Source organism: Marivita lacus, from assembly GCF_014637725.1.
In the GTDB taxonomy this organism is placed as follows: domain Bacteria; phylum Pseudomonadota; class Alphaproteobacteria; order Rhodobacterales; family Rhodobacteraceae; genus Marivita; species Marivita lacus.
The window spans coordinates 56,546-112,766 of sequence record NZ_BMFC01000004.1; the positions used below are offsets into that span (position 1 = coordinate 56,546).

Consider the following 56,221-nt stretch of genomic DNA (forward strand, 5'->3'; position numbering starts at 1 on the left):
GGCCCGGCAGCTTGCCGCGCTTGATCTCGTGCAGGGTGGTGGCGCGCAGGGCGAGATGCACCGCGAGGTCCGCAAAATCGGTCAGCGCCTGCGTCACGGTTTCAAGCGGCCAGACCGCGGCCAGATCGGCCAGCCCGGTGAGCAGCGCCACCCGGCGCTTGGCCTGCCGCAGCCGCGAGGGCAGCGTGTCGGGCGGAGTGTCGCGAAGCTGTCTGTGTTCGTCGATCAACGCCGCTTCGGGATCGTCGAGCGCGGTTTGCAGCCAGTCCGACTCTTTCTCGACCAGCGATTTGAGATAGGGGCTGCACCCGCCCGCCCCCTCGATCAGCCGCGCGACATCGGCGCTGGCCCAAGGGGCGGCACGCAAGGCGTCGGCCCCCTGTTCGGGGTCATGGGCATGGGGAAGGCGGGTGATGCGGCTGGCAAACGTCATGGCCGCAGATGGCCATGTGTCAGGGGAAAGTGCAATGGGTCTGCGCGTTTGGCGGGTTGCGGGTAACGCCGGGCTGAAGCCCGGCACAGGTACTCGCCCTCCTGGGGCGTGCCCCGAGGATCTGTTCGGCATGAGGTCCTCGGGTCTTCGCCCGAGGATGTTGTAAATTGAAGAAGAAGCGGCGCCGCCCTTGTGGCCTGACCCGTCTCTCATTCTGCCGGGGTTGCCCCCGTGACCTGTGCCCTGTCGGGCCTTCTGAAACCGGGTTCTCATGGTCGGCCCTTGCGGGCTGTCGAGAGAAGGTCAGTTCTGGTGTCGCGGCATGGGAGTGACCCTTCCCGCTCGATGCGCATCGTGGGCGGGGGTATGGCGCAGGAGGCGTTAACGATCCGGAAACCGGGCGTGCGCTGAGTCGCCTATTGCCATCCCGCCAAGGCAGATAACTGTCACCAAGTAAGTCTTGATCCGTTTCCGATCTCCACACAAACTGCTGACAAGTTATTTTCAACAGGGGAATTGGAAAATGAAAGGTCACGTAGCGGCACAGATTGCGCGCGATTCCGCGACGGAGAAATCGGATTTCTACATGAGTCTGTCGGCGCTCATGTGTTGGGATGCCGTCATCGAAACCCAGGCAAAGGCCGGCATCAAGAAACCCAAGAAGCCCGTGTCAGGCAATGATTGCAAACATGTCATCAGTCTTGACGACAGTCCGGTGACCGGAAAAACCGACATGCAGAAAGTGCCCCAAGGCGCGTTTCTCGGCTTCTTCAGGGACGGTACATTGGTGCACGCGATGATCGCCACTGGTGCAGGCATCGCGGCAGGAAACAAGAACGCCTGCATAGGGATCGGTGGACCGGTCGGCTGGGAATTGTTGAACCTTGCAGAAGACCTGAAATGGGAAGCAGGCGGATTTCGCGATCAGGGACAGCGGCTTTTCTTGCTCAGATACCGCGCCGCCGCCTGACCCGGAGGTTGCAGGCAGCGGGCCATATGACCCACACGCCTACACCCGCCGCAGCGCCAGTACGGCGTTCAGCCCGCCGAAGGCAAAGGCGTTGGACAGGGCCACCTCGACCCGTGCCTCGCGCGCCTCGTTGGGCACCACGTCGAGCGCGCATTCGGGGTCCGGTTCCTCGTAGCCGATGGTGGGGGCGATGACCCCGTCGCGCAGGGCCATGATGCAGGCCAGAAGCTCGATCGCGCCAGTGCCGCCGATGCAGTGGCCGTGCATCGACTTGGTGGACGAGATCATCAACCGGTCGGCATGGGCGCCGAACACATCCGCGACTGCGGCGCATTCGGTCTTGTCATTGGCCGCCGTGCCGGTGCCGTGGGCGTTGATATAGCCCACATCCTGCGGATTGAGCTTGGCATCATGCAGCGCCCCCGCGATGGCGCGCGCGGCACCGTTCTTGGACGGCATCACGATGTCGGACGCGTCCGAGGTCATGGCAAAGCCCACCACTTCGGCCAGCATCTCGGCGCCGCGCTTGCGGGCATGCTCATATTCCTCGAACACGAAAACGCCCGCGCCTTCGCCCTGCACCATGCCGTTGCGATTGGCCGAAAACGGCCGGCAGGCGTCCTTGGACATGACGCGCAGCCCTTCCCACGCCTTGACGCCGCCGAAGCAGAGCATGGATTCCGATCCGCCGGTGATCATCACCGGGGCCAGACCGCCATGCACCATCTGGAAGGCCTGTGACATGGCGTGGTTCGACGAGGCGCAGGCGGTGGAGACCGTAAAGGACGGACCCTTGAGGTTGAACTCCATCGACACGTGGCTTGCAGCCGCGTTGTTCATCAGCTTGGGCACCACGAAGGGATGCACCCGGTTCTTGCCCTCTTCGTAGACGCTGCGGTAATTTTCATCGAGCGTCGTCATCCCGCCCCCGGAATTGCCCAGCACGACACCCGAGCGCGCAGCCAATTCGCCCGAAAACTCCAGCCCCGCCTGTGCCAGCGCCTCGCGGGCCGCGATCAGGGTGAACTGGGTGAAGCGGTCATAGAGCGACAATTGCTGGCGGTTGAAATGCGCGGTCTCGTCGAACTCGTGGACCTGCGCGCCGATCTGGATGGCCAGACGTTCGACATCCCGGAATTTGAGCGCGCCGATCCCGCAGCGCCCCTCGCGCATCGCCTCAAGCGTGTCGGGCACGTTCAGCCCCAGCGCGTTGACGGTCCCTGCCCCGGTGATGACCACGCGCTTCATGCAGATTCAGTCCTTTTGCCGGGCGACAAGCCGTTCGACCCCGGCGACCACCGTTTCCACCGACGAGATGTCGAAATCGCTGGCCTGCGGTTCATTGGCGTTGAAGGGCACGGTGATGTCGAATTCCTCTTCCAGAGCGAAGATGCATTCGACAAGCCCCATGCTGTCGATCCCAAGATCCTGCATGGTGTCTGTCAAGGCCACGTCCGACGGCTCGATCATGGCCTGCTCGGCGATGATGCGAATGACCCTGTCTGTCACGCTCATGTGAAGTCCCCAGAGGCTGATTGCTGACTAGGGGGTGATTTAGTCACTTGAGTCGGGCTTTGAAACCGATTTCTTGAGTGCGGCCACATCCGCGATCAGGCGCGGCAGGCGGCGCAATTGCCTGTAGAGGTCAAGCTGCGTGTCCATCTTCATCGCCGGGTAACCCAGCATCACCCGCCCCGCAGGCACGTTGGACAGCACCTTGGTGGCGCCGCCAGTGATGACATTGTCGCCGATAAAGAGGTTGTCACTGACCCCGGTCTGACCGCCCAGCACCACGTTGTTGCCGATGCGGCTCGATCCGGCGATGCCGACCTGCGCGCAGATCAGGCAGTCATTGCCGATCACCACGTTGTGGCCGATCTGGGCAAGGTTGTCGAACTTGCAGCCGTTGCCGATCTGCGTGGCGCGCACCGTGCCCCGGTCAATGCAGCTGTTGGCACCCAATTCCACATCGTCGCCGATCACGACTCCGCCCAGCGAATGGATGCGGGCATAGCTTTGCGCGGTGGCGCCCGCCTGATCCCCCAGCGTTTCGCGGACCTTTTCTGCGGCTGATGGTTCCGGCGTGACAAAGGAAAACCCGTCCGCACCCACAGTTGCGCCGAAATGCGCAATGAAGCGGTCGCCGATGGTGACATCGTGGCCGATCCGCACACCGGGATGCAACAGCGCGCCCTGCCCGATCCGCGCGCCCCGCCCGACAAACACCTGCGCGCCGATCACCGACCCTGCGCCGATCACCGCATCCGCTCCGATCACCGCAAACGGACCAACGGACACGCCCTCGGCCAGTGTCGCGGTCGGGTCGATCACGGCAGTGGGGTGGATCCCAACGCCATAGCCCGCACCCGCATCCATCATCGCAGACAGGCCCGACATGGCATAGCGCGGGCGCGGCGCGAGCAAGGCTGCCGACAGGCCCAAAGCCTGCCAATCCGCACCGGCCCAGAGCATCGCAGCGCGGGCGCGCCCATCGGCCAACTGGGTTGCAAATTCGGGTTTCATCGCCAGTGCGAGGTCGTACGCGCGCGCCTGCGACGGTTCGGCAACAGCGGACACCGACAGTGATGTGTCGCCCTCGGCGCGGATGCCAAGGGCGGCTGCGATCTCAGCAATGGTAAAGGGCATGCACACCTCCGGCCTGATTGGCCGAAGGTCTAGCTGCGAACGCCGCCGATCTCCACCCCTGCCGCGCTGAGCGCATCCCAGATTTCGGCGTCACGTCCGTAGATGTCGCGGCGGAACTGGGTGTGGCCCTTGGCGGTGGTAAAGGCGGTGCGGTAGATCAGATGCACGGGCACGGGGTTATCCAGATTGACCCGTGTTTCGGTCCCGCTTCGCAGGCGCGACTGGAAAAAACCCTCGGGGTCGGAGGTCTGTGCCGCCAGCAGAGCATAGGCGAAGTCATGCGGATCGTTCAGACGAACGCAGCCGTGGCTGTAGGTCCGCACCTCGTGCGAGAACAGGCTTTTTGCAGGCGTGTCATGCAGATAGATGTTGTACTTGTTGGGGAACATGAACTTGACGCTGCCCAAGGCGTTGTTCGGCCCCGGACGCTGGCGCATCGAGAACGGGAAGCTGCGTTCGGTGAAGCGCGCGAAACTCTGGTTGCGGCCGACCACGCGACCCCGGCTGTCCACGATTTCCAGATGCGACACCGCGCCGGGATTGTTGCGCAGCTTGGGCAGGTATTCCCCGACGATGATCGAGCGCGGCACGAACCAGCTGGGGTTGATGACCATGTGGTCCATCTCGTCGGAAAACTCGGGCGTCTGGCGGTCGCGTTCCTGATGGCCGATCACCGAACGGGTCTCGAAGGTCAACTTGCCGTCATCAAAGATTCGGGCGTTGAAATCCGTGAGGTTCACGAGGATGTGCCGCTGTCCCAGACCGCCGGGCATGTTGATCCAGCGTTCGCGCTCCATCGCGACGATCACGGATTTGAGCCGGTCCTGCGGCGTGGTGTTGATCTGGTCGAGCGTTGAGCCGCCTGCGATGCCATCGACTTCGAGACCGTGGTTTTCCTGGAACAGGCGCACGGCTTCTGTGATCGACGCATCATAGCGCGCGGTCACGGTCCGGTCGAGATAGCCCATCGCGATCAGACGGTCGCGCAACGCCACCACACCGGCCCCCGTGTCGCCCGGTTCGAACTTGCCCGAGGGCACGGTTACCCCCCAGCCGCCATGGGCGATGGTGTTCTCGAGCCGCAACTTGGCCCCCATCAGGCGCGCATATTCCGGCGTCTGCGGGGCCAGCGCGCCAAGAAAGGCGCGCGGCGTGTCCGACATCAGGCCATCGAGGTAGTAGCTGGTTTCGCGCAGCGGGATCTCACGCACGATCTCGGCGCGCACCCGGCGGGGGTTGTCGATCACGCCCGTCTGCAGGTCGCGGGCAAAATCGAGGTACAGTTCGGTCAGCGCCACTTCGAGCGATCCGCGGTCGTATGCGCTGCGTACCGAGGCCATGCGCGACAGGATCGCTTCGGCGTTGTACTTGCTGGCAGGCAAGCCGTGATGGCCCGCCATGCTCAGCGCTTCGATCAGCGCGGTGCGCCGTTCCAGATCGGCTTGGGTGCCCCCCGTCCAGATCGGTTCGAACCCGCGTTCGCGGTAGAAGGCGGCGATCTGGTCATCCCCGGACACGTTTTCAGCCACGGCCTGATGGAACGCCGTCACCTGCACGGCACCGGCACCTTGCGGTGCGAGGGTGCTGGTCGCCAGCAAGGCAATCACTGCTGCGCCGCGCAAAAACGTCCGGTGGGTCATCCAATGTCTCCCAAGTTACGTGATACCAACGAAAAATATCGCCTTACCGTTCCCCATCGTCTTGCCGCCCAAAGAGAGTGTCCATTCACAAAATGTTTGGTTTCGCGTTTTAAGAGCGACCTGAGGCACCGGTGCATCGGCCGGTTCGGCACCGCGAGCGGGTATAGAGTAACTTTAACACAGTTTGGTGATTTAAGCAGGAACTTGCCGAAAACCCTTGATCGGGAATTTTCCCGGGAACTTTCGGTTTTTTTGGGATTCGGGATGTGTCATAGTTTCTGCACGGTACGGACTCGGCAGGCCCACGGAACGGCGCGGGCAACAGGAACATCGAAAACGGGACAGGCACTTTTCAATGACTGATACGGTATCTGGCGGCTTTACGCGCCGTGCTTTGCTGGGCGCATTTGCGGCAACGGCAGTCACTGCGGCACCAACCTTTGCGAATGCAGCAGGTTTCCTGCGCGGTGGGGGCGATATCCGACGGATCAAGATGTATTCGGGCCGCACCGGTGAACGGATCGACATGATCTACTGGATCGAGGGCGATTACATCGCGGACGCCATCAAGGAAGTGCATCACTTCATGCGCGATTGGCGCACCGATGACGTGAAATACATCGATCTGCGCACCATCGACATCATGGCAGCGGCGCACAACATGCTGGATGTGTCCGAACCCTACATGCTTCTGAGCGGCTATCGCAGCCCGCAAACCAATGCCATGCTGCGCAGCCGCAGTTCCGGCGTTGCCAAGAATTCGCTCCATCTCAAGGGTCAGGCAGCCGATTTGCGCCTCAACTCGCGGTCTGTCAGCCAGATGGCGCGGGCGGCAGCGGCGTGTCAGGCGGGCGGTGTCGGTCGCTATTCGGGGTCGAACTTTGTCCATATGGATTGCGGCCCGGTGCGCGTCTGGGGCGGCTGACCCCGTCTCACCGATACGCCACGTAATGCAAAAGGCTGCCATGAGGCAGCCTTTGTCGTTTCCGGTGGACCGCACGGGGGCCGAAGCCCCCGCCCCGATCAGAACGTCATCTTGTAGGTCACGGCCCCTGTAAAGCCGCGCGCGCCGTCCAGCCCGATGGAGCTGCTGCCGGACAGGCTCAGGAACGCGCCCGATCCCATCTCCTTGACCACCGATCCGCCGATATACCCCCATGTCTGATCCGGGCGCGGTGCGGACACGCTGCCCAGCGTATCGGCGTTCGGACCGAGCGACACGACGAGCGGATCGTCGTTGAAGTCATGTTCGATGGAGCCGCGCAGGTTGAACACAAGCCCGTCCATGTTGGCGGGCGAAAAGATCGCCGACAGCCCCGCGGTGATCCGGCTCGATTCGTACTCGGTGTCGCCGTAGGACAGGCTTGCCGCGCCGTCGGATTCGGTGAACCCGTCGACCGAGACCTTTTCCCATGTGTAATGCGCAAACGGGTTCAGGCGCGTGGTGCCGTTCACCGAATAGAGTGCCCCACCGCCAATGCGGGCAAAGCGGTAGCTGCCGTCAGTGTCGGCGGTGTAGGTTTCGGTCGCCGGTCCAAGCGCAAAGCTGCGGGTGATGTCATCGACCTGCATCGTGCCGCCGCCGAAGGCCGCGTTGACGTAATACTTGGGCGACAGGGCGACCTGACCGAACACGACGCCGATCATCAGGTCGCTGTCAAAGCCGCCCGCGTCATTGTCGAAATCCACCTCTCCGGCGTCAAAGCTGAGGCCCGCGCCGATGGTGGCGTTCGGTGCCACGGCAATATCGGCGCCCAGCTTGAGCACCTTTGTCGCGCCTTCGATCCCCGGTGTGACCTGCTGCGCATCGCCTTCGAACCTGCCGAATTCGAGGCTGGCATAGACATCGACCTCGCCCACTTCGCGGCGGCGCGGGGTGCCGTTCTCGTCGGTGGTGAACAACACGGTCGGGTTCATGCGGTTCTCGATGGACAGCCCGTGCTGGCGCAGCGCGGTCATCGTCGCCACGGAAATCGCACCGGTCTGCGTCGCGGCCTGAAGCCCGGCAAAGGCAGCCTGACCGAAGATCTGGTGTGCCGAGGTCGTGGGATGCACCCCGTCGGCGAACACCCTGTCTTCGCTGTCGGCGCTGGCATTGATGCCCTGAACACAACTGATCGCGTTGCCGCTACAGGCGGGGACGGTCGCGGCATTCGGCGCGGAAAAGCCGTAGCGGACCGGGTTGTCCTGCACCGCCGTCAGCAGTTTGCCCGCATCAACGACGACGGCACGGTCACCTATCGACGCCAGCAGCGTGGCATTGAACGTGTCTGCGAGGCTTGTCTGCAGCGCCGCGCCCTGCGGCCCCAGCGACAGGCCAAACGGCGTCGCGCCGATGTCGGGGATGGTGACCACGATCACCGACTCTGCCCCGGCCGCCTTGACCCGGTCGACAAGCCCCAAAAGGTCGGTCGCCGCCTGCGCCATGTTGGCCGCCGCATCCTGTGGCGCGATCAGGCCTCCGCCCACCGCCCCGGCCTGAGTGAAGACATCATTGGCTCCACCCCAGAGGATCACCAGGTCGTTGTCGCCCAGCGTCGGGCGGTCGGCCAGCATCCGGTCCACCTGTTCGGACAGGGGCCGTGTTGTGACGCCCAGCGACGGATTGAAGCCGATGCCCTGCGGATCCGTGACCCGTGACCCGCCTTCGGCATAGATCGTGCCGCCCAGCGCCACTTCACCCTGTCCGGCCAGCGGGACCGAGGAATAGAGGTTTGGCCCAAGATCAAGCCCGAGAGAGCGGCCAAGCACTTCGCCATAGGTCAGCGACGAGCCATCGGGGGCATTGGTCAGGAACTTGTAATTGATGACCGGCAGCGCGCCCATGCCACCCGCGATCACCGATTGCGAATAGGCCCCCGCATCACTGAGCGAGTCGCCGATGATGAACACATCATCAAAGCGCAGCTCTTCTGCGGCGGCGAGACCGGCAAGCCCTGTCAGCATCGTGCTCGCAAGGGCGAGTGTCTTGAAAGTCATGGGTTTCCTCCAGTCAGCGGCTTTTTGCTGCCATTATGTAATGGCGAGTGAACAGACCGGAGGGGCCACAAGTCAACGTAAAACTGTATTGCGCGACCGAAGTTACGCTAGGTGACGTGATGCGGAAGCAGGTCAAGTGCGCGCCCCTCGACCTGTTTTCCGTGAGGGGCGCGGGACAGGATCAGGTCGACAACTCAGCGGAGAACCCGTCGAGGCTGCGTTCAACCACCGACAGGATCTCGCGGATCTGCGGTGCCTTGATGATCAGCGGCGGGCAGAAGGCCATGGCGTCCATCATGTTGCGCGAAATCAACCCGTTCTTGAGGAAATGCACGTTCAGCCCCGCACCCAGCTTGCCGGGGGCAAACTCGTCCTTGCGGCCTTCGGGGGCGACGATCTCCAATGCGGCGATGAGGCCGACGCCGCGCGCTTCGCCCACCAGCGGGTGATCGGTGAATTTGGCCAGTCCAGCCTGCAATTCGGCCCCGCGTTCGGCGGCATTGTCCACGAGATTGCGTTCTTCGATGATGCTCAGGTTTTCAAGCGCCACCGCAGCCCCCACCGGATGCGCGCCGCCGGTATAGCCGTGACCCAGCACGCCGATGCGCCCGGATTCGTCGGCGATGGGCGCATAGACCTCTTCGGTCATCATGAAGGCCGAGAACGGGAAGTAGGACGAGGTGATCTGCTTGGACATGGTCATGATGTCGGGCTTGATGTTGTAGGTTTCACAGCCAAACATCCTGCCGGTGCGACCAAACCCACAAATCACCTCGTCGGCGATCAGCAGGATCTCGTACTTGCCCAGAACCTTCTGGATCTTCTCCCAATAGGTCTTGGGGGGAACCACCACGCCACCTGCGCCCATCAGAGGTTCGGCGATGAAGGCGGCGATCGTGTCGGGCCCTTCGGCCTGGATCATCGCATCGAGGTCGTCGGCACAGCGGGTCGCGAACTGTTCCTCGCTCTCGCCCTCCTGCCCCTCGCGCCAGTAATGCGGGCAGGTGGTGTGCAGGATGCCCGGCAGCGGCAGGTCGAAGGATTTGTGGTTATAGGGAAGCCCGGTCATCGATGCGGAGGCAATCGTGACCCCGTGATAGCCGCGAATGCGCGAGATCACCTTTTTCTTCTCCGGCTTGCCCATGGAGTTGGAGCGGTACCAGACCATCTTGAGGATCGTGTCGTTCGCCTCGGACCCGGAATTGGTGAAGAACACCTTGCTCATCGGCACCGGCGCCATGCCGATCAGCTTTTCCGCCAGATCGATCGCAGGCCCGTGCGAGCGATGCGCGAAGTTGTGGTAATAAGGCAGCTTGCTCATCTGCCGTGTCGCGGCGTCGATCAGGCGCTGTTCATTGAAGCCGACCGCCACGCTCCAGAGGCCGGACATGCCCTCGATATACTTGTTGCCATGGGTGTCGAAGACGTGCACGCCCTCGCCCCGGTCCATGATCAGCGGGCCGTTCTGTTCATGCACGCGCGGGTTGGTATAGCCGTGGAAATGATAGGCGATGTCGCGGGCTTCGTCGGAATTCGGGCGCAGATCCATGGGGCACATCTTTCACAATGTCGGAAGGTCTCGCGATACTGGTAACGGGTCCGGGGCTGGCATGGCAAGCCGGATCGCGGCATGATGGGCTGACATAACGACCCAGATGACGTCAGGAGATCTTGCTTGAAAACCTATTTCGACCCGCGCCAGCTTGGCCACCGTCCCGAGGTCTATTACCGGGGCGGCGCGCCGATGCCGCATCCCGAACAGCCCGAACGCGCGATCCTGCTGCGCGACATGCTGCTGGCAAACGGGTTTTCGGTCGACGCGCCCGGTGATTTCGGTACCGGGCCGATCAAGGCGGTGCACGACCCCGCCTATGTCGACTTCTTCGTAGATGCCCATGCCCGCTTTCTGGCCGAGGCTCCCGAGGGCGCGATGGGCATCCCGACGCGCCATCCCGGCACGCGGCGCGGGCGCTGCCCCACCGACATCAACGGCGCAATGGGCTGGTGGATGACCGACACCTCCACGCCGCTGACCGCCGACACCTATCCGTCGATCTACTGGTCGGCGCAAACCGCGCTTGCCGCTGCGGATGACGTGATCAAAGGTGCCCGCGCCGCCTATGGGCTAAGCCGCCCGCCGGGCCATCATGCGATGAAGGACTGCGCCAACGGGTTCTGTTTCTTCAACAACGCCGCCATCGCCGCGCATCACCTGCGGGGCACATGGGACAAGGTGGCGCTGCTGGATGTGGATGTGCATACCGGCAATGGCAGCCTCGACATCTTCTACGACCGGGGCGACGTGTTCTTCTGCTCATTGCATCCTGACCCCGCGGTCTATCCGACCTTCTACCTTGGCTATGCCGACGAAACCGGCGAAGGTGACGGCGCGGGGGCCACGCGCAACGAAGTGCTGAACATGGGCGATGGCGAGACCGAAGTGCTGGCGGCCCTTGACCGGGGGATTGCCGCGATCCAGGCGTTCGGCGCAGAGGCGCTGGTGGTGTCATTGGGCTTTGACATGGCAGCCGACGATCCGCTGGCGGCGGTGCAGGTCTATGCGGATGGCTTTGCCGAGATGGCCCGCCGCATCGCCGCGATGGGTCTGCCGACAGTGCTCATTCAGGAGGGCGGCTATCTTGGCCCATCGCTGCGCGATAATGCCCAAGGATTCCTGACCACGTTCCGCAACGCCATCGATGGCTAGGCGCGGGCGAGGAGGTACGCGTTCTGTGACCGGTCGAACCCTGCGATCTGCAATCCGTCGGCAAAGGCGCCTTCCAACGCCGTGCGAATGCGCAGACGTTCGGCAAGGGCCGCGCCGGGATCATCCAAGGCAAGCTTTGCGAAATCGGCAGGGATTGGCACCGTTCCGGCGGGTGTGGCCTCTGCATCCGCAGGCCGCGTCAAATCCCACTCGGCCAGCAACCGATCCGAAGGTAACCCCGCGTTGATGCCCTCCATCACGCCGTAATAATCGCGGTAATAGGTCCGCGCGGTGGCCCCGAGCCGGTGAATGTTCAGCACCGCATTGGCGCGCCGCGCCGGATCATAGGTCCAGCGCACCCGGCTGATGCCGCGCGCAAGGCACCACTCCTTCTGATAAAGCTTCATCCGCAGGCCAAGCCCCTGCCCCTGCCAGTCGGGATGCACCCCCAGCCGGTGCGAATGCTGCGCAGCAGACTCGCTGGTCGGAAAGGCGAACAGGAACGCCACCATCCGGCCCCCGTCAAAGGCCCCGGCGACCAGCCCGCCCTCGTGCTGGATTGCCAGCAACATGTCGGAATTGTCGGGCGGATCATCCGCACCCCAGACCGCGCGCTGGAACGCCTCGGACGCCTTCATCTCGGCCAGCGAGGCCAGATCGCGCAGCACCAGACCGGTCATGCGGTCCAGACCTCGATCACCTCGGACACCGCATCCAGCGCCACATGATCCAGCGTCACCCCGATCCCCGGCCCCGGTGGCACCGGCATCAGCCCGTCCGTCGCCTCGAGCGGTTCGTTCACGATATCGCGCGCGAAATAACGGCTGGCGCTTGATGTGTCGCCGGGCTTGGTGAAGTTGGGCAGCGTCGCGAGGTGGATGTTATGCGCCCGCCCCACCCCGCTTTCGAGCATGCCGCCGCACCAGACCGGCGCGCCGAAGGCAGCACTCACATCATGGATCGCGCGCGCTTCGGCAATCCCTCCGACGCGGCCCACCTTGATGTTGATGACCCGCGCAGCACCCATTTGCAGCGCGATGCGCGCGTCCTTGGCGGTGCGGATGCTCTCGTCGAGACAGATCGCGGTGTTCAGCGCTGCCTGCACCTGCACGTGATCGAGGATGTCGTCGAAGGCCAGGGGCTGTTCGATGTAATCAAGGTCGAACGCATCCATCCCGCGCAGGACCGGCAGGTCGGACAGCGTGTAGTCGGTGTTGGCATCGACCGTGAGCTTTATGTCCGGAAATTCGGCACGTACGCCTGCCAGCAACGTCAGATCATGCCCCTGTTTGATCTTCAGCTTGACCCGCCGATAGCCCTGCGCCTGCGCCTCGGCGATCCGGTCGAGCGTCACATCCAGCGGCGCGATGCCAAGGCTCACCCCCACCTCGATCCGGTCGCGCACACCGCCCAGCAGGTGACAGAGCGGCTGGTTCAGCGACCGCGCCCAGAGGTCCCAGACCGCCATCTCGACCACCGCCTTGGCCATCCGGTTGCCGCGCCACGGCGCCAGCAGCGGGGCGATGTCCGAAGGGCTGCCGATGCGCAGTCCCACAAGCCTGGGCAGCACCGCGTTGCGCAAGAGATCCAGCGCCCCAGCGATGGTTTCCTCGAGATAGTCGGGCAGCGGGTCCATCACCCCTTCGGCCATGCCGTCCACACCCTCGCCGCGCAACACCAGCAGCGGAAAGGTCTTGTGCGTCATCGTCCCGGTGGAGATCACGAAGGGCGTCAGCAGGGGCAGATGCACAAGGCGCAGTTCGGCCCGTTCGATCTTGATGGCATGAGTCATGCAACACTGGTAGGACAGAGCACGCAAACGGGCAATCCTCCGGTTCGGAGAATGTGGTGCAAGTTCAGTTCAGACGACCTTCTTGACGGCAAAGATCGGCCCGTCGGTCCCGCCCATCCCGCGCCCAAGCACATCGACCTGCGTCAACCCGACAGAACTTGGATCGGACAGGTCGAGAACCAGGTAGCTGGCCGAGGATTTCGTCTGATCGGGAAGCGGCACCTTCCATTGGTTGAGTACCGTCACATCGTCAGCCTGACGAAAGGTGTCGTTGGTGGGCATTCCGGAGGATGTATTTGTGCTCGCGTGAAAGAAATCTGACCTGGCATCTTTGAAAGCATGCAACCTGGTGATTATCCCGCGGATACATCCGTCAATGGCGGAACGAACACCTTTTCCATCGGTTGAGTGGTTGGCGCTATAAACGGGTGACTGCGATGATTGAGCACGGTGGAGGGACGACCTTGAGCAAACTTCGGGCTTTCGCACCCTTTGCCTTGGCATTGGGAATGCTGGGGGCAAGCGTCGGATACGCAGTCGCGCAGGAAACTGGGGATATCTCGGCGTTACGGCAGGAGGCGCTTGATCTGACCAATGCCGCGCGTGCCGAGGCGGGACTTTCCGAACTCGGACCCAGCGAATTGTTGAATGAGGTCGCGCAGGGCCATGCGACCGACATGCTCGAAAGGGACTACTACGCTCACGTGACGCCCGAAGGAGAAACGCCCTTCGAGCGTTTGCTTGCGGCGGGAGGAAGCCGCTGGGGGCTCAGCGGTGAAAACATCGCGAAATGCGAAGGCTGTCCGACCCCACCGGAGCTCGCTCGGGTGCGCGCCTTTCACGAAGGCTGGATGCAAAGCCCCGGCCATCGCGAGAACATTCTGTCCGAGGGCTTTGACAGTTTCGGGTTCGGGATCGTTGGGCGAGGCGACGAGATTTATGCCGTGCAGACGTTTTTCGGTCCCGGCGCGGATTCAGCGGGGGATGGCGACGCCGAACGGCTGACACTTAAGGCCGCGCGGGATCTGGCACTTGATGAAATCAACGCGGCGCGCGCGGCTGCCGGACATGATCGGCTCGAACGCAGTGATGCCTTGGACAGCGTCGCCGAGCGGGTACTGGCGCGCCTCGCCGGCGACGCCGAAGCGCTGCCCAAAAATGTATTCGGATTGTTGCCCGAAGGGGCATCTGGATGGACGAGCCTCGCGCTGCAAAGCGCCAGCCTCGGCGGAACGGGAGCCACCCTGACGCGAGAAGATGTTGCCGCGATCATCTCCGAATGGGTTGCTGCGGGCTCAGGGTCCGAAAGATCGCTCGGCAGCGCAGCCGCATCGCATTTCGGCTTCGCGGCAGAGGCCGCAGGTGGCGGACGAAGCTCGGCGGTCGCCGTATTCGGGGGGCGCAAGTAGGTATCGGAAACCGCTGCCAGCCGGTTTGTCGGATTGATTGCGAAGAGTTCATGAACCCCGGCGTCGGAGGGTGACCGGACCTGCCATTCGCTGCGCCCGCAATGGCGAGCGCCACCCGGGTGTACCCTCAGGGATAAAAGTCGAAAGATTGATTTGCAGGTAAGTCTGTGAAACCCGCCAAAGTAGAAAGCACGCCGCGAAGGCGACGTGCAGTCTATAAGTTCTGTTCATTGATGTGCGTACAGAGCCGCCGCCATAATGGCAGAACGACATCTATTGTTTTGCAGCGTACTCGTCCACCTGTTGCTTGGCTTCCTCTTTTCCGATGCCGTAGCGCTCCTGAATCTTGCCGACGAGTTGGTCGTAATTTCCTTCGGCTTGCTGTATTTCATCGTCAGTCAGCTTGCCCCAGTTCTCCTTGATGGAGCCGGTCATCTGCTTCCAATTGCCTTTGATCTGGTCCCAGTTCATCATTCTCTCCTTATTTGCATCTTCCTCTCCTAAACACGCATCCAGCCCTGAGGGTTCCACGGATTGTTACCAGCCGTTCTGTTTGAACCTCTGGCGGGGGCCGTTTGATTTCAGGATCGCGCCGATGGTAAGTCTGCCCATATGTCCGACTTTACCAACCGCCCTCATATTGACCGACATTCCCCAAGTCGGCTGCCGGCGGGTAGCAAGATTGAACCGCACAGGATCAGGCTTTTTTCGCCCCGAGCGCCGTCTGCGGTCGTGCAAACGCCTTGAACTGGGCGGATCTGGCCGTGAACCCGCAGCGTCCTTGGGGAAGGACCGCTGAGACCTCGACTCGCACTGACATCCGCAAGCCGAACAGGAGATCGACCTGCCCTGAATGACTGCCTTGCGCGAGGCGGCGGAGATGCGGGTGTCCGCACCCGGAGCCTTGGACCTGCTGCCGTCCGTTCCGGTGGACCCGGCGCGGATCGATCTGGAGAGTTTCCTGGCTGACGATCTGCGGGGGCGGATCAGACAGTATTTCGCCATGGACGTCACGCTGTGCTGGACTGTGCGGCGCGGGGCCGAAGCGCAGATTGGCATACCTGTCATGGCAGCGGGGCGCGTTGAAAACCATCCCGTCAACCGACGTGTGAGCCAGCGCGATGATCTGGTCATCACCGTCATGTAGCATGTGCTTTTCGACCAGTTCGAACCCCACGGGCGAGAGATCCGGCGCTGACAACCGAATTGCGATGTCCTGCTCTGCCCTTCCAGTCGTGCAAGTCAGTCCAGGTTGGAACCTTCTACACAACATTGGGTTGGTCGTACAAATATGATCCCGAAGGAGCATTCAGGACATCATGGCACGGGAAGACGGAAAACACGAGAGTGGCGGGATGGGATATGGTCGTTTCGCCGCCATGATCGCGACCTCGACGGTTGTCATGTTTGGGCTTATGTACCTGAACACCTACCTCGTCAGCCACGCCTACTGGTCGGAGACGCGGGGGTACATGGCGTTGCTGATGGGCGCGACCATGGCGATCATCATGCTCGCCTTCATGCTCAAGATGTATTCCAACAAGGCTGTGAACGCGGCGATCTTCGCCGGAGCGGCCATCGCGTTCGCCTTGACCCTCTGGCTGGTGCGCAGCCAGGCCACAATAGGCGATGCCAGCTACATGCGCGCGATGATCCCGCACCATTCCATCGCCATCATGACGTCGAGCCGGGCGAACATCTCCGATCCGCGCGTCCGCAAGCTGGCCGATGAGATCATCTACGCGCAGGACAAGGAAATAGCAGAAATGCGCTGGCTCATCAGCGATCTGGATACCGGAGGCGTCGTACAGGAACAGCAGAGCGGCTCCGCCTCCATCGTGTCGCTGGAAGAGGCGCTGTCGAGCGCGCATCTCGCCGTGCTCGATCCCGGTTTTCTGACCGATGCGGATCTTGCCCAGCTCTTCCCCGATGGACCCGCCTGCACCTTCTCCTACACACAGACCAGCCCGCCGGTGCTGGCCATCGGCGACGATGGCGCGGCCTTCGTCAAGCTCAGCGGCGATCTGGTCCAGCTCGATGCCGAAGATACTGCCGCGCTCTCGACCGGTCCGACGCTAACGGCGGACGGGATTACCCTCGGCCTGACCGCGCCTGGCGGAGACGCCTTGCTGGACGCCTTCGAAGAGCGCCAAGAGACCGACCTTACGCTCTCGCTCGATGCGGGTCTGCGCGCGGGATACCGCGGCGTTTACGGCTGTGCGAGCTGAAGCGGAACCAAGGAGACCGACATGATGCAGCATGACGAAATGATGGAGGGCATGGGCTGGATGATGGGGGGCGTGGGTCTGATAACCGTGCTTGTCGTGATCTTCCTGATCGCCGGCATTGTCTATTTCGTCCGCAACTCACGCCGGTGACCCGCACCGTTCCAATCGAATGAGGTAAGGACATGACCGAGACAGACATCAATATCGACCGTCCCGCCCTCGCCCGGGACAAGAGTCGGGGCAGCGAAAAGACTGCATCACTCTACAGGATGGCGATGCCAGGGCATCTCTGCCCGTTCGGCCTGAAGTCGAAGGCTCTGCTGGAACACAAGGGTTATGAGGTTGACGACAACCTGCTGACCTCGAGAGACGAGGTGGAAGCCTACATGAAGGCGCATGGCGTGGAGACGACGCCGCAGGCCTTCATCAACGGTGAGCGGATTGGCGGATTCACCGACCTCAAGAAGCACTTCGGCTACCGCGTTCTCGGCAAGGACGACACGACCTACATGCCGATCATCGCGATCTTCGGAACGACCTTCCTGATGGCCTTGGCAATCATCTGGAATCTCTACGACGGCTTCCCGGTCCTGCCTTTTCTCAAATGGTTCTTCGCGATCTCGATGGTCGTACTGGCGATCCAGAAGCTTCAGGATGTGGGCGGCTTCGTGAACGGATTCCTGGGCTACGACCTGCTCGCGAGGCGCTATGTACCCTACGCCTATGTCTATCCCTTCGCCGAGCTCTGGGCCGGGGTCGGCATGATGGCCCTGATCGGCACCGGCAGCACGTTGATCTGGCTCGTAGCGCCCGTGGGCATCTTCATCGGAACCATCGGCGCGGTCAGCGTCATCAAGGCCGTCTATGTGGAAAAGCGCGACCTGAAATGCGCCTGCGTCGGCGGCGATTCGAACGTGCCGCTCGGGGCGATTTCGCTGTCGGAAAACCTCATCATGGCTGGCATGGGGCTATGGATGCTGGGCATCTGGTTCGCCGGCTGACGAAGGTCAGTGGCGAAAGGCTGTCAGCCCGGAGTGAGCCTACGAACCTGCCTGTCAGATTACCACCGCCTCCGAGAGTGCCAGAACGTCCTCAAGCTGGACACCAATGTAGCGCACAGTGCAGTCCGTCTTCGTATGGCCCAGCAGCGGCTGAACCGCGCGCAGGTTGCCTGTCTTCCGGTAGATATGCGCGACCTTGGTTTGGCGGATCGAGTGGGTGCAGTACAAGCTCGGCTCGAGACCGATTGATCTGACACAATCGCGCCCGAGCCGGGCGTACTGGCGTGTCGAAATATGCAGCCGTTCGTGGAAGTGCCTGAACCAGACGTGTTCCGACCCCGTCATAGCTGGGTCATCCGGCCGCCCCATTGGCGTCTCCGCCAAACGGGGCAAGAAGCTGGCCCAAACAGGGAAAGAAGCCACCATGCAACGTGGGGGGGTCCGAACGGATCCATTTCGATACTGTGCAAGTTCGGATCAAATTCAGTAATGTCGGGATGTCGGACAAGCCGTTCCTTTTGATGCTTAGGGCTCATGAGAAAATTGCACTGTTGGTCGTCTGCCCCGCCATAGCTCGCATAGGGGTCAAAATATTCAATACGGATAATAGTTTGTCGAGAATGGATACATCTCCCAAGTAGGCGAATAGCTCTTGGTATACCTACGCCACGGAGTACGGCCTGGACTGCCCGCTGGAATGAACCTGCGAGAAATTGTGGCTCAGGTCGATCAACGGGAGGAGTCACGGATGACCGGTATCAGCATGAAAAGAAGCTTTGCCATTGCCTGCACTGGAGCCACAGTTTTCGCGGCAGGCGCGCTTCACGCACAGACCCAGATCAGCTGGGCGCATGTCTACGAGACCCAAGAACCATACCATGTCTGGGCTGAATGGGTGGCCGAAGAATTCGCCGAACGCACCGATGGCCGTTATGAAATCGTCGTGCATCCGGCCTCCACGCTCGGTTCGCAGGTGGAGTTGGCCGAGGGGCTCGACCTTGGCACCATCGATATGATGTATGACGGGCAATTCTTCGCGGGCACGCGGTATGGCCCGATGGCACTTGGCAGCGCGCCCTTCGTCTTCGCCGACTATGTCCACTGGGAACGGTATCGCGACTCCGAACTCTTCGAGGATTTGGCCCAAGGTTACCGCGATGCGACCGGCGATGACGTGTTGGCGCTCGTCTATTACGGTCAGCGGCACATGACGTCGAATACGCCGATCAACGTGCCAGAGGATATGGAGGGCATGCAGGTGCGCGTTCCGAACGCGTCGCTTTACACGATGTTCCCGCGCGCTGTCGGCGCGAACCCGACACCCATGGCCTTCAGCGAAGTCTATCTTGGCCTGCAACAAGGCGTCGTCGACGCGCAGGAAAACCCGCTGCCGACAATCCAGGCCCAGCGGTTCCACGAGGTCCAGAGCCACATCACCCTGACCGGGCACATCACCGATGCGCTGCTGACCATCGTGGCTGATCACACCCGCGAGATGATGTCCGACGAGGACTACGCCATCCTGACCGAACTGGTGGTCGAGGGCGCCCTGCGCGCGTCGGACGAGATCCGGCAGTCCGAACTCGATCTCGTGGAATGGTTCCGCAACGAAGGCATCACCGTGATCGAGATCGACACCGCCCCTTTCGAGGAGGCTGTCACCCCGCTGCTGGCAGCGGAAGCAAGCTGGGACGCGGAAACCTACGAACGGCTGCAGGCCCTGCGCTGACGCATGGCGCGGCGCGCGCGGTTTCGGGTGCGCCGTGGGTTCATCGGGGGAGGTGATTGTGACTGAACAGCCTGAAACGCCGCGGCACGACCCGTGGCACAGCATCGATTGGCTGCTGGTCGTCGCGGGCTTCTGGGCGCTTGCCGGGATCGTCTTCGCACAGGTCGTCGCCCGCTATGTCCTTGGCAACTCCATCGGCTGGTCCGAGGAGGTCGCCCGCGCGCTGCTCGTGGCGGTCACCTTCCTCGGCTGCGCTATCGCCATGCGCCGCAATACCCACATCGCCATCGAGGTCGTCTTTGCCTATCTGCCCGCATCGGTGGGGCGGGTGCTGGTGACGGTGATCGACATTCTGAAAATCGGCCTGTCCGGTGCGCTGGTCGTCATGGGTTACACGCTTACCGTGACCACGCGACAGAAGCTGACGTCAATCGACGTGTCCAAAGCGTGGCTTTACGGCCCCGTCACAATGTTTCTCGCGCTGATGACGGTCTATTCGATGCTTGTCGCGTGGCGGCACTGGCGGGATGGCAAGGCCGATATCAGTACCGATACCGGCACGGCACCACGGATCTGAGGACATATCATGGTCATCCTGTTCGGCACGCTGGTCGTGCTGCTCGTCATCGGGTTCCCGGTCGCCTTCGCGCTGATCGGCGCGTCGCTGGCCTTTATTCTGCTTGAAAGCCCACTGCCAATGGTCGTGGTGCTCCATCGCACCATCGGCGGGATCGACAGCTTCACGCTGCTTGCGGTGCCGTTCTTCATTCTCGCGGGCAACCTGATGAACCACGCGGGCATCACCGACCGCATCTTTGATTTCGCCAAGGCCGCGGTCGGATGGATGCGCGGGGGGCTCGGCCATGTGAACGTGGGCGCATCTGTGCTGTTCGCGGGTATGTCCGGAGCCGCCGTGGCTGATGCCGGCGGACTCGGCACGATCGAGGTCAAGGCGATGCGCGAGGCGGGGTACGACAACGACTTCGCCGTGGGGCTGACTGCAGCGTCATCGACCATCGGGCCGCTGATCCCGCCATCGCTGCCGCTGGTGGTGTACGGGGTCAGCTCGCAAGCCTCCATCGGCCAGTTGTTCGCGGCGGGGTTGATCCCGGGCCTGATGATGGCAGCGGCCTTGATGGCCATGGTGACCTATTACGCCCATGTCCGCGGCTACGGGCGAGATACCATCTTCCTGTGGAGCATGCTCGGGACCACGTTTGCACGCGCGTTCCTGTCGCTGCTGACGCCCGTGATCCTTGTGGGCGGCATACTCGGCGGGGTGTTCACGCCCACGGAGGCTGCGGTTGTGGCGTCTGCTTATGCGCTGTTTCTCGGAGTGGTGGTCTACCGCACATTGAACTTCCGCAAGCTGTGGGACATTTCCGTCGACACGATTGAAACGACGGCAGTCGTGCTTTTGATCGTGGGGGCCGCGTCGATCTTCTCTTGGATCCTGACCGCCAACGGTGTGCCGCGCGCGCTGGCGGGGGCAATCCTTGGGCAGACCGAAAGCGTGTTCGTGATTCTGCTGCTGATGAACCTGCTGCTGCTCGCCGTGGGCATCGTAATGGAACCCGTCGCCGCGATCACGATTCTGACACCTGTGCTGCTCCCCATCGCGATTGCACTCGGGCTCGACCCAGTTCATTTCGGGATCATAATGGTGCTGAACCTCATGATTGGGTTGCTGACGCCACCGGTAGGAATGGTGCTTTACGTGCTGGCGCGCGTGACCGAGACCAGCTTCGAAACCGTGGTGCGGGCCACCATGCCGTTCCTGATCCCGCTGGTCGCGGTGCTGATCCTCGTCACCTATGTGCCAGCACTGTCCATGTGGTTGCCCACGTTGCTCTACCGCCAGTGACCCCAATCCAAAGTTCGGCACATGGGTTTTTCTGGGTCCGCTGGCAGAACGGCTTGACGGATGCGAGCATCTCGCCGGAGGTTGGGAATCAACAAGAGTGCCGGCGAAATGCGGTAGACAGGAAATTCACATTCCCTTTTAAAGCATATACTTACGAGAGATTTCCAAGAATAGTGGTGCACCCGAAGGGATTCGAACCCCTGGCCTCTGCCTTCGGAGGGCAGCGCTCTATCCAGCTGAGCTACGGGTGCCTTAGGCTTCTCTACACAGAAGGGTTTGGGGGCGCAAATGCAAATCTTGCTCCGCGCCCCGGTTTCTTGTGTGGACCCGAGCCAACCTTGCCGTACCACGATGCGTCGACGCATCGTGGCGTTTCGGTTGACCGAAACGCGCGGTTTAACCTAGGGCTTTCAACTCCAGACGGCGCTTGTGCAGCACTGGCTCGGTATAGCCCGAGGGCTGCACGCGGCCGGCGAAGACCAGATCACAGGCTGCGTTGAAGGCGATGCTGTCGAAAGCGGGCGCCATGGGCCGATAGGCCGGATCGCCGGCGTTCTGCCCGTCAACCACCGCTGCCATGCGCTGCATGATCTCCATCACATCGTCTTTCGACACGATGCCGTGGTGCAGCCAGTTGGCGATGTGCTGCGCGGAAATCCGGCAGGTGGCGCGGTCTTCCATCAGGCCCACATTGTTGATGTCCGGCACCTTGGAGCAGCCCACGCCCTGATCGACCCAGCGCACCACGTAGCCAAGGATGCCTTGTGCGTTGTTCTCGACCTCGCGGGTGATCTGCTCTTTCGACCATTTCTGGAACGCCGCCATCGGGATGTCGAGGATCATGTCCACATGCGCCCGGCGCCCGCCCTTGCGCAGCCTGGCCTGTACGGCGAACACATCGACCTTGTGGTAGTGCAGCGCGTGCAGCGTGGCGGCGGTGGGCGACGGCACCCATGCACAATTGGCACCGCTCTTGGGGTGTTCGATCTTCTGTTCCAGCATCGCGGCCATCATGTCGGGCATGGCCCACATGCCCTTGCCGATCTGCGCGCGGCCGGAGAGGCCACATTCGAGACCGATATCGACATTGCGGTTCTCGTAGCCGCCGATCCACGCCTTGCGCTTGATGAAATCCTTGCGGCTGAACGGCCCCGCCTCCATGGAGGTGTGGATCTCGTCGCCGGTGCGGTCGAGAAAGCCGGTGTTGATGAAGGCGACGCGATGCTTTGCGGCGCGGATGCATTGTTTCAGGTTCACCGAGGTGCGGCGCTCCTCGTCCATGATCCCCAGCTTGACGGTGTATTGCGGCAGGCCCAGCGCCTGTTCGACAAAGGTGAAGGTCTCGTCGGCAAAGGCCACTTCGTCGGGACCGTGCATCTTGGGTTTGACCACATAGACCGAGCCATTGTGCGAATTGCGCAGGCCTTCGGTCTTTTGCAGGTCATGCCTGGCAATCAGCGTGGTGATCATCGCGTCCATCAGACCTTCGAAGATCTCGGACCCGTCGCGCAGCAGGATCGCCGGGTTGGTCATCAGGTGGCCGACATTGCGCACCAGCATCAGGGCGCGGCCCTTGATCGTGACGGTGCCACCATCGGGCGCGGTGTAGGTCAGATCGGGGTTGAGCGCGCGGGTGACGGTCTTTCCACCCTTCTCGAAGCTGTCCTGCAGATCGCCTTTCATCAGGCCCAGCCAGTTGGCATAGGCCAGCGTCTTGTCCTCGGCGTCGACGCAGGCCACGGAATCCTCGCAATCCATGATTGCGGACACGGCGCTTTCAAGACGCACATCGGCCAGACCAGCCTGATCGCGGCTGCCGATGAAATGCGTGCGGTCGAAGACCAGTTCGACATGCAGCCCGTTGTTGCGAAGCAGCACCGCGTCGGGGGCCTTGGGGTGGCCCGTGTAGCCGATGAACTTTTCCGGCTGTGCCAGCGGCATGTCATCCACCAGCAGCGCCCCGCCCTGCACGTAATAGCGACGGGCGTCGGCATGGCTGCCGCCGTCGATCGGGAAGGCCTCGTCGAGGAACACGCGGGCGCGGGCCACCACACGGGCGCCGCGGCCCTTGTCATAGCCGCCTTTGGGCGCGGGCGTGCCCATCGCATCGGTGCCGTAGAACCCGTCATAAAGACTGCCCCAGCGGGCATTTGCGGCGTTCAGCGCGTAGCGCGCATTCGTGATCGGCACGACAAGCTGCGGACCGGGAACCGACGCGAATTCGGGATCGGTGTTCTGTGTCTCGATCTCGAAATCATCACCTTCGGGCAGCAGGTAGCCGATCTCGGACAGGAAGGCCTTGTAGGCCTCGTGGTCGTGCGGCTGGTTGCGGTGGCGGATATGCCACTCGTCGATCTGTTTCTGCAGCGTTTCGCGGGTTTCGAGCAGGGCTGCGTTCCTGGGCCCGTAGTCATGCGCAAGCGTGGAGAACGCGCTCCAGAACGCGTCAGGATCGACGCCGGTGCCGGGCAGCGCCTGCCCTTCGATGAAGTCAAGAAGCGTCTGGTCGATCTGCAATCCGTGACGGTCGATGCGTGTGCCCATGGCTGTGGTCCCCTCGCTGTATACGGCGGTATTCCATTAGGAAAAAAGTTTCCGATCCGCAACAGGTCTGGTCAGGTTTTCTGACCAAAAACGGCGTTTTGATGTATTTGAAACTGCCGGAGCCTGGGGGCTAAGGCTTGGCTTTGGCCCTCCGGCACCGGTCCGAGCAGTATTTCACCTCGTCCCACACCTTTTCCCATTTCTTGCGCCATGTGAACGGCAGCCCGCAACAGGCGCAGGTCTTGGTCGGAAGGTCGGATTTCTTGCGCTGCTTGGGCATCACAGGTCCAGTTTCAATTGTGCATCATCGGGTTTGGCCCGGCGCGTTTTGGGGGTCGGTTTGCGCGGCGCGCGGTCGTTGACGAAATGCCCCGCGCTGTCCTTGCGGCTGGCATGCTTGTGGATCACGCGGCGCGTCTCGGTGCGGTCCACGCTGCGGCGCATGAAAAAGATGCTGTCACGCGCTTGCCGCGCGGCTTCTGCCACGTCGATGATCGGCTCTGGGTAGGTCTTGCCCAACACGCGCCCTGCCCCGTCCCACGTCCACGGCGTTTGCAGATGCCGGTCCGGCACCTCGGCGAGTTCGGGCAGCCATTTCCGCGTGAACGCGGCGGTCGGGTCCTGATCCGCCCCTTGCTTGACGGGGTTGTAGATGCGCGGCGTGTTGATGCCCGTGGTGCCCGATTGCATCTGCATCTGGGACCAGTGGATGCCCGGTTCATAATCGGTGAACATGCGCGCCAGATGCGGCCCGGTGCTGCGCCAGTCGAGCCAGAGATGATAGCTCGCCACGCTGACCACCATGGCCCGCATCCGGAAATTGAGCCAACCGGTGGCACGCAGGGACCGCATGCAGGCATCCAGAAACGGCAGCCCGGTTTCACCGGTTTCCCACGCGTGCAGACGGCTGTGATCCGGCTCCAGCGGGCGCATGCCCTCATAGGCGCGATGCAGGCAGCGGTGTTCGAGGGCCGGTTCATCCTCCAGCTTCTGCATGAAGTGATCGCGCCAGGCGAGCCGTGACTGGAACGACTTGAGGCTCCCGCCCCAGCCATCCCGTGTCCCATCTTTGATCTCGCGCTGCCGGGCTGCTGTCGCCTGCGCCACCTCGCGGATCGTCACGGCGCCCAGCGCCAGATGCGGGCTGAGCCGGGAACAGGCCGTTGCCCCTTCGAGGGGCGAGGACATGGCGTTGCGATAGGTCAAACCGCGTTCGGTCAGGAAGCCTCCGAGCAGCGACAGGGCGTGGGCTCGCCCACCGGTCTGCCTGTCCGGACAGGGATCGGGCGCGCACAGGGTCGGCACCGGGTCCGACGGCAGGGTGCAGGGCGGCAACGCCTTTGGAGCCTCGATCTGCGCCCGCGAGACAAAGGCGTTGCGCTGGCCCGCCCATCCGTCGCGGCCTTGCAAGCGGCGCACGACGCCCGATTGCGGCAGTTCGGTCCAGCGGATGCCCTGCCCCCGCGCCCATGCGCCAACCCGTTTGTCGCGGGCAAAGGTCCAGGCGTTGCCGGTTTCCTCGTGGCTGACCAGATGGTCGAAATGTACCTCTTGGCGCACGTCCTCCAGCACTTGAACCGCGTCGCCGATCCGGATGACCAGATCGCTGTTCAGGCCGCGCAGCGCGGTTTGCAAATCCGTCAGGCTGTCCTGCAAAAATGCAAACTGGCGGGCGGAGGTGTCGGGCAGCGCCCAATAGTCAGGCTCTGCAATATAAAGCGGCACAAGCGTTTCGTCCCGCGCAGCAAGGGCCAGCGCCGGGTGATCGTGAATGCGCAGATCGCGTTTGAACCAGAGAAGCGTCGTCATGCAACCCAAGCTAGGCGCGGCGCGGCGTTTGAACAGGCCGCGACGCGCAACCCGTTTCCCTTCTTCCCAAACCCGGCATAGACATTACCTCAATACCACATGCCAAAGAACCGGAGCCCATGATGAAAGACGCCGCGCCCAAGACGATCTACCTCGAGGATTACACCCCGTTCGGCTATGTTGTGGAAAGCGTGCACCTCACCTTTCACCTGGCCCCGACCGCGACACGGGTGGTGAGCCGGATCGCCTTTGCGCCCAACCCGGACGCGACGGACGGGACATTTTTGCTGCATGGCGAAGACCTGACGCTGATCCGCGCCCGGATCGACGGGGAAGAGATCACGCCGGATCTGACCGAAGACGGCCTGCGCTGCGCCGTGCCCGACACACCTTTCATCTGGGAGGCCGAGGTCGAGATCAGCCCGCAGACCAACACCGCGCTTGAAGGGCTTTACATGTCCAACGGCATGTATTGCACCCAATGCGAGGCGGAAGGGTTCCGCAAGATCACCTATTATCCCGACCGCCCGGACGTGATGAGCATCTTCACCGTACGGATCGAAGGTGAAGAAAAGGTGAAGCTGTCCAATGGCAACCCGGTCGGCAGCGGCGCGGGCTGGGCGGAATGGCACGATCCCTGGCCCAAACCCGCCTACCTCTTTGCGCTTGTGGCAGGGGATCTGGTGAACCACCCCGACCGCTTCACCACCATGTCGGGAAAGGATGTGGACCTGAACATCTGGGTCCGGCCGGGCGATGAGGACAAATGCGCGTTCGGGATGGAAGCGCTCAAGAAATCAATGACTTGGGACGAAGAGGTCTACGGCCGCGAGTACGATCTGAACATCTTCAACATCGTGGCTGTCGACGATTTCAACATGGGCGCGATGGAGAACAAGGGCCTGAACGTGTTCAATTCCTCCTGCGTTCTGGCCTCGCCCGAAACCTCGACCGACAGCAATTTCGAGCGCATTGAGGCGATTATCGCGCATGAGTATTTCCACAACTGGACCGGCAACCGCATCACCTGCCGCGACTGGTTTCAACTCTGTCTGAAGGAGGGTCTGACGGTGTTCCGCGACTCGCAATTCACCGCAGACATGCGGTCGGAACCGGTCAAGCGGATCAGCGATGTGATCGATCTGCGCGCGCGGCAATTTCCCGAGGATCAGGGCCCGCTCAGCCATCCGGTGCGGCCGGAGAGTTTTCAGGAAATTAACAATTTCTACACCGCCACGATCTATGAAAAGGGTGCCGAAGTGATCGGCATGCTGAAAACGCTGGTGGGTGACGATGCTTATTCCCGTGCTCTTGATCTCTATTTTGACCGCCATGACGGTCAGGCCTGCACCATCGAGGATTGGCTTGCCGTGTTCGAGGATGCCACGGGTCGCGACCTTGCGCAGTTCAAGCTGTGGTATTCGCAATCCGGCACCCCGCGCGTCGCCGTGTCCGAGGATTGGACGGACGGGGTCTATACCCTGACCTTCAAACAGCATACGCCGCCGACCCCCGGCCAGGACGTAAAAGACCCCAAGGTCATCCCGATTGCGGTGGGCCTCTTGAACCCCAATGGCGATGAGGTCGTGCCGACGCGGGTTCTGGAGATGACCCAAGCCGAACAAAGCTTTGCCTTCGACGGGCTGGCGAGCAAACCGGTGCCATCCATCCTGCGCGGTTTTTCCGCACCGATCGTTGTGGACCGGGAGGTCAGCCGCGAGGAACGGGCCTTCCTGCTGGCGCATGATACCGACGCGTTCAACCGTTGGGAGGCGAACCGCAACCTTGCCCGCGACTGTCTTGTGGCGATGATCCGCGATGGCGCAGGGCCGGACAATGCCTGGCTCGACGGGCTGGAACGGGTGATCCGCGACGACAGCCTTGATCCGGCATTCCGGGCGCTGATGCTGTCGCTGCCGACGCAATCGGAAATGGCGCAGGTGCTGTTCGACCTGTTCACAGTGCCAGACCCCGACGCGATTTGGCAGGCCAGCGAAGACCTGAGGGGCCACATGGCAGTCGCATGGCAGGGCTTCCTGCCCGACCTGCGCGCAACGGTTGCAGTGGACGCACCCTATGCGCCCGATGCGGACCAGGCGGGCAAGCGGTCACTGGGATCGGCGCTTCTTGCCTTGCAGACCCGCCTGGATGGTGGTGCCGCGGCACAGGCGCAGTACGGTGCGGCGGACAACATGACACTGCAGCTTTCGGCGCTGTCGCAGCTGATCTCGGCGGGCAAAGGCGATGCGGCGGTCAAGGCGTTCGAGGACCAGTGGCATCATGACCGGCTCGTGATGGACAAATGGTTCGGGCTGCAGGTCGGCATGGCGAAACCTGACGTGGCGGTCGACGTGGCCCAGAGGCTGGTGCAGCACCCGGCCTTCGACATGGGCAATCCGAACCGGTTCCGCGCGGTGATGGGCGGGTTCGCGATGAACCATGCCGGGTTCCACCGAAAGGACGGTGAAGGCTACGCGTTCCTGGCAGATTGGCTGATCGCACTGGACGACCGCAATCCGCAGACCACGGCGCGGATGTGTTCGGTGTTCCAGACATGGAAACGCTACGACACCAACCGGCAGGGCCTTATCCGCGCGCAGCTTGAACGGATCAAGGCCAAGCCGAAGCTGAGTCGCGACACGGACGAGATGGTCAGCCGAATCCTCGGCTGATCGCTCCGGTCAAGCGTACACCACCGGAACACCCGACGAGACCCGCCAACCCCCTGCGGTCAGGCGAAAAAAAATCTCTGCATTCCGGGAACCGGCGGTGCCTTGCCAGTGTTAGGGTATAAGTGGCATGACTTCGCGCATGGTATGGTGCCCCGGAATTTTGACTTGCCTCCCGGTGCCGGATGTCTTGCGGTTGTCATGCCATTGTCACGCTGCTCTGGCAGGAGATGCCGCATGAAAGACCGCATAGACCCGCTGATCGAGGACCGCGCGCCTTGGCTGTTCCGCCCGACACTGGCCGCCTCCTTGGCGCGGCCCGCGTTGAACCGTCTTTTGGGCTATGACAAGACGGTCGCCCTTGCCGAAGCACTCCAGGACCTGAACTCTACCGACATCATGGATCGCATGGCCGACCAACTGGCGCGCGACGTGTCGGTGTCGGGGCTGGGTCATGTGCCCAAACACGGTGCAGCGCTGGTTGTCGCCAACCATCCGACCGGGATCGCAGACGGCATCATCCTGCATTCGGCGCTGCGGCAGGTGCGCAAGGACGCGTATTTCTTTGCCAATCACGACATCATGAAGGTTCTGCCGCAGATGGGCGATATGATCGCCCCCGTCGAATGGCGCAAGGAGCGGCGCAGCCACGCCAAGACGCGGGGCACGATGGTGTTCGCCCGCCAAGCGGTCAATGAAGGGCGGTTGGGCGTGATCTTTCCGTCTGGGCGTCTGGCGAAACGACGCGGTGCGCGGTTGCATGAACGGCCCTGGATGGCCTCCGCGGCGATGTTGGCGCGCAAGTTCGAGCTTCCGGTGATCCCGATCCACCTGCAGGCCCGCAATTCTGCGCTGTTCTACCTGTTCGATGCGATCCACCCAACGCTGCGCGACATCACCCTGTTTCACGAGACGCTGAACAAGTACCGCCAGCCTTATGAGATCAGGGTCGGAGAGCCGATCTCGCCAAAGGCGCTGCCCGAGAATTCGGAAGACGGGATCGAGCTGTTGCGCCGGGCCACGCTTGCCCTGGGTGAGGCGCGCAAGCAGGGTGTGTCTTTGCTCGATGCGTCACGGTTCCCGGCGCGGCGCGCCTGACCCCCAGACTATCGCCCGCGGGTCGAGACCACGCCATCCCAAGGCGCACGCACCGGGCGGGCGACGGGGCGCAATGACCGGGAAAGCCCTGCGCAATAGGGCTGTGAGCGGGTCCATTTCATCATGTCTTCCCGCTTGGAACTGCTGTGAAACGGGCCCCAATCGGCCGCGACCCCCCGCATTCCGTATGCCACAACACCGTCGCGCGGCACGGTGACAGCCATGATTCGCAGCGCGCATTGCAGGTTGGCCCCGCCGCTTTTCAAAGCGTCGCTCGAGGTGGCGTTGCAGCCATAGCCGCGGGCCGTGGCGGGCAGAATCTGCAACAGTCCGTACCATTTGCCGCCGCCACCGACAGCGGTCGGGGTATAAGTGCTTTCATGCTTGGCCAGTGTCGACAGCAGCCCGATCCAGAACGCCTCGCGCGCGGCCATGTCATTGGTGACATAGGCCGGGCACCAGTCCGCGATGTCCTTGGGCACGGTGCGGGGCAGCGCGCGTGCATGGCTGCGCAGGGCGGTCAGAGCGGCGCGCGACCAGCGGTCAGCCTCGCTGCGATGGCTCCAGCGCATGTCGGGAAGCGGGGTGTAATTGCGCGCTACCGGTCTGAGCGACACGGACAGCGCGTTGGTTGACGAAACGTCAACAGATGTGGCGGGTGTGGCAGAAACAGCCCCGGCTAAACCAAGCACAAACACCGCCACGCTTATGATCCCCGAGCGTGCCATGTGACGGGCTTTCCCGGTTTTTGTCAAAAAATCAAGGAAAAGCGCAAAATCAGTCAGAATAGGCGGTTTTTCGCGATCCAGCACCGGCGCTTGGCCGGATGTTGCCCAGCCCCTCAGCGCGCCGCGGGAATACCCTGACGAAATCCTTTTGCCGCCCGATTTGCGACACCTTTTTCCGGCACACCCTTGGGGATGAACTGCTCTTCCGGTCCCGCGACCGGACATCGCGAAAGCCACATCCATGACCGTTTTGAACAACCTGACCAGTCTGATCCGCATGGTACGCGGCACGGCGTCGGCCCCCGCCCCCCGCGGGACCGTTCTTAACATCGAAGCGTTGGGCCATGCACCGAAATCCGACCTGCCGATGCTGGTGTCGAGCGAGGAAGAAGACGTACATCACGCGCTCTTCGAGGCCGGTCTCTACATGGCGCGACAGGATGCCTGGGGCACGCTGGGCGAACGGATTCGCAGCGCCGATGCCGCGCGCCGCCTGACCCCCGGCGGTGTGCCCGAGGCCGAGATTCTGGCCGAGGGTGCGCGCGCCGATGCCGTGACTGCCGCGAGTCGCGCAGTCCTGCTGCATGACGAACTGGGCGCGGCGTCGATCATGAACGAGATGCAGCTTGTGCTCGAGGAAACGCCGCAGGATCACGCCGTGGCCTACGTGATCGCAATGGCGCATGTCGATATCGGCTGGGCGTGGCGCGGCGAAGGCTGGCGGCAGGATATTCCCGCTGCCCATCGTGCGGCGTTCTTTCGCCATTTCCGCAGCGCCGCCAGCCTGATCGATCCATATGATGCGTTCGAACTGGACTCGCCCATGCTTGCCTCGGTGCGCTGTGCGCTGCTGGCCGCCGAAACCCAGCCCCGCACCCGCGCCAGCGACGATTACGAAGACCTCATCGATCTTGCGCCCGGCGTGGCCAAGTACATGCGGGCGCTTGGCAACCACATGCTGCCGCGCTGGTTCGGCAGCTACGAACGGCTGGATCACGAGGCCCGCCGCACGATGGAGCGTACGGCGGATGTCTGGGGCAGCGGTGGTTACGCCTGGACCTATTTCGACGCGCTGACCGTCGACGATGAAGCCTTTGCGCTGCTGGATGGCGACCTGTTCTGCCGCGGCCTGCGCGATATCCTCGACCGGCGCAGCGACCAGCACACGGTCAACAGTTTCGCCGCCTATACCGGCACCGCGCTGGAACCCGAGGGCGTCAACCTGCAGGCGCGGGCGCGCATTGCCGATTGCTTCGACTGGATCGTGACCGATCATCTGCGCGAGGTGCATCCGCGCATCTGGTACGCCGCCAAGGGCGTCTGGGCGACCCGGCTCGAAGATCAGGACCGCATTGCCAAGGGCCGTCAGCGCGCCTCTGCGGCGCTGGATCGTCATGCGAGGGGCCTGCCCCCGATCACCGCCCCCCGGTCTTTGGACGCCTGAAGCAAGGGAAACCGGGCACGGCCCCCTTGCCCCCTGCCCCCCTCTGGCGTATTCCACGCGGCGTTCATGCCAAGAGGATTTGCCATGCTGGACCTGAGCTTTGAAGCCCCGAAACCCAAGGTGATTGCCGGCGCCAAGCACGATTGGGAGCTGGTCATCGGCATGGAGGTGCACGCGCAGATCGCATCAAAAGCCAAGCTGTTCTCGGGCGCATCGACCAAGTTCGGGGCCGAGCCGAACTCGAACGTGGCCTTCGTGGATGCGGCGATGCCCGGCATGTTGCCGGTGATCAACGAATTCTGCGTCGAACAGGCGGTGCGCACCGGGTTGGGTCTGAAGGCACAAATCAACCTTGTCAGCGCGTTCGACCGCAAGAACTATTTCTACCCCGACCTGCCGCAGGGCTACCAGATCAGCCAGCTGTATCATCCGATCGTCGGCGAAGGCGAAGTGATCGTGGACATGGAGCCGGGCATCGCGCGGCGCGTGCGGATCGAGCGGATTCACATCGAACAGGACGCGGGCAAGTCGATCCACGACATGGACCCGGCGATGTCGTTTGTGGACCTGAACCGGACAGGCGTGGCGCTGATGGAGATCGTCAGCCGCCCCGACATCCGGGGCCCCGAGGAAGCGGCGGCCTACGTGGTCAAGCTGCGGCAGATCCTGCGGTACCTGGGGACCTGTGATGGAAACATGCAGAACGGCAACCTGCGGGCAGACGTGAACGTGTCGGTCTGCCGCCCGGGCCAGTACGAGAAGTACCAGGAAACGCAGGATTTCTCGCATCTCGGCACGCGCTGCGAGATCAAGAACATGAACTCCATGCGGTTCATCCAGATGGCGATTGATTACGAGGCGAAGCGTCAGATCGGGATTCTGGAAGCGGGTGGATCGATTGATCAGGAAACGCGGCTCTACGATCCGGACAAGAACGAGACCCGGTCGATGCGGTCCAAGGAAGAGGCGCATGATTACCGCTACTTCCCCTGCCCGGACCTGATGCCGCTGGAAATCGAACAGGCTTGGGTCGACGACATCGCGGCCAACCTGCCAGAGCTGCCGGACGAGAAAAAAGCCCGCTTTGTCAAAGAGTTCGGGCTGAGCGAGTACGATGCGGACGTGTTGACCGCCGATACCGCGAACGCAGGCTACTTCGAAGAGGTGGTCGCGGGATGCGGCGATGGCAAGCTGGCGGCCAACTGGGTCATCAACGAGCTGTTCGGGCGGTTGAAGAAAGAAGACCACGACATCGGTGAAAGCCCGGTCTCGCCCGCCCAACTGGCTGGAATCATTGCGCTTATCAAGACGGGTGACATCTCGGGCAAGATCGCGAAAGACCTGTTCGAGATCGTCTATACCGAAGGGGGCGACCCGGCGGACATTGTTGACGCACGCGGCATGAAGCAGGTCACGGATACCGGCGCGATCGAGGCGGCGGTGGACGAGATCATCGCAGCCAACCCGGCGCAGGTGGAAAAAGCCCAGCAAAACCCGAAGCTTGCGGGCTGGTTCGTGGGCCAGGTGATGAAGGCCACGGGCGGCAAGGCGAACCCGGCGGCGGTGAACCAGTTGGTGATGGCGAAGCTGGGGCTGTAAGGTGCGGATGCCGGGCTGAAGCCCGGCCTACGTCTGATACACTGGTGATGGGTCAACAGGTAAGGCGGTGGGGATGTTCGAATACAAGGTGGTTCCGGCCCCGGTGAAGGGGATCAAGGCCAAGGGGCTCAAGACGCCCGAGGCGCGGTTTGCTTTGGGGGTTGAGCAGGCGATCAACGCACTGGCGGCGGAGGGCTGGGAGTACCAACGCTCGGATGTGTTGCCCTCGACCGAACGTGTGGGCCTGACCGGGTCCGAGACGCATTGGCGGACATTGATGGTGTTCCGGCGGGCACTGGCCCCGGAGAGTGCGGATAAGACGCTGGAGGATATGCCGCGCATCGCGCCGCCGCTCCGGGCCGAGCCGGTGTTGACGGCTTCCCCTGCCGTGGCAGCGCCTGCCGTGTCCTCGGCTGTGCCCGAGGGTGACGGTGTGGCGGAGGCCGAGCCCGAGACACGGCAAGAGCCGGTGTTCGAGGAAGGCAACGAAGAGACGCGGCCGGCGTAGACGGTGTGCCGGGTTGAAGCCCGGCCTACGCGTCATGCGTCCCCGTGTTATTGCCGGGTTACAATGCCGGATTAGGTGTCCAGATCCATCGACAGCGCGTGGATGGCCGTGACCAGTTCAGGGCCAAGAGCGGTGTGAACCATGCGGTGCCGCGCAATGCGGGACTGTCCCTCAAACGCGTCAGACCGGATGATCACGTGAAAATGGCTTTCGCCCCCCTCCTGGAACCCGGAATGGCCGCGATGCGCCTCGCTGTCGTCACGAACGGTGAGTTCACGCGGGGCAAGCGCCTCGCGCAGTCGTGTTTCGATCTGTTGTGTTCGGTTCATTTTTTCGCGTCCTGCACCTTACCTCTGTCACGTTTTCGTCTAGAGTGTTGCCTCCGAGTCGGAAAGGGCAGGCTATGAGCAAATCAGATCCATTCGGTTTCGATATGTCGATCAAATCGGCAAAAAAGAAAAATCCCCGGGGCCGACGGGGCATGTCAGGCGCATCCGAAACCTCGGTGCGCATCTGCGACCACGAGGGCTGCGAGGAAGCGGGCAAGTTCCGCGCGCCCAAAGCACCGGACGTTCTGGATGACTATTTCTGGTTCTGCCAGGAGCATGTGCGCGAGTACAACACCCGGTGGAATTTCTTCGACGGCAAGACCGAAGCCGAGATGAACGCACAATCGAGTGCCGACAAGGTGTGGGAACGGCAAACCAAGGATTGGCGCGACCCCGAGGCCAAGGCCTGGGCGCGGCTGGGCATCGAGGACCCGCACCAGGTGCTGGGCGACAATGCGACGCGCAACCCCGGCAAGGCCGGAAGCTCGGCGGGGCATACCAAGCGGCTGCCGCCCACCGAGCGGCGCGCCATCGAGATTCTCGAGGCCAGGGACACGTGGTCCAAGGCGGATGTGCGCAAGTCCTACAAGGCGCTGATCAAGGTGCTGCACCCGGACATGAATGGTGGTGACCGGTCGCAGGAAGAGCAGCTGCAGGAAGTGGTCTGGGCCTGGGACCAGATCAAGGACAGCCGGAATTTCAAGTAGCCGGTGGGTGTCTCCACAAGCCTGTGGCTGCTGGCGGTCCGAGGGCCTGTGGGCGCGACGGGGCTGATGGGGTGCTGGCATATTTGCAAAAAGAAGAAGCCGGGGATGGTGTGCTGTCCCCGGCTTTTACGTTTTCGATGATGTGGAGGTGAGACGTGTTCAGACCACGTCGTCCAGCACACGCGTCAGCCGCGCCAATGTGCCGTCAACATCGTAGAGCTTGTCGAGGCCGAAGAGGCCGAGGCGGAAGGTGCTGAATTCCGGCGGCTCGTCGCATTGCAGGGGCACACCTGCCGCGATCTGCATGCCGCGCGCGGCAAAGGCGCGGCCTGACTGGATCTCGGGATCGCTGGTGTAGCTGACCACGACACCCGGCGCGCCGTAGCCTTCGGCGGCGACAGAGCGGATGCCCTTAGACGCCAGATGCGCGCGCACGGCGTTGCCCAGCGCCCATTGCGCATCTTTCAGGTTGCCAAAGCCATAGTCGCGGGTTTCCAGCATCGTGTCGCGGAACGCGCGCAGGCCGTCCGTGGGCATGGTGGCATGATAGGCATGGCCGCCGTTTTCATAAGCCTGCATGATCTGGTGCCATTTGCCCAGATCGACGGCAAAGCTGTTGGAGGTGGTGTCCTTCATCCGGGCGACGGCACGGTCGGACAGCATCACAAGACCGGCGCAGGGTGTGGCGGACCAGCCCTTTTGCGGCGCGGAGATCAGAACGTCGACGCCGGTGGCCTTCATGTCGACCCAGGCGCAGCCCGAGGCGATGCAGTCGAGTACCAGAAGCGCGCCGACCTCGTGCGCGGCGTCGGCCAGCGCGGTCACGTAGTCATCCGGAAGGATGATCCCGGCACTGGTTTCCACATGCGGCGCAAAGACGATGCCGGGCTTTTCGGCGCGGATGCGGGCGGTGACCGCGTCGATCGGCGCGGGAGCGAAGGGTGCGGTGGGTTCGTTGCCGGTCTGGCGCGCCTTCATCACCACGGTTTCGCCGCCGAACTGGCCGGTGTCAAAAATCTGGGTCCAGCGATACGAGAACCAGCCATTGCGCACGATGAGCGTCTTCGCCCCCTGCCCGAACTGGCGCGCCACCGCCTCCATGCCGTAGCTGCCGCCACCGGGCACCAGCACCACGGCATCGGCCTTGTAGACCTCTTTCAACATGGCCGAGATATCGGTCATCACCGTCTGGAACGTCTTGGACATGTGGTTGAGCGAGCGGTCGGTGAACACGACCGAGAATTCTTCGAGACCCGTTGGGTCAACCGTATCGAGCAAAGCCATTGCAAAGCCTCCGTGAGTTTCGTCTTGGGTAGCCCCGCCACCGGCATTTGGCAAAGACTTGTTGCATGAAAATGGTCGCGGGCCGGGAGCGCAGATTGTTTCCAATTTGCGAACATTTGACCGGACACCCGATAAACTGTAGCCTTGTAACAGTCCAAAGGGGCGAAGATCCCGAAAGGCAGAGCAGTCATGGCAACAACCACGTTGTTGTTGAACGGGTTCAGCGTCGTTGGCGACCCGCAATCAACAAATGCGAACGCCTCCAATGGGGGCGAATACATGTTGCACAGCGCCTCCGCGCTGTTCGAAGACAATGACATCATCGTGTTCATCGCGGAAAACACGACTGCCGACGGCGTGCTGACCAACGCTTCGGTGATCACCTCGGTCATCGTCTACGAGAACGCGTCGGATTATTACAACGACACCCCCAAATATACCTATTCCGGCAGCGCCGATATCAGCATGGGCCGCCGGACAATGGGCGACAGGTATCTTCAGTTCGAGGCTGACGGGCTGACATCAACCGACGCGGGTGCGCCGGTGCTCTCGACCGTGTCGGCCATTGCCGGCGTGGATATTCTTGGCACGCTGGCGGCGCATAATGGGCCGTTGCGGATCGACACGAACGAAGACATCGACGTCAACGGCGACGGGATCATCAGCCCGGGTGAGGAGGGCGATGCCGCGTTTTCCTCGGATGTCGCCAACGGGCTGATCGTGATCTGCTTTGCCGCGGGCACGCTGATCGAGACTCCGGACGGCCCGCGCTTTGTCGAATCGCTGCGGGAAGGCGACGCGGTGACCACGCTGGACAACGGCCCGCAACCGATCCTCTGGATTGGCCATGTGCGGGTGCCGGGTGACGGGGTGAACACGCCCATTCGGATCAGGCGCGGCGCACTGGGCAATATCCGCGATCTCTGGGTGTCGCCCAACCACCGCGTGGTGATGCGCGGCGCAAGGGCTCAGCTGCTGTTCGGCGAGGACGAGGTGCTGGTCGCGGCCAAGCATCTTGTGAACGGCACCACGATCTTTCCCGAACCGAGCCCGGTGGTGGAGTACTGGCATTTTCTGTGCGAGGCACATCAGGTGGTGTTTGCCGAGGGCTGCGCGACCGAAACGCTCTATCCCGGCAGCGTGGCGCTGGACAGCATCGAGGCCGATGCGCAGGACGAGATCATTGGCCTGCTGCAGGAGACCGAGCGCCTGATCCTCGGGTCCGGGATGGCGCGCTACACGCTCAAGCGGCACGAGGCCATCGCCCTTGTGAGCGACGCGGCCTAGGCGAGTGGTTTATCCGATGGGACCGGGCAAGCGTTCTTCGGACAAAAGCACATTGGCGTCGATATTGCCGACCCCGGGCAGCGTCATGATGCGCCGCCGCAGCACCCGTTCGAAATCGGCGATGTCACGGGCGATCACCCGCAAGCGGTAATCATAGAGGCCCAGAACGTGCTCCACGGTCTGCACCTCCGGGATCGCAGTCACGGCGCGTTCGAAATCTTCAAGGCTGACGCGGCCCTTGGTGGCGAGTTTCACACCCAGAAAGACGGTGACGGTGAAGCCCAGCGCCTGCGCGTCCATGTCGAGCCGCTGGCCCCGGAACACCCCTGCCTCCCGCAGACGTTTGAGGCGGCGCCATGCGGCGGGCTGGCTGAGGCCAAGCTGGCGACCCAGCGCACCCGCGCTGATCAGCGCATCGGCGGCCACGGCGCGGATCATCGCGCGGTCTATGTCGTCAAGGTCGATCACAGGGGAAGCGTCTCATCGAATTTCACCCGCGCGACGTGCATCAACGCTTCGATATCGGCGATATGCGGCAGGGTCAGAAGCCGCTCGCGGTAAACCTGCTGGTAATGCGGCATGTCCCGGGCGATCACTGACAGGCGCGCGTCCACCTGCCCCAGGAAGGTCTGCGCCTCGATCACCTCGGGCACGGTGCGGGCTGCGGCGAGGAATTCGTCAAAGGCGCGCGGCTGCGTCTTGTCGAGCGTGATGCGCAACGACACCTCGACGCTGTAGCCCAGTGCGGGCCAGTTGATGACAGTGCGTACCGCGCGGATGATGCCCGCACTGCGCATCTTGTCGATGCGGCGCGCAAGCGTGGTCGGCGTCACCCCTGCCCGGTCAGCCAGATCGGCGGTGGGCAGATCGGGGGCCGCCTGAAACTGACGCAGGATTCGAAGATCGGTGGCATCAAGCATGGATTCTGCGTAACACGCAATTTCTGCGAATGATATCCCCGAGATTGCGCAAAAGCCTGCTCAATTCGCCGCCTATCTGCACGGAAAATCCCTATTGTGCGCTTCAATCGAAACGCAGACGAGGGAAAATCATGCGCGTTTATTACGATCGCGATTGCGACATAAACCTGATCAAGGACATGAAAGTGGCCATCCTGGGCTACGGCAGCCAGGGCCACGCCCACGCGCTGAACCTGCGCGACAGCGGCGCCAAGAACGTCGTCGTGGCACTTCGCGAAGGCTCGCCCTCGGCCAAGAAGGCCGAAGGCGAAGGCCTCAAGGTCATGGGCATCGCCGAAGCGGCGGCCTGGTGCGACCTGATCATGTTCACCATGCCCGATGAACTTCAGGCAGAGACCTACAAGAAATACGTGCACGACAACCTCAAGGACGGCGCAGCCATCGCGTTTGCCCACGGTCTGAACGTGCATTTCGGTCTGATCGAACCCAAGCCCGGCGTTGACGTCATCATGATGGCGCCCAAGGGTCCGGGCCACACGGTGCGCGGCGAATACACCAAGGGCGGCGGTGTGCCCTGCCTCGTGGCGGTGAACAACGACGCATCCGGTCGCGCACTGGAAATCGGCCTGAGCTATTGCTCGGCCATCGGTGGCGGCCGTTCTGGCATCATCGAGACCAATTTCCGCGAAGAGTGCGAAACCGATCTGTTCGGCGAACAGGCGGTTCTCTGTGGCGGTCTGGTCGAGCTGATCCGCATGGGCTTCGAGACTCTGGTGGAAGCCGGTTACGAGCCGGAGATGGCCTATTTCGAATGCCTGCACGAGGTGAAGCTGATCGTGGACCTGATCTACGAAGGCGGCATCGCGAACATGAACTACTCGATCTCGAACACCGCCGAGTACGGCGAATACGTGTCCGGCCCGCGCATCCTGCCCTACGACGAGACCAAGAAGCGCATGAAAGAGGTTCTGACCGACATCCAGACCGGAAAGTTCGTGCGCGACTTCATGATGGAAAACGCCGTGGGTCAGCCGATGTTCAAGGCAACCCGCCGCATCAACGACGAGCACCAGATCGAAGCGACCGGCGAAAAGCTGCGCGGCATGATGCCGTGGATTTCGGCCGGCAAGATGGTCGACAAGTCGAAGAACTGATCCACCCGGTCAGTGCAGAGGCAAAGGGCGGTCCGGTGGGCCGCCCTTTTGCGTGTCAGGCGACAAAGCTCCAGTCACCAGCGGAATTTTCATACAGCGACATCAGGATATCGACCGAGCCTTGGGTGTTTTCGGGGCTGATGGCGATGTCAGCGAGTGCCAGCGCCCTTGTGATGACGCCGTCATCCAGAAGGTCGCGATAAAACGCCAGACCCGGCCCGTCAGGCGCGCGGTCGAGGATGTTCGTATAGACCACGGTCAGGAATTCGGTATTGGACATGCCGTTCACGTCGCCGAAATTCTGCGTGAATTCCGGGCTGCGCATCAGGTCATCAGCGAGGAATTCGTCGCTCAAGGTGTTGGCCTCGGTTACACCGATATAGAAGTTGAGGCCCGGCAGGTCGATTGCCCCGTTGCGATTGAGCGCCGCCTCGTAGAGCAGGGCCACTCGTTCGGCGACGACGAAATCGGATGGATCGCCCGCGCCGTCGAGGGCCGAGCCGTCGGGCAGTGCGATCACCCCGTCGTCAAAGCGCAGGAAATCAAAGCCAAACAGCTTGTCCCGGTCCCCATTTTCGGCAATCACGATGGCATAGCCGCGGCCTCCGATGATGGTGTAGCTGTCGCTGTCGCCGTCATAGCGGGCAAAGTCACTCTCGCCCATGTCGCCATAGGTGGTGGATGCAAACAGCATGTCGCTGCCCGGACCGCCGGTGAGGTTGTCGGTATGCGCCCCGCCCCGCAGGACGTCATTGCCTGCACCGCCGTTCAGCGCATCAGGACCGCCAAGCCCATCGACCGTGTCGTCGCCGTTGCGCAAGAGGATGTAATCCGCACGGCTGGTGCCGAATGCCGCGTCGTCGTCGTCAGTGAGGATCTGTTCATAGAGCCCGGCGACATTGACCGCGTCCAGCGCGAGAAAATCGTTTGACGCGACGGCGATCCGGTACAGGCCATCAAGCACCACGCCGCGGTCGTGAGCCCGCACTTCTTCGGCTTCGCGCGCGGCGGCCGCATTGATTGTGCCCGCGCTCGATCCGATCCCGAGCAATGCACCGGGCAGGAACGTCGTGGTCAGATAGTCGGTGAGGTTGCTTTGGTAGCCGACGCGTGTGCCCGCTTGCCCGTTCTGGACAAAGGGTTCGAGGATAGGCGTGATCTCGCCGGCCATCCGCGCTTCCATCTGCCAGAGCAGGTCGTCACGTCCCAATTCGTCCCACAGCAACGCCGCCGCTTCCTTGATCTGACGGTGCAGGCCTGGCGAGCCGAGTGGACCATCCTGAACGACATCGGCCACCGTCATGCGGGCGATCATGGCGTAGTGAACGGCGCTGAAGGCATAGGCCAGCGAGTCAAGCGACGCGGTAGACATGACTGCACGCACCTGCGAGGTGATTTCGTTCAGGCCCAGCGTGGCTTGCTGGATTGCGGTTTCCCCCAATGCAGCCCGCGCGACAGGGTCTTCTTCGACAGCGTACCGCTCAAGATTGTCCATCGCAGATTGCGACTGGCCCAGCGACTGCGCAATGCTTTGGTTGATCTGCGCATTGGACAGCCCGCGAAGCTCGTCAAGACTGTCCTGTATATCGCGAAGCGCCTGAAGACGCGCGGAGTCATCATCGGGTGACGAGAAAAAAGAGACAATTCCCAGGACGTTCGCGAACGTCCCGACGGCAGAAACGATGGGCAAAGGCATATCACGACACTTTCACTCACGAACCGAAAAAAAGGTACGACAGAGCGATTGCTTCGCCTAGTGAAAAGCGTCGGGCGCCGCTAAAGCGCCCGGTTTACAGGTCGTTCTTGAGCTGTAAAACGCACCATGCCAGCAGCGCGAGCAGAATGACGATTGGCAGAATGAAAAATGCGTCCATTTGGTCCTCCCGAAAGACGGTTCCGTATCCAAGGTATCACGTTGCTGACCGGCCAGCACAGGGCTACAGAGCACCTTGAACGTCGACCGGATGCAACCACCTGAGCGGCATTTGGCGCAAATTTCCATCTGGATGCCTCATTTTTATGCATACTCAACCCGAGATCACCCCGGCCAACTGGGGCATGGTGGGGACGCTTGGTCTTGTCTGGGGCGCAACCTTTCTGTTCATCGAACTGGCGCTGACGGGCATCACGCCGTTCTGGCTGGCGGCGGGGCGGATCGGCTTTGCCTGCCTGCTGACCTGCGCGGTCTGGCAGGTGCGCGGCGGGCGGGTGTTTCTGACCGACCAAACAGCCTGGGGCGCGCTGATGCTGTCGGGGCTGTTCAATTCGGCCATCCCCTTCATGCTGCTGAGCTGGGGGCAACAGACCGTCACTTCGGGTTTTGCGGGTGTGTCGATGGCGTCGGTGGCGCTGATCGTGCTGGTGCTGGCGCATCTTTTCGTGCCCGGAGAGCGGATCACCCTGCGGCGGATGATCGGGCTGATGATCGGCTTTGTCGGGGTCACGATCCTGCTGGGTGGGCAGGTCTTTGCCTCGAGCGGGGATCCGATGGAGCCGTTCGGGCGGATGGCCTGCGTGGGGGCTGCGGCCTGCTATGCCAGCAGTTCGGTGCTGGTGCGCAACCTGCCGCCGATCGATCCGTTCGGGCTGGCGGCGCTGACGCTGGTCTTCGGCTCGGCGCTGGTGCTGCCGACGGCCTTTGTCGCAGAGGGGCCGCCGCCCCTGCCCGCGCCGGACATCCTGTTCCTGATCGCGATCCTTGGCCTGATCCCGACCGCCGGGGCCAACCTGCTGCGCATCCTCGTGATCCGCAGCGCGGGGCCGGTGTTCCTGTCGCTGGTGAACTACCAGGTGCCGATGTGGTCGGTGATCCTTGGCATCGTGATCCTGAACGAGCCGTTCAAGCCGGTGCTTCTGCTGGCGATGTCCCTGATCCTGTGCGGCATGTTCGTCAGCCAGTGGGGCGCGCTGATGCGGCTGTTCGGGCGCGGCGTCACTCCCAGCAGCTGACCAGCACCGTCATGGCGGTTGCCTTTTGCGTGAGGTCGACCGGATCGAGCCGTGCCAGCCCGGTTGTCAGCTGCGGCGACACGCCAGCCTGCGACAGCACCTTCTGCACCGATGCGCTGTTGGTGGCGAAGTTCACGTCGTCGGGCAATTGCCGCCCTTCGGCGTCATGCGGGATCAACATGCCGATCACCGCGCCGCCATCGTCCAGAACCGGACCGCCTGCGTCCCCGTCCAGCGTGCTGATGGCAAGGCGCGACAGGCTGTCTTCGCCGTTCAGACCGCGCAGGTCGGACAGGCGGCCAAAGGTCATCGTCGCAGAAGGCAGCACGCCGCCAAAAGAGAAACCGGCAACCGCGATTTCCGATTGCAGGCGCGGCGCGCCATCGCGAAACTGTGCCACGTCGTTCGGGGCCAGCGGCTGTGTCGCGCGCAGCACGGCGATGCCCAGAGCCGGATCGGTCGCCATGATTTCGGCGTCATAATCGCTGTTGAGCGTGATGCGCCCGCATGATGCAACGGCGCTGTCGGTGGTGACCACCCGGCCCTGCCTGTCGACAAAGAAGCCCGACGCCGTGAGCTTGGGCTTGCGGATGCTCAGCCCCGCCACAAGGTCCACGCTCTGGCTGTCCTCGGCGATCACTGCAGGGTCAAGCACGCCGGGAATGGGGGCAAAGCTGGATTGCATCGCAGCCAGAATGCGGGTGCGGCGCTCTTCGTCGCCTGCGGGCCAGATCAGGGTGAAGCCCTTGATCGCGCCGCCATCAAGCCGGGCCTCGGTGTGGGAGACGATGCTGGCGTTCTGCCCGGTGAGGGTAAAGCTGTCGCTGTCCCGGTCGCGCGGGCCATCCAGCGGCACGATGTCGAGCGTCTGCATGATCTCGTAAAGCCCGGCCAGGCGGTCGCGGTCACCCGGCTGGCTGATCAGCAGCACGCGCGCGCCCTCGACAGTGCCGGTCGGGTCGAAATGCGCAAACGGGCTGTCATAGCGATCAAAGGCGACGGCCCCCAGCGGCAGGTCGATGGAGATACCGGCGCGGGTGTCACGGACGGTCTGGATATCCATACCATCAAGCACGGCATTGTACTGGCGGAACAGGTCGGCCCGCTGTGCGGTGGTCAGGATGCCGGTGGTCTCGTAGCCGTTTGCGGCTTGCCAATCGGCCATTGCGCGGCGCGTGCCCTGACCAAAGGCACCGTCGATCCCGGCGGCGTAGACCCCTGCCCAGCGCAGCGCGATCTGCAGCGCCTCGCGTTCCTGCCGGGTCAGCAGCGCCTCGGACGCGCGGGCCTCGCGCGGGGTCTCGTCGGTGACCGGCGGTTCGGGTTCGGGTGCCGCTTCAATCTGGGGGGCGGTGACCGGCGGGAGCGTGGCAGGACCCGCGCCAATGGGCCAGATGCGCTGGCCATAGCGGCCCGGCTCTTCGAGATAGCTGTCGCTCGGGATCAGGCGTTGTGCAAGCAGGCTGCGCAGCACGTCGTTCGCCTCGTTCCGGGGATAGGGGCCGAGCGCGATGCCGTACCAGCCCCGCCCCAGGTCAAAACCGTTCACATCGGGAAGGATCGATGCGTAGTCGCGCAGGCGGTCTTCGGCAACGGACAGGCTGGGCTGCGCCTCGATCTGGACATAGACACTTTCCTGCGCCGACGCGCCCTGTCCCCAGAGCATCAGGATCGCCACAACCGAAATCAAGAAATTGCGCAACATTCTTCTGTCACCTGCCCGAAAAACCCGTTTCAAAATCCTGCTCTACCAAGATTGCGCCGTCACTGGAACGCGAAAATTAGAACCTCGCACGCAATTGACCCCCGTGCCCCATGGCCCTAATCAGACGCGAGTGCAAACCGGGGTGACATCGCCATGGATCAGACCATCACAAAGCCGCGCAGTTTTCAGGAGATCATCCTGCGCCTGCAGTCCTATTGGGCCGGCCAGGGCTGTGCCGTGATGCAGCCTTACGACATGGAAGTGGGTGCAGGCACGTTCCACCCGGCCACGACGCTGCGGTCGCTGGGATCGCGCCCCTGGGCAGCCGCCTATGTGCAACCGTCGCGCCGCCCGACCGATGGGCGCTACGGCGAGAACCCCAACCGCCTGCAGCATTATTACCAGTACCAGGTGCTGATAAAACCGTCTCCGCCCGATCTGCAGGAGCTGTATCTTGGATCGCTGCGCGCCATCGGCATCGACATGACGCTGCATGACATCCGTTTTGTCGAGGACGACTGGGAAAGCCCGACGCTGGGCGCTTGGGGGCTGGGCTGGGAAGTCTGGTGCGACGGGATGGAAGTGTCGCAATTCACGTATTTTCAACAGGTTGGCGGCCATGATTGCCACCCCGTGTCGGGCGAGCTGACCTACGGGCTGGAACGTCTGGCGATGTATGTGCTGGGCGTCGATCACGTGATGGACATGCCCTACAACGATCCGGATGCGCCGATCGCGCTGAAATACGGCGATGTGTTCCGCCAGACCGAGCAGGAATATTCCCGCTGGAATTTCGACGTGGCCGACACGGACGTGCTCTTGCGCCATTTCGAAGAGGCCGAGACCGAATGCGCGCGCATTCTCGATCAAGCCGAGGACGATCCGAAGACCGGCAAGCGCATCATCATGGCGCATCCGGCCTATGACCAATGCATCAAGGCCAGCCACATCTTCAACCTGCTCGACGCGCGCGGCGTGATCTCGGTCACCGAACGGCAAAGCTATATCGGACGGGTCCGCGCGCTGGCAAAACGCTGCGCCGATGCGTTTGTGATGACCGAAGCCGGGGGCTATGCCGCCTGATGGCACAAGCCAACCGAAATACGCCACTGCGGCGGGCCAAATACGGCCTGATGCAGCATCTTCCGGGGGCGCTTGGACTGAAATATCGCCGCAAGCTGCGCAAGCTGTATGCGCCCGCGGCTGAGGCGGAGTTTCGGGCGGCCTTGACCGGGGCAAGCGGCGGGATCTGCATCGACCTCGGGGCCAATCTGGGTCAGCACACGCGCACGATGGCGGCGCATGCGGCCAAGGTCTATGCGTTCGAGCCCGACCCCTGGACAGCGGCAGAGCTGCGCACCCGCGTCGCCGACCTGCCCAATGTCGAGGTGATCGAAGCTGCCGCTGGCACCGAGGACGGCACCTTCCCGCTTTATCGCACCGCAAGTTTCGACGCCGACCCGGTCGAGCAATCGCAATCCTCGTCGCTCATGGCGCAGAAGCGCAACATCGACACATCCAGCGCGGTCGACGTGCGGGTGATCGACTTTCCCTCCTTCCTGCAGGGGCTGGACGCAGAGATCGCGGTGATCAAGATGGATATCGAGGGGGCCGAAGTGCCGCTGCTCGAGGCGCTTTTTGACCATCCGGTAAAGAACCGGATCGGCCACCTCTTTGTCGAAACCCACGAAAGCCGCATTCCCGACCTTCTGGCGCGCACCGATGCGCTGCGGGACCGCGCGGCACAGATGACGCAGCCTCGCGTCAACATGGATTGGAAATAACCGATGACCGGAAAGATCCTGATCGTCGTCCTTCTCGTCAGCGCGCTGTTTGCGGGTGTGGCGATGTATTACCTGCAGGTTTACGCCTATTACGAAACGGTTACGCCGACCGGCACGGATGACGTGCAGCTGACCACTCTGGACGGCAGAAGGGAAACGATCCTTTACGAGGATTTTCAAGCCATTGACGCCGAAAGCTCACCCATCAGGTTCAGAGCGTGTTTCACCACCCAGACGCCGTTGTCGACGCTGACATCGACCTATGAGCAGTATCTTGGCGCGGTGCCGCGCAACGCGCCGGGCTGGTTCAACTGCTTTGATGCCGAGACCATCGGCGACGACATCCGCGCGGGCCGCGCGGAGGTGTTCACCAGCGAGCGCAACCGCGAATTCGGAATCGACCGCGTGGTCGCCATCACGCAGGACGGGCGCGGCTATATCTGGCACGAAATCAACGAATGCGGCGACAAGGCCTATGATGGCAGCCCGCTGGGCGACGACTGCCCGGACCGCGAAATTGGAGGCAATTGATGCCCGACCTTCTGATCGAGCTTTTTTCCGAGGAAATCCCCGCGCGGATGCAGGCCAAGGCTGCTGACGACTTGAAGTCGCGCGTGACCAATGGCCTGGTCGAGGCCGGTCTGACCTATGGCGGGGCCGCCGCCCATGCCACGCCGCGCCGTCTGGCGCTGCGGGTCGACGGGCTGACCGACCGGTCGCCGGACGTGAAGGAAGAGCGCAAGGGACCGCGCGTCGATGCGCCGGAACAGGCGATCGAGGGCTTTCTGCGTGGGGCCGGTCTGACCCGCGATGACCTTGTGGAGCGCGATGAAAAGAAGGGCCGCGTGTTCTATGCGGTGCTCGACAAGCCGGGGCGTCCGGCTGCCGCGATCGTGGCCGAGGTGCTTGAAGACACGATCCGCAATTTCCCCTGGCCCAAGTCGATGCGCTGGGGTGCGGGCAGTCTGCGCTGGGTGCGTCCTCTGCACCGCATCCTGTGCGTGCTGACGCGCGAGGACGGCTCCGAAATCGTGCCGCTGGACGTCGACGGGATCGTGTCTGGGCGCACCACGGAGGGCCATCGCTTCATGGCGCCCGGCGCGTTCGACGTGACCGGATTTGACGATTACGAGGCCAAGCTGAAGCGCGCGCATGTCGTGCTGGACGCGGGCGAACGGGCCGAGGCGATCTGGCAGGACGCGACCAATCAGGCGTTTGCCAGCGGGCTGGAGGTGGTCGAGGACACGGGGCTGCTGGCCGAAGTGGCCGGACTGGTCGAATGGCCCGTTGTGCTGATGGGAGAGATCGGGACAGAGTTTCTCGACCTGCCGCCAGAGGTGCTCCAGACCTCGATGAAAGAGCATCAGAAGTTCTTCTCGGTACGCAATCCCAAGACGGGGCGAATCGAACGGTTCATCACCGTGGCGAACCGGGAAACCGCAGACCATGGCGCGACGATCCTTGCGGGCAACCAGAAGGTACTTTCGGCACGGCTGTCGGATGCCAAGTTCTTTTGGGAAAACGATCTGCGCGTCGCCAAGAGTGACGGCATGACCGCATGGACGGACAGCCTGTCCAACGTGACCTTCCACAACAAGCTGGGATCGCAGCGCGACCGGATCGAGCGCATCGCGGCACTGGCGCGGGAACTGGCCCCGGTGGTGGGGGCTGACGCGGATCTGGCGGCGCAGGCTGCAACCGTGGCCAAGGCCGATCTGGCATCGGAAATGGTCTATGAATTCCCCGAGCTTCAGGGGCTTATGGGGCGCTATTACAGCGATGCCTCAGGTTTGCCCGCCGAGGTTGGTGTCGCGTGCCAGGAGCATTATTCCCCGCTTGGCCCGTCGGACGACGTGCCTTCTGCACCCGTTTCGGTGACCGTGGCGCTGGCCGACAAGATCGACACGCTGACCGGGTTCTGGGCGATTGACGAGAAACCCACAGGGTCGAAAGACCCGTTTGCGCTGCGTCGTGCGGCGCTTGGGGTGATCCGGTTGGTGTTGGAGAATGGGCTGAAAGTTGCGTTGTTTCCCCACATTAAAGAGGCGATGCTGTCTTCAATTATAGCGGTCCTGCGGGCGCGTGAAGAAGCGGCTTCAAAGGAATTGCAAGATCAAAAAGCCAAGGTTTCAGATGCACTTTCAGTCGGCCTGAAACTAGACGTAAGCACACTAAACCTGCCTGATCGCGTATCGCTTTTGGGCAGTATCACACGCGATGAAGTCAGAGCATCACTGATCGACAACGAGTCACCAAATGTTCTCGGGTTCCTGCATGACCGCCTCAAGGTCTACCTCCGCGACCAAGGCGTGCGCCATGACGTGATCGACGCCTGCATCGCAATGCCCGGCAATGACGATCTGGCACTGTTGGTCAAGCGCGCCAAGGCGTTGCAGGCGGTGCTTGAGACCGAGGATGGCGGGAACCTTGTGCAGGGGTTCAAGCGGGCCAACAACATCCTGACCCAAGCCGAGGACAAGGACGGGGTGGAATATTCGTTCGGCGCAGATCCGAAATTCGCGGAAGACCCGACGGAAAAGGCCCTGTTCGACGCGCTGGCCAAGGCCGAAGCCAAAATCGCCCCGGCGATGCAGGATCAGGATTTCGCAACTGCGATGGCCACGATGGCCGATCTGCGGGGGCCGGTGGATGCGTTCTTCGAGGCAGTGCAGGTCAACGCGGAAAGCGAAGTTCTGCGGCGCAACCGGCTCAACCTGCTCAGCACGATCCGCAGCACATGCCTGCAAGTGGCGGACCTGACGCGCATCGAAGGGTAACGCCTGCGCTGTAACGCCCCTTGTCAGGTCGCGCGACCATCGTATGCTGCATCCAATTTCAAGAGGTGCTGCAGTGCAGAAACCAAGTCCTGACAACCCGGATGTGACGCTGATCACGCCGACATCGCCCATGTCGACGCCCACCCATGGCGGGCGGGCGAAGTGTTTGCAGCGCCTTGTGCGGCTTGATCTGCCAGTGCCGCGCACCGTCGCGCTGTCCTTCGGCGCGGTGCATCAGATCGCGTCGGGCTATCGCCCGGATGTGTCTGGAATCCTTGCGGAATTCGATCCGAACGCCCTGCTCTGCGTGCGCCCCTCCTCGGAGGACCCCGACTGGGGTGGTCCGGGTGCAGTGCTCAATATCGGGATGAACGACGCGCGCTATTCCGACATGTGCGACCAGATCGGCAAGGCAGCCGCGACCGAGATCTACTACCGGTTCGTGCTCAATTACGCGATCGACGTGGCGCGGCTCGATGCAGATGCCTTTGACGAGATCGACGGCGAAGGCCATGACGCGCTGGTTGCCGCACTTGAGCTGTACGAGGAAGAGGCGGAAGAGCCGTTCCCGCAGGAACCGGCGGTGCAATTGGCGGAAATCCTGCGGTCGATGGCGCGGGCCTGGGAAGGCACGACCGCCCGGCTCTTGCGGCAGGCCAAGGGCGCGCCGGTGGATGCGGGGCTGGGCCTTGTGGTGCAGGAAATGGCGCTGGGTCTGGGCAGCGGTGAATGTGGATCGGGTGTGCTGCAACTGGCCAACTCGTTCACCGGGCTGCCGCAGGTCACCGGTCGCTACCTGAGCCAGAGCCAGGGGCGCGAGGCGCTCGATGGCGGTGCTGCGTCGATTTTCCTCGAGAAGGACCCGCGCGGCCCGTCGTTGGAAGAATTGGCGCCCGAAGCCTTTGCCGCGCTCAAGGCACATGCGGCGCTGATGCGGGCGCGGCTGCGCGAGGAAATGCAGATCGAGTTCACCATCGAGAACGGCAATCTGCACATTCTTGACGGCGTGCGTGTCGAACGCAGCGCACGGGCGGCGTTGCGCATTGTCGTACGGCTGGCCGAGGACGGGATCATCACCCGGCAAGACGCGTTGATGCGGATCGAACCGCGCGCCTTGTCGGAACTGTTGCACCGGCAGGTGGCGACGGGCGCCAAGCGCGATGTGTTGGGCACGGGCATTGCAGCAAGTCCCGGTGCTGCAACGGGCCGGATCGTGTTTTCGTCAGAGGCGGCCCAGGCCAGTGCCGCCCGCGGAGAGCCTTGTGTATTGGTGCGGCGCGAGACCAGCCCCGAGGACATCCGCGGCATGCATGTCGCGTCGGCGGTGCTGACCGAACGCGGTGGCATGACGAGCCATGCAGCGGTGATCGGGCGTGGTCTGGGCCTGCCGTGCGTCGTGGGCGCGGCGAGCATCCGGTTCCAGGTCAAGCGCAAGTCGATGGTCGCGGTTGATGGTCGGGTGTTCAAGGAAGGTGACGAGATCACCGTCGATGGCACCAATGGCCAAATCCTTGCCGGATCGGTCGATATGATCGAGGCGACGCTGGACGAGACCTTTCGCACCTTCATGAGCTGGGCCGATGCCGAGCGCGATATCGGCGTGCGCGCCAATGCCGACACGCCTGCCGATGCCAAGACCGCGCTGCATTTCCGCGCGCAGGGGATCGGGCTGTGCCGGACCGAGCATATGTTCTTCGAGGCCGAGCGCCTGACGCCGATGCGCGAGATGATCTTTGCGCAGAACCCGCAGGATCGACAGGCAGCGCTGGAACTGGTGCTGCCGATGCAGCGCGCGGATTTTCTGGAACTCTTCCGCATCATGCAGGGCCACCCGGTCTGCATCCGGCTGTTCGACCCGCCGCTGCACGAATTCCTGCCCACCAGCCGCGCAGGCCAGCGCGAACTGGCCGAGGCGCTGGACATTCCCGTCAGCGACGTCACCCGTCGGATCGACAGCCTGTCGGAATACAACCCGATGCTCGGCATGCGGGGTGTACGTCTGGGGATCACGGTGCCCGAGATCTACGACATGCAGGCCCGCGCGATCTTTGAGGCGACGGTCGAGGCCGCCAGGGAAGGTATCACCATCGTCCCCGAGATCATGGTGCCGCTGGTGTCGGCCAAGCGCGAGGTCGAACTGGTGCGCGGCCGGGTCGAGGCGGTTGCGGCGGCTGTGCGTACCGAGAACAGCGCCGATTTCACCTACCGGCTGGGCGTGATGGTCGAGACCCCCCGCGCCTGCCTGCGCGCCGGCGACATTGCCGAGCACACGCATTTCCTGAGCTTCGGCACCAATGACCTCACGCAGATGACCTACGGCCTGTCGCGCGACGATGCAGGGCGGTTCATGTCGGAATATGTCCGGCAAGGCGTGTTCAGCGAAGATCCGTTTCACATCCTCGACACCGAGGGCGTGGGAGAATTGCTGCGACTTGGCGTGGTGCGCGGACGGGCGGCGCGGCCCAATGTGGTGCTGTCGATCTGCGGGGAACACGCGGCCCACACCGAATCGATTGCCTTCTGTCGCGCGGCCGGATTCGACTATGTCAGCTGCTCTCCGTTCCGGGTTCCGGTGGCACGTCTTGCCGCAGCACAGCTTGCGTTGGCCGACAAGATCGTGTAGTTTTCAGCAAAATCCGTCCCAAATATTGCAGTATTTGCTCTATGGGCAACCCACATGCACAGCGTGCATGGGCGCAAAACTTGTCTAAATCACAATAATTCGATAACAGCCCGTCGAATGCGCGGTGCTGCCTCCTTTTTGGGCATCGTATCGCCACCCACAAAACTGCGAGATCGACACTTGGCATGACGAGATTGTTTGCATTGGTTCTGGCCGCGGCCGTCCTGGCCACGCCGACATTGGCAGAGCGATCGAAGGAAGCCGCGCAAGAGCTTCTGAACAAGGAAAAGACGGTTTTGGCATCGGCGGGCCAGAACCACATGACGTCGCTGGTGACCCCCGTGTCCCGCACCTCCGCCATCTACAACGCATCCTGGCTGAACGCCCAGACCTCCGCCTCGGGCGGCGCGCAGTGGGAATGCCTTGCCGAGGCGCTTTACTTCGAGGCACGCGGCGAGACGATCCAGGGCCAGTTCGCCGTTGCCGAAGTCATCATGAACCGCGTCAAGAGCGGGCGTTTCCCCGATGACATCTGCTCTGTGATCAATCAGGGCACCGGCAAGAAATACCAGTGCCAGTTCACCTATACCTGTGACGGCATTCCCGAACGCATCCGAGAACCGCAGGCCTGGGACCGGGTCGGCAAGGTCGCCCGCGCGATTCTGGATGGCCGCGCACCGATGAACCTGACCAATGGTGCCACCCATTACCACACCACCGCCGTGCGCCCGCGCTGGTCGCGCTCCTACACCCAGACGGCCTCATACGGTGTGCATGTCTTCTACCGCCACACGTGGCGCGTCAGCTCCAACGGCTGATCCAACAGGGGCCGAGTGCTTGAGGATGTCGCGGGTGGCGCTCAAAATGCCCTTTCGCGGCATTTCCGTTTCCGCAATCCTCTGGTAGCCCGGTGCCAGCTGACAAGAGGGTTGCGCCATGAGCTCCGAGATTAGACTTGCCTTTGCGCACCCGTCCGAACGGGCCATCGCGACCGCCGATGATGGGCCGGTGGACCGCATTTCCCTGCGTGACCATATCGTCGATGTCGAGATCGGCGCCTTTCAGGCAGAGCGCGGCACACGCCAGCGCATCTGTTTCAACGTCGTGGTCGAAGTGCAGCCGATCGTCGGCCATATCGACGACGATGTGGACCGCATCCTGTCCTATGACCGGGTGACCGAAGCGATTGCGGCCGAACTTGGGGCAGAACGTCTGAACCTGCTCGAAACGCTGGCCGAACGGATTGCCGAGCGCATCCTGCTGGAGCCGCAGGCGCTGCGGGCCTTCGTGCGGATCGAAAAGCTGGATCGCGGCTCCGGCGCTCTGGGGGTCGAGATCGTGCGGTCCCGCAGTGATCTGGGCGGTGCTGCGCATGACACGAGCCAGGAACGTCCGCATCCCCGCGTGGTTTACCTGACCAACGCGGCGATCATGTCGGAACATCTGGGCGCATGGATCGACCAGCTTGGTGCTGAACGCGCGCCGCTGATCCTCTGCGTCGGACTCCCCGATGCAGCACGTGCCGAAGTGGATCAACCCATGGCGCAACGCCGGATCGACCTTCTGGCCATCGAGCAGAACGGCTGGATGCTGGCGGCGCGCGATGCCCGCTGCAAGGTGGTCGCCACGCGCACCGAACTGGACTGGGCGATGAAGAACGGTCAGGTCTGCATCTGGGCCCCGTCGAAGATCGTGCTCGATGCGGTCGAAGGCCCGGAGACCGCGATCACCGACACGGTGGCCCTGACCGGCTGGTTTGCGCAGGAAATGGAGGCCAGCGAACTCTTGATGATCGGCATCGAGGCACCGGCCCTGGGCAATGTTTCAGTTCGCAACAGCCCGATCGGCGAAAGCGTGCTCTAGACGCTTGTCAAACCGCGATTTGCGTTTCATGCACGCGCCATGACGCCCTATTTCCGCCCCCTGCCCCGATGCTCCGGCCCGCGCCCCGACGATGCGCTGTCGCTGGCCGGTGGCCCGTTCTGGTTCACCGAAGCCGTGGTCCTGCGCCGCGATGCCGACCCGCAGATCATCCCCGCCACATCGGTGCCCGACGCGGTGCTGGAGCGGCTGACCGCATCCCGCGCGCCGATGGCCGGGATCGACATGGGCGGCGTGACCTTGATGGGGATTCTCAACGTCACACCTGACAGCTTTTCCGATGGCGGCCGGTATCTTGACCCTGATGCGGCAGTGGCGCAGGCGCGGCGCATGGCGGCCGAGGGGGCCGGGATCATCGACATCGGTGGCGAAAGCACCCGACCGGGGGCCGAGACCGTGCCGGTGGACGAGGAAATCCGCCGGGTCGCCGGGCCGATTGCCGCCATCTCGGCCCAACTGGACGTGCCCATCTCCATCGACACGCGCAAGGCCGCGGTGGCCCGCGCGGCTTTGGATGCGGGTGCGTCGCTGGTCAATGACGTGGCTGGGTTCACGTACGACCCCGCCCTCGCGCCACTCTGTGCCGCGCGCACCGTGCCAGTCTGCGTGATGCATGCACAAGGCGACCCACAGACGATGCAGCACGCGCCGCGCTACGATGATGTGCGGCTTGATGTGTATGATTTCCTGTCCGACCGGGTCGAGGCACTGGTGGCCCAAGGGATCGCGCGGGATCAGATCATGGTCGATCCCGGCATCGGGTTCGGCAAGACGCTGCATCACAACCTCGCCCTGCTGCGCGACATCGCGCTGTTTCATGGGCTGGGCTGCCCGATCCTGCTGGGCGCGTCGCGCAAGAAGTTCATCGGTACGATTTCCGAGGCTGGCACCGCAGACACACGTGTCGCGGGTTCTGTGGCGGTGGCCTTGCATGGAGCGGCGCAGGGTGTGCAAGTCATACGGGTACATGATGTGGCGGAAACACGTCAGGCGCTGTCGCTCTGGCGTGCAATCGAATGGGGTTTCAACGATGGCGCGTAAGCTTTTTGGCACGGACGGGGTGCGGGGAACCGCGAACATCCATCCGATGACGGCGGACATGGCGCTGCGGATCGGTGCAGCGGTCGGGCGACATTTCCGGCAGGATTCCAAGGGTGTGCACCGCGTGGTGATCGGCAAGGACACACGGCAGTCGGGCTACATGTTCGAAAACGCGCTGACCGCCGGGCTGACATCGACCGGCATGAACGTGCTGCTTCTGGGTCCGGTGCCGACACCGGCTGTGGGATTGCTGACCCCGTCGATGCGCGCCGATCTGGGCATCATGATCTCCGCCAGCCACAACCCGGCAGCCGATAACGGGATCAAGTTCTTCGGGCCCGACGGGTTCAAGCTGTCGGATGCCGACGAGGCCGAGATCGAGGCACTGATCGAGACCGGGGTGGAACCGGCGCAGGCCGACAACATCGGCCGCGCGAAACGCATCGACGACGGGCGGTTCCGCTACCAGGAGCGGGTCAAGTCGACCTTTCCGGCGGGCATGCGTCTTGACGGGTTGAAGGTCGTGCTGGATTGCGCGAACGGGGCTGCCTACAAGGCCGCGCCCGAAGTGCTGTGGGAGCTGGGCGCCGAGGTGATCCCGCTCGGCGTGAGCCCGAACGGCAGCAACATCAACGAAGGCTGCGGATCGACCCATCCGCAACTGGCCGCTGCCGCCGTGGTGGCGCATGGCGCTGATGTGGGCATCTGCCTGGATGGCGACGCCGACCGGGTCATCCTGATCGACGAGACCGGGCAAGTGGCTGATGGCGACCAGATCATGGCCCTGATGGCCGCCCGCTGGGCCGAGGAAGACCGCCTGCGCGACGGTGTGCTGGTGGCCACCGTCATGTCCAATCTGGGGCTGGAGCGGTTTCTCGACGGGCGCGGGCTGCGGCTCGAACGCACCGGCGTCGGCGACCGTTACGTGGTCGAGGCGATGCGCCGCGGCGGCTGGAACCTGGGCGGCGAACAGTCGGGGCATATCGTGATGACGGATTATGCCACCACCGGCGACGGGCTTATGGCTGGGCTGCAATTTCTGGGCGAGATGTGCCGCACCGGCCAACCGGCCAGCGCGCTGGCGCACAGTTTCGTCCCAGTGCCGCAACTGCTCAAGAACGTGCGTTATGACCCGTCCGTGGCCCCGCTTGAGGTGGGATCGGTGAAAACCGCCATCGCCGATGCCGAGGCGCGGCTGAACGGCAAGGGACGACTCCTGATCCGCAAGTCGGGGACCGAGCCGTTGATCCGGGTGATGGCGGAATGCGAGGACGAGGCGCTGCTGCTCGAGGTGGTGGACGGCATCGTGGCCGAGGTCGCCGCGTCGGTCTGATCCTGCACCTCAGCGGTTGCGCAAAAGCTCCGCAAGACCGTCGGACAACGCATGGAACCGCGCCGGATCGGCCACAGGCACGTCATAGCCCATCGCCGCCACCGTCCCGAACGGATAGACCACCGCAAACGCCCCTGTCTTTGGGCCGAACGGGATCGCGATCGCCCCGGCATGGGACATCCGAAAACCACCCTCCCCGGCGACATAGTTCATCCCCAGCCCGTAATAACTGCCCTGCGCGCGCTCGATATGCGGCAGCGCCAGCGGATCACGCCCGACCCGCCCCTCCGGACCGAACCAGTGCCAGAGCAGCGCGGCATGATCCGCCATCGACATGCGCCACCCACCCCATCCGGCAAACCCGCCAAAGCGCGGCGACACTGCGCCGGAGACACCGGCCGGGTCGAGAACCCGCCTGCGACAGGTGTCTTCGTAAGGCTGCCCGGTCGCCACTTCGATGATGCGGCCCAGCAGCGCGTAATTCTCGTTGTTATACGCAAATTCGCCCCGCGAGCCCTTCTGGCGGCTGCGGTTCAGCACGATGTCAGTGACATGTTCGTGGCGCGGCTCATCTTCGTTGAGCCAGAACCCCATGCGCCACTGCGTGGAATCCGGGGCGATCCCGGCGCTGTGGGTGACCAGATCCGCAA

Annotated in this window: 51 protein-coding genes, 1 tRNA gene and 1 pseudogene (2 of these 53 cut by a window edge); 29 read left to right on the plus strand and 24 right to left on the minus strand. The window is 63.0% G+C overall.

Annotated elements, in window-relative coordinates; translation table 11 throughout:
* A protein-coding gene (locus IEV82_RS10125; RefSeq protein ID WP_188481917.1) for a bifunctional [glutamine synthetase] adenylyltransferase/[glutamine synthetase]-adenylyl-L-tyrosine phosphorylase crosses the window boundary here: on the minus strand, positions 1–433 show its 5' end (the start). Its footprint begins 2,360 nt before the window's first position; 433 of the gene's 2,793 nt are visible here — the first part of the coding sequence; it begins with the start codon at positions 431–433; the stop codon falls past the left edge of the window.
* A 460-nt stretch (positions 434–893) separates the two neighbouring features.
* Between IEV82_RS10125 and IEV82_RS10130 the strand changes: the two genes are divergently transcribed.
* Positions 894–1,403 (plus strand): hypothetical protein, encoded by a 510-nt coding sequence (locus IEV82_RS10130; RefSeq protein WP_188481918.1) that lies wholly within the window; start codon positions 894–896, stop codon positions 1,401–1,403.
* A 39-nt stretch (positions 1,404–1,442) separates the two neighbouring features.
* On the opposite strand, the gene IEV82_RS10135 is transcribed toward IEV82_RS10130, so the two are convergent.
* From IEV82_RS10135 to IEV82_RS10150, 4 genes are read right to left on the minus strand one after another with little or no spacing between them, the layout of a single operon-like run.
* Positions 1,443–2,651 (minus strand): beta-ketoacyl-[acyl-carrier-protein] synthase family protein, encoded by a 1,209-nt coding sequence (locus IEV82_RS10135; RefSeq protein ID WP_188481919.1) that lies wholly within the window; start codon positions 2,649–2,651, stop codon positions 1,443–1,445.
* Between the two features lie 6 nt (positions 2,652–2,657).
* Positions 2,658–2,918, minus strand: coding sequence for an acyl carrier protein (locus IEV82_RS10140; RefSeq protein ID WP_188481920.1), 261 nt, complete (start codon positions 2,916–2,918; stop codon positions 2,658–2,660).
* A 39-nt stretch (positions 2,919–2,957) separates the two neighbouring features.
* Positions 2,958–4,049 (minus strand): UDP-3-O-(3-hydroxymyristoyl)glucosamine N-acyltransferase, encoded by a 1,092-nt coding sequence (gene lpxD, locus IEV82_RS10145; protein WP_188481921.1) that lies wholly within the window; start codon positions 4,047–4,049, stop codon positions 2,958–2,960.
* Positions 4,050–4,078: 29 nt separating this feature from the next.
* On the minus strand, positions 4,079–5,689 hold the full coding sequence (locus IEV82_RS10150) for a L,D-transpeptidase family protein (RefSeq protein ID WP_188481922.1): 1,611 nt from the start codon (positions 5,687–5,689) through the stop codon (positions 4,079–4,081).
* 355 nt (positions 5,690–6,044) lie between these two features.
* On the opposite strand from IEV82_RS10150, the gene mepK reads away from it, so the two are divergent.
* Positions 6,045–6,614 carry a peptidoglycan L,D-endopeptidase MepK gene (gene mepK, locus IEV82_RS10155; protein WP_188481923.1) on the plus strand — a complete coding sequence of 190 codons (570 nt, stop codon included), beginning with the start codon at positions 6,045–6,047 and terminating at the stop codon, positions 6,612–6,614.
* 98 nt (positions 6,615–6,712) lie between these two features.
* Here the strand turns inward: mepK and IEV82_RS10160 are convergent, their stop codons facing one another.
* Both IEV82_RS10160 and IEV82_RS10165 read right to left on the minus strand, forming a co-directional pair.
* Positions 6,713–8,668 (minus strand): autotransporter domain-containing protein, encoded by a 1,956-nt coding sequence (locus IEV82_RS10160; protein ID WP_188481924.1) that lies wholly within the window; start codon positions 8,666–8,668, stop codon positions 6,713–6,715.
* A 181-nt stretch (positions 8,669–8,849) separates the two neighbouring features.
* Complete coding sequence (locus tag IEV82_RS10165) at positions 8,850–10,217, minus strand: aspartate aminotransferase family protein (RefSeq protein WP_188481925.1); 1,368 nt, start codon at positions 10,215–10,217, stop codon at positions 8,850–8,852.
* Between the two features lie 126 nt (positions 10,218–10,343).
* On the opposite strand from IEV82_RS10165, the gene IEV82_RS10170 reads away from it, so the two are divergent.
* Positions 10,344–11,375, plus strand: a complete 1,032-nt coding sequence (locus IEV82_RS10170) for a histone deacetylase family protein (RefSeq protein ID WP_188481926.1) — start codon at positions 10,344–10,346, stop codon at positions 11,373–11,375.
* Here the strand turns inward: IEV82_RS10170 and IEV82_RS10175 are convergent.
* The 3 genes from IEV82_RS10175 to IEV82_RS10185 form a co-directional block, all read right to left on the minus strand.
* Positions 11,372–12,055 carry a GNAT family N-acetyltransferase gene (locus IEV82_RS10175; RefSeq protein WP_188481927.1) on the minus strand — a complete coding sequence of 228 codons (684 nt, stop codon included), beginning with the start codon at positions 12,053–12,055 and terminating at the stop codon, positions 11,372–11,374. The genes IEV82_RS10170 and IEV82_RS10175 overlap by 4 nt on opposite strands.
* Positions 12,052–13,167: an o-succinylbenzoate synthase gene (menC, locus tag IEV82_RS10180; protein ID WP_188481928.1), complete on the minus strand. Its 1,116-nt coding sequence runs from the start codon at positions 13,165–13,167 to the stop codon at positions 12,052–12,054. Before menC ends, IEV82_RS10175 begins: the two co-directional genes overlap by 4 nt.
* A gap of 69 nt (positions 13,168–13,236) precedes the next feature.
* Entirely contained in the window at positions 13,237–13,449 is a 213-nt protein-coding gene (locus IEV82_RS10185; protein ID WP_229747749.1) for a hypothetical protein, read from the minus strand.
* Positions 13,450–13,631: 182 nt separating this feature from the next.
* Here IEV82_RS10185 and IEV82_RS10190 point away from each other — a divergent pair, with 182 nt between their 5' ends.
* Positions 13,632–14,576: a CAP domain-containing protein gene (locus IEV82_RS10190; RefSeq protein WP_188481930.1), complete on the plus strand. Its 945-nt coding sequence runs from the start codon at positions 13,632–13,634 to the stop codon at positions 14,574–14,576.
* Positions 14,577–14,849: 273 nt separating this feature from the next.
* Here IEV82_RS10190 and IEV82_RS10195 read toward each other — a convergent pair whose 3' ends face one another.
* A complete protein-coding gene (locus IEV82_RS10195; RefSeq protein WP_188481931.1) occupies positions 14,850–15,047 on the minus strand; it encodes a CsbD family protein in 198 nt (65 codons plus the stop codon).
* 382 nt (positions 15,048–15,429) lie between these two features.
* Here IEV82_RS10195 and IEV82_RS10200 point away from each other — a divergent pair, with 382 nt between their 5' ends.
* The 4 genes from IEV82_RS10200 (at position 15,430) to IEV82_RS10210 (ending at position 17,805) form a co-directional block, all read left to right on the plus strand.
* The gene (locus tag IEV82_RS10200) at positions 15,430–15,723 is read left to right on the plus strand and encodes a hypothetical protein (RefSeq protein WP_188481932.1); all 294 of its coding nucleotides are present in this window, start codon (positions 15,430–15,432) and stop codon (positions 15,721–15,723) included.
* A gap of 208 nt (positions 15,724–15,931) precedes the next feature.
* Positions 15,932–16,804, plus strand: coding sequence for a DUF6692 family protein (locus IEV82_RS10205; RefSeq protein WP_188482136.1), 873 nt, complete (start codon positions 15,932–15,934; stop codon positions 16,802–16,804).
* Positions 16,805–16,825: 21 nt separating this feature from the next.
* Positions 16,826–16,954, plus strand: coding sequence for a hypothetical protein (locus IEV82_RS23905; RefSeq protein WP_268236114.1), 129 nt, complete (start codon positions 16,826–16,828; stop codon positions 16,952–16,954).
* A gap of 32 nt (positions 16,955–16,986) precedes the next feature.
* On the plus strand, positions 16,987–17,805 hold the full coding sequence (locus IEV82_RS10210; RefSeq protein ID WP_188481933.1) for a MauE/DoxX family redox-associated membrane protein: 819 nt from the start codon (positions 16,987–16,989) through the stop codon (positions 17,803–17,805).
* 54 nt (positions 17,806–17,859) lie between these two features.
* Here the strand turns inward: IEV82_RS10210 and IEV82_RS10215 are convergent.
* Positions 17,860–18,162: pseudogene (locus tag IEV82_RS10215) on the minus strand (tyrosine-type recombinase/integrase); the annotation flags it as partial.
* 391 nt (positions 18,163–18,553) lie between these two features.
* On the opposite strand from IEV82_RS10215, the gene IEV82_RS10220 reads away from it, so the two are divergent.
* The 3 genes from IEV82_RS10220 to IEV82_RS10230 are packed head-to-tail and all read left to right on the plus strand — an operon-like array spanning position 18,554 to position 21,398.
* Entirely contained in the window at positions 18,554–19,534 is a 981-nt protein-coding gene (locus IEV82_RS10220; RefSeq protein ID WP_188481935.1) for a sialic acid TRAP transporter substrate-binding protein SiaP, read from the plus strand.
* Between the two features lie 58 nt (positions 19,535–19,592).
* Positions 19,593–20,111: a TRAP transporter small permease gene (locus IEV82_RS10225; RefSeq protein WP_229747750.1), complete on the plus strand. Its 519-nt coding sequence runs from the start codon at positions 19,593–19,595 to the stop codon at positions 20,109–20,111.
* Positions 20,112–20,120: 9 nt separating this feature from the next.
* Positions 20,121–21,398 carry a TRAP transporter large permease gene (locus IEV82_RS10230; protein WP_229747751.1) on the plus strand — a complete coding sequence of 426 codons (1,278 nt, stop codon included), beginning with the start codon at positions 20,121–20,123 and terminating at the stop codon, positions 21,396–21,398.
* A gap of 174 nt (positions 21,399–21,572) precedes the next feature.
* Here IEV82_RS10230 and IEV82_RS10235 read toward each other — a convergent pair.
* From IEV82_RS10235 to IEV82_RS10250, 4 genes are all read right to left on the minus strand, one after another.
* Positions 21,573–21,649, minus strand: a tRNA-Arg gene (locus IEV82_RS10235).
* Between the two features lie 145 nt (positions 21,650–21,794).
* A complete protein-coding gene (locus IEV82_RS10240; protein WP_188481936.1) occupies positions 21,795–23,942 on the minus strand; it encodes a malate synthase G in 2,148 nt (715 codons plus the stop codon).
* A gap of 130 nt (positions 23,943–24,072) precedes the next feature.
* Entirely contained in the window at positions 24,073–24,222 is a 150-nt protein-coding gene (locus tag IEV82_RS10245; RefSeq protein ID WP_188481937.1) for a DUF2256 domain-containing protein, read from the minus strand.
* Positions 24,222–25,751: an FAD-binding domain-containing protein gene (locus IEV82_RS10250; RefSeq protein ID WP_188481938.1), complete on the minus strand. Its 1,530-nt coding sequence runs from the start codon at positions 25,749–25,751 to the stop codon at positions 24,222–24,224. Before IEV82_RS10250 ends, IEV82_RS10245 begins: the two co-directional genes overlap by 1 nt.
* Positions 25,752–25,873: 122 nt before the next feature.
* Between IEV82_RS10250 and pepN the strand changes: the two genes are divergently transcribed.
* The gene (gene pepN / locus IEV82_RS10255; RefSeq protein WP_188482139.1) at positions 25,874–28,423 is read left to right on the plus strand and encodes an aminopeptidase N; all 2,550 of its coding nucleotides are present in this window, start codon (positions 25,874–25,876) and stop codon (positions 28,421–28,423) included.
* 234 nt (positions 28,424–28,657) lie between these two features.
* Positions 28,658–29,518, plus strand: a complete 861-nt coding sequence (locus tag IEV82_RS10260) for a 1-acyl-sn-glycerol-3-phosphate acyltransferase (protein ID WP_188481939.1) — start codon at positions 28,658–28,660, stop codon at positions 29,516–29,518.
* 8 nt (positions 29,519–29,526) lie between these two features.
* Here the strand turns inward: IEV82_RS10260 and IEV82_RS10265 are convergent, their stop codons facing one another.
* Complete coding sequence (locus tag IEV82_RS10265) at positions 29,527–30,135, minus strand: transglycosylase SLT domain-containing protein (protein WP_308420418.1); 609 nt, start codon at positions 30,133–30,135, stop codon at positions 29,527–29,529.
* Between the two features lie 352 nt (positions 30,136–30,487).
* Between IEV82_RS10265 and IEV82_RS10270 the strand changes: the two genes are divergently transcribed.
* The 3 genes from IEV82_RS10270 (at position 30,488) to IEV82_RS10280 (ending at position 33,797) form a co-directional block, all read left to right on the plus strand.
* Positions 30,488–31,690, plus strand: a complete 1,203-nt coding sequence (locus IEV82_RS10270; protein WP_188481941.1) for a hypothetical protein — start codon at positions 30,488–30,490, stop codon at positions 31,688–31,690.
* A gap of 84 nt (positions 31,691–31,774) precedes the next feature.
* Positions 31,775–33,289, plus strand: a complete 1,515-nt coding sequence (gene gatB, locus IEV82_RS10275) for an Asp-tRNA(Asn)/Glu-tRNA(Gln) amidotransferase subunit GatB (protein WP_188482140.1) — start codon at positions 31,775–31,777, stop codon at positions 33,287–33,289.
* Positions 33,290–33,362: 73 nt separating this feature from the next.
* Positions 33,363–33,797, plus strand: a complete 435-nt coding sequence (locus IEV82_RS10280) for a DUF4177 domain-containing protein (RefSeq protein WP_188481942.1) — start codon at positions 33,363–33,365, stop codon at positions 33,795–33,797.
* 71 nt (positions 33,798–33,868) lie between these two features.
* Here the strand turns inward: IEV82_RS10280 and IEV82_RS10285 are convergent, their stop codons facing one another.
* Positions 33,869–34,126 carry a BolA family protein gene (locus tag IEV82_RS10285; protein WP_188481943.1) on the minus strand — a complete coding sequence of 86 codons (258 nt, stop codon included), beginning with the start codon at positions 34,124–34,126 and terminating at the stop codon, positions 33,869–33,871.
* Positions 34,127–34,200: 74 nt separating this feature from the next.
* Here IEV82_RS10285 and IEV82_RS10290 point away from each other — a divergent pair, with 74 nt between their 5' ends.
* Positions 34,201–34,833, plus strand: a complete 633-nt coding sequence (locus IEV82_RS10290; RefSeq protein WP_188481944.1) for a J domain-containing protein — start codon at positions 34,201–34,203, stop codon at positions 34,831–34,833.
* Between the two features lie 159 nt (positions 34,834–34,992).
* On the opposite strand, the gene IEV82_RS10295 is transcribed toward IEV82_RS10290, so the two are convergent.
* Positions 34,993–36,117, minus strand: a complete 1,125-nt coding sequence (locus IEV82_RS10295) for an aminotransferase class V-fold PLP-dependent enzyme (protein ID WP_188481945.1) — start codon at positions 36,115–36,117, stop codon at positions 34,993–34,995.
* 189 nt (positions 36,118–36,306) lie between these two features.
* Here IEV82_RS10295 and IEV82_RS10300 point away from each other — a divergent pair, with 189 nt between their 5' ends.
* Positions 36,307–37,404, plus strand: coding sequence for a Hint domain-containing protein (locus IEV82_RS10300; protein WP_188481946.1), 1,098 nt, complete (start codon positions 36,307–36,309; stop codon positions 37,402–37,404).
* A 9-nt stretch (positions 37,405–37,413) separates the two neighbouring features.
* Here the strand turns inward: IEV82_RS10300 and IEV82_RS10305 are convergent, their stop codons facing one another.
* Entirely contained in the window at positions 37,414–37,872 is a 459-nt protein-coding gene (locus IEV82_RS10305; protein ID WP_188481947.1) for an Lrp/AsnC family transcriptional regulator, read from the minus strand.
* A complete protein-coding gene (locus tag IEV82_RS10310; RefSeq protein ID WP_188481948.1) occupies positions 37,869–38,324 on the minus strand; it encodes an Lrp/AsnC family transcriptional regulator in 456 nt (151 codons plus the stop codon). The genes IEV82_RS10305 and IEV82_RS10310 overlap by 4 nt, the downstream gene beginning before the upstream one ends.
* A 131-nt stretch (positions 38,325–38,455) precedes the next feature.
* On the opposite strand from IEV82_RS10310, the gene ilvC reads away from it, so the two are divergent.
* Positions 38,456–39,478: a ketol-acid reductoisomerase gene (ilvC, locus tag IEV82_RS10315; protein WP_188481949.1), complete on the plus strand. Its 1,023-nt coding sequence runs from the start codon at positions 38,456–38,458 to the stop codon at positions 39,476–39,478.
* Positions 39,479–39,533: 55 nt separating this feature from the next.
* Here ilvC and IEV82_RS10320 read toward each other — a convergent pair whose 3' ends face one another.
* Positions 39,534–41,174 carry a DUF4214 domain-containing protein gene (locus IEV82_RS10320; RefSeq protein WP_188481950.1) on the minus strand — a complete coding sequence of 547 codons (1,641 nt, stop codon included), beginning with the start codon at positions 41,172–41,174 and terminating at the stop codon, positions 39,534–39,536.
* A 323-nt stretch (positions 41,175–41,497) separates the two neighbouring features.
* On the opposite strand from IEV82_RS10320, the gene IEV82_RS10325 reads away from it, so the two are divergent.
* Complete coding sequence (locus IEV82_RS10325; RefSeq protein ID WP_188481951.1) at positions 41,498–42,427, plus strand: DMT family transporter; 930 nt, start codon at positions 41,498–41,500, stop codon at positions 42,425–42,427.
* Here the strand turns inward: IEV82_RS10325 and IEV82_RS10330 are convergent.
* Positions 42,411–44,132 carry a serine protease gene (locus IEV82_RS10330; protein WP_188481952.1) on the minus strand — a complete coding sequence of 574 codons (1,722 nt, stop codon included), beginning with the start codon at positions 44,130–44,132 and terminating at the stop codon, positions 42,411–42,413. The two genes, IEV82_RS10325 and IEV82_RS10330, sit on opposite strands and share 17 nt — an antisense overlap.
* 153 nt (positions 44,133–44,285) lie before the next feature.
* Here IEV82_RS10330 and IEV82_RS10335 point away from each other — a divergent pair, with 153 nt between their 5' ends.
* The 9 genes from IEV82_RS10335 to glmM all read left to right on the plus strand — a co-directional run bounded on the left by IEV82_RS10335 (position 44,286) and on the right by glmM (position 55,571).
* Positions 44,286–45,215, plus strand: a complete 930-nt coding sequence (locus IEV82_RS10335; RefSeq protein WP_188481953.1) for a glycine--tRNA ligase subunit alpha — start codon at positions 44,286–44,288, stop codon at positions 45,213–45,215.
* Entirely contained in the window at positions 45,215–45,916 is a 702-nt protein-coding gene (locus IEV82_RS10340; RefSeq protein WP_188481954.1) for an FkbM family methyltransferase, read from the plus strand. Before IEV82_RS10335 ends, IEV82_RS10340 begins: the two co-directional genes overlap by 1 nt.
* Positions 45,917–45,919: 3 nt before the next feature.
* A complete protein-coding gene (locus IEV82_RS10345; protein WP_188481955.1) occupies positions 45,920–46,447 on the plus strand; it encodes a DUF6446 family protein in 528 nt (175 codons plus the stop codon).
* A complete protein-coding gene (gene glyS, locus IEV82_RS10350; RefSeq protein ID WP_188481956.1) occupies positions 46,447–48,693 on the plus strand; it encodes a glycine--tRNA ligase subunit beta in 2,247 nt (748 codons plus the stop codon). Before IEV82_RS10345 ends, glyS begins: the two co-directional genes overlap by 1 nt.
* Positions 48,694–48,736: 43 nt before the next feature.
* Complete coding sequence (locus tag IEV82_RS10355) at positions 48,737–51,316, plus strand: putative PEP-binding protein (RefSeq protein WP_188481957.1); 2,580 nt, start codon at positions 48,737–48,739, stop codon at positions 51,314–51,316.
* A gap of 185 nt (positions 51,317–51,501) precedes the next feature.
* Positions 51,502–52,134, plus strand: a complete 633-nt coding sequence (locus IEV82_RS10360) for a cell wall hydrolase (protein WP_188481958.1) — start codon at positions 51,502–51,504, stop codon at positions 52,132–52,134.
* A 118-nt stretch (positions 52,135–52,252) separates the two neighbouring features.
* Positions 52,253–53,179, plus strand: coding sequence for a dihydroneopterin aldolase (locus tag IEV82_RS10365; RefSeq protein ID WP_188481959.1), 927 nt, complete (start codon positions 52,253–52,255; stop codon positions 53,177–53,179).
* A gap of 39 nt (positions 53,180–53,218) precedes the next feature.
* Entirely contained in the window at positions 53,219–54,238 is a 1,020-nt protein-coding gene (gene folP / locus IEV82_RS10370) for a dihydropteroate synthase (RefSeq protein ID WP_188481960.1), read from the plus strand.
* Complete coding sequence (gene glmM, locus IEV82_RS10375; protein ID WP_188481961.1) at positions 54,228–55,571, plus strand: phosphoglucosamine mutase; 1,344 nt, start codon at positions 54,228–54,230, stop codon at positions 55,569–55,571. The genes folP and glmM overlap by 11 nt, the downstream gene beginning before the upstream one ends.
* Before the next feature lie 9 nt (positions 55,572–55,580).
* Here glmM and IEV82_RS10380 read toward each other — a convergent pair whose 3' ends face one another.
* Positions 55,581–56,221, minus strand: partial view of a serine hydrolase domain-containing protein gene (locus tag IEV82_RS10380; protein ID WP_188481962.1) — the 3' portion only. 298 nt of this gene lie beyond the right edge of the window; only the last 641 of its 939 coding nucleotides appear in the window; its start codon lies beyond the right edge, outside the window; its stop codon occupies positions 55,581–55,583.

What these genes read in the sequence shown, in the direction of transcription:
- IEV82_RS10135 (WP_188481919.1), bottom strand. Translation starts at nt 2,651, where the DNA reads ATGAAGCGCGTGGTCATCACCGGGGCAGGGACCGTCAACGCGCTGGGG.
- IEV82_RS10140 (WP_188481920.1), bottom strand. Translation starts at nt 2,918, where the DNA reads ATGAGCGTGACAGACAGGGTCATTCGCATCATCGCCGAGCAGGCCATG.
- lpxD (WP_188481921.1), bottom strand. Translation starts at nt 4,049, where the DNA reads ATGCCCTTTACCATTGCTGAGATCGCAGCCGCCCTTGGCATCCGCGCC.
- IEV82_RS10150 (WP_188481922.1), bottom strand. Translation starts at nt 5,689, where the DNA reads ATGACCCACCGGACGTTTTTGCGCGGCGCAGCAGTGATTGCCTTGCTG.
- mepK (WP_188481923.1), top strand. Translation starts at nt 6,045, where the DNA reads ATGACTGATACGGTATCTGGCGGCTTTACGCGCCGTGCTTTGCTGGGC.
- IEV82_RS10160 (WP_188481924.1), bottom strand. Translation starts at nt 8,668, where the DNA reads ATGACTTTCAAGACACTCGCCCTTGCGAGCACGATGCTGACAGGGCTT.
- IEV82_RS10165 (WP_188481925.1), bottom strand. Translation starts at nt 10,217, where the DNA reads ATGGATCTGCGCCCGAATTCCGACGAAGCCCGCGACATCGCCTATCAT.
- IEV82_RS10175 (WP_188481927.1), bottom strand. Translation starts at nt 12,055, where the DNA reads ATGACCGGTCTGGTGCTGCGCGATCTGGCCTCGCTGGCCGAGATGAAG.
- menC (WP_188481928.1), bottom strand. Translation starts at nt 13,167, where the DNA reads ATGACTCATGCCATCAAGATCGAACGGGCCGAACTGCGCCTTGTGCAT.
- IEV82_RS10185 (WP_229747749.1), bottom strand. Translation starts at nt 13,449, where the DNA reads ATGCCCACCAACGACACCTTTCGTCAGGCTGACGATGTGACGGTACTC.
- IEV82_RS10195 (WP_188481931.1), bottom strand. Translation starts at nt 15,047, where the DNA reads ATGAACTGGGACCAGATCAAAGGCAATTGGAAGCAGATGACCGGCTCC.
- IEV82_RS10200 (WP_188481932.1), top strand. Translation starts at nt 15,430, where the DNA reads ATGACTGCCTTGCGCGAGGCGGCGGAGATGCGGGTGTCCGCACCCGGA.
- IEV82_RS10205 (WP_188482136.1), top strand. Translation starts at nt 15,932, where the DNA reads ATGGGATATGGTCGTTTCGCCGCCATGATCGCGACCTCGACGGTTGTC.
- IEV82_RS23905 (WP_268236114.1), top strand. Translation starts at nt 16,826, where the DNA reads ATGATGCAGCATGACGAAATGATGGAGGGCATGGGCTGGATGATGGGG.
- IEV82_RS10210 (WP_188481933.1), top strand. Translation starts at nt 16,987, where the DNA reads ATGACCGAGACAGACATCAATATCGACCGTCCCGCCCTCGCCCGGGAC.
- IEV82_RS10220 (WP_188481935.1), top strand. Translation starts at nt 18,554, where the DNA reads ATGACCGGTATCAGCATGAAAAGAAGCTTTGCCATTGCCTGCACTGGA.
- IEV82_RS10230 (WP_229747751.1), top strand. Translation starts at nt 20,121, where the DNA reads ATGGTCATCCTGTTCGGCACGCTGGTCGTGCTGCTCGTCATCGGGTTC.
- IEV82_RS10240 (WP_188481936.1), bottom strand. Translation starts at nt 23,942, where the DNA reads ATGGGCACACGCATCGACCGTCACGGATTGCAGATCGACCAGACGCTT.
- IEV82_RS10245 (WP_188481937.1), bottom strand. Translation starts at nt 24,222, where the DNA reads ATGCCCAAGCAGCGCAAGAAATCCGACCTTCCGACCAAGACCTGCGCC.
- IEV82_RS10250 (WP_188481938.1), bottom strand. Translation starts at nt 25,751, where the DNA reads ATGACGACGCTTCTCTGGTTCAAACGCGATCTGCGCATTCACGATCAC.
- pepN (WP_188482139.1), top strand. Translation starts at nt 25,874, where the DNA reads ATGAAAGACGCCGCGCCCAAGACGATCTACCTCGAGGATTACACCCCG.
- IEV82_RS10260 (WP_188481939.1), top strand. Translation starts at nt 28,658, where the DNA reads ATGAAAGACCGCATAGACCCGCTGATCGAGGACCGCGCGCCTTGGCTG.
- IEV82_RS10270 (WP_188481941.1), top strand. Translation starts at nt 30,488, where the DNA reads ATGACCGTTTTGAACAACCTGACCAGTCTGATCCGCATGGTACGCGGC.
- gatB (WP_188482140.1), top strand. Translation starts at nt 31,775, where the DNA reads ATGCTGGACCTGAGCTTTGAAGCCCCGAAACCCAAGGTGATTGCCGGC.
- IEV82_RS10280 (WP_188481942.1), top strand. Translation starts at nt 33,363, where the DNA reads ATGTTCGAATACAAGGTGGTTCCGGCCCCGGTGAAGGGGATCAAGGCC.
- IEV82_RS10285 (WP_188481943.1), bottom strand. Translation starts at nt 34,126, where the DNA reads ATGAACCGAACACAACAGATCGAAACACGACTGCGCGAGGCGCTTGCC.
- IEV82_RS10290 (WP_188481944.1), top strand. Translation starts at nt 34,201, where the DNA reads ATGAGCAAATCAGATCCATTCGGTTTCGATATGTCGATCAAATCGGCA.
- IEV82_RS10295 (WP_188481945.1), bottom strand. Translation starts at nt 36,117, where the DNA reads ATGGCTTTGCTCGATACGGTTGACCCAACGGGTCTCGAAGAATTCTCG.
- IEV82_RS10300 (WP_188481946.1), top strand. Translation starts at nt 36,307, where the DNA reads ATGGCAACAACCACGTTGTTGTTGAACGGGTTCAGCGTCGTTGGCGAC.
- IEV82_RS10310 (WP_188481948.1), bottom strand. Translation starts at nt 38,324, where the DNA reads ATGCTTGATGCCACCGATCTTCGAATCCTGCGTCAGTTTCAGGCGGCC.
- ilvC (WP_188481949.1), top strand. Translation starts at nt 38,456, where the DNA reads ATGCGCGTTTATTACGATCGCGATTGCGACATAAACCTGATCAAGGAC.
- IEV82_RS10320 (WP_188481950.1), bottom strand. Translation starts at nt 41,174, where the DNA reads ATGCCTTTGCCCATCGTTTCTGCCGTCGGGACGTTCGCGAACGTCCTG.
- IEV82_RS10325 (WP_188481951.1), top strand. Translation starts at nt 41,498, where the DNA reads ATGCATACTCAACCCGAGATCACCCCGGCCAACTGGGGCATGGTGGGG.
- IEV82_RS10330 (WP_188481952.1), bottom strand. Translation starts at nt 44,132, where the DNA reads ATGTTGCGCAATTTCTTGATTTCGGTTGTGGCGATCCTGATGCTCTGG.
- IEV82_RS10335 (WP_188481953.1), top strand. Translation starts at nt 44,286, where the DNA reads ATGGATCAGACCATCACAAAGCCGCGCAGTTTTCAGGAGATCATCCTG.
- IEV82_RS10340 (WP_188481954.1), top strand. Translation starts at nt 45,215, where the DNA reads ATGGCACAAGCCAACCGAAATACGCCACTGCGGCGGGCCAAATACGGC.
- IEV82_RS10345 (WP_188481955.1), top strand. Translation starts at nt 45,920, where the DNA reads ATGACCGGAAAGATCCTGATCGTCGTCCTTCTCGTCAGCGCGCTGTTT.
- glyS (WP_188481956.1), top strand. Translation starts at nt 46,447, where the DNA reads ATGCCCGACCTTCTGATCGAGCTTTTTTCCGAGGAAATCCCCGCGCGG.
- IEV82_RS10355 (WP_188481957.1), top strand. Translation starts at nt 48,737, where the DNA reads ATGCTGCATCCAATTTCAAGAGGTGCTGCAGTGCAGAAACCAAGTCCT.
- IEV82_RS10360 (WP_188481958.1), top strand. Translation starts at nt 51,502, where the DNA reads ATGACGAGATTGTTTGCATTGGTTCTGGCCGCGGCCGTCCTGGCCACG.
- IEV82_RS10365 (WP_188481959.1), top strand. Translation starts at nt 52,253, where the DNA reads ATGAGCTCCGAGATTAGACTTGCCTTTGCGCACCCGTCCGAACGGGCC.
- folP (WP_188481960.1), top strand. Translation starts at nt 53,219, where the DNA reads ATGACGCCCTATTTCCGCCCCCTGCCCCGATGCTCCGGCCCGCGCCCC.
- glmM (WP_188481961.1), top strand. Translation starts at nt 54,228, where the DNA reads ATGGCGCGTAAGCTTTTTGGCACGGACGGGGTGCGGGGAACCGCGAAC.